Origin of the sequence: Paenirhodobacter sp., assembly GCF_050177655.1 — a bacterium.
GTDB lineage: Bacteria > Pseudomonadota > Alphaproteobacteria > Rhodobacterales > Rhodobacteraceae > Rhodobacter.
Genome location: NZ_JBFXGV010000009.1, coordinates 1 through 55,114, shown reverse-complemented (window position 1 = coordinate 55,114; position 55,114 = coordinate 1). Strand labels below are relative to the sequence as shown.

Annotated in this window: 52 protein-coding genes, 1 pseudogene and 2 riboswitches (1 of these 55 cut by a window edge); of the genes and pseudogenes, 15 read left to right on the top strand and 38 right to left on the bottom strand. The window is 68.3% G+C overall.

Annotated features, from left to right (window positions below; genetic code table 11):
* The 4 genes in view from AB7U46_RS05895 to AB7U46_RS05880 are tightly spaced (each overlapping or abutting the next) and all read right to left on the bottom strand, a layout consistent with a single transcriptional unit that may run on beyond the window.
* Window positions 1–472 carry the 5' portion of an ABC transporter permease gene (locus AB7U46_RS05895; protein WP_428336018.1) on the bottom strand. 449 nt of this gene lie to the left of the window's left edge, so 472 of the gene's 921 nt are visible here — the first part of the coding sequence; its start codon is at window positions 470–472; the stop codon falls past the left edge of the window.
* Window positions 472–1,356, bottom strand: coding sequence for an ABC transporter permease (locus tag AB7U46_RS05890; protein ID WP_428336017.1), 885 nt, complete (start codon window positions 1,354–1,356; stop codon window positions 472–474). Before AB7U46_RS05890 ends, AB7U46_RS05895 begins: the two co-directional genes overlap by 1 nt.
* Entirely contained in the window at window positions 1,349–1,954 is a 606-nt protein-coding gene (locus AB7U46_RS05885) for an ANTAR domain-containing response regulator (RefSeq protein WP_428336016.1), read from the bottom strand. Before AB7U46_RS05885 ends, AB7U46_RS05890 begins: the two co-directional genes overlap by 8 nt.
* Window positions 1,951–3,048 (bottom strand): transporter substrate-binding protein, encoded by a 1,098-nt coding sequence (locus AB7U46_RS05880; RefSeq protein WP_428336015.1) that lies wholly within the window; start codon window positions 3,046–3,048, stop codon window positions 1,951–1,953. Before AB7U46_RS05880 ends, AB7U46_RS05885 begins: the two co-directional genes overlap by 4 nt.
* 439 nt (window positions 3,049–3,487) lie before the next feature.
* Window positions 3,488–3,593: riboswitch (guanidine-I (ykkC/yxkD leader) on the top strand.
* Window positions 3,594–3,669: 76 nt separating this feature from the next.
* On the opposite strand from AB7U46_RS05880, the gene AB7U46_RS05875 reads away from it, so the two are divergent.
* Genes AB7U46_RS05875 through atzF form a run of 7 tightly spaced genes read left to right on the top strand, consistent with a single transcriptional unit; the run spans window position 3,670 to window position 13,086 of the window.
* Window positions 3,670–4,737 (top strand): putative urea ABC transporter substrate-binding protein, encoded by a 1,068-nt coding sequence (locus AB7U46_RS05875; protein WP_428336014.1) that lies wholly within the window; start codon window positions 3,670–3,672, stop codon window positions 4,735–4,737.
* Between the two features lie 10 nt (window positions 4,738–4,747).
* Window positions 4,748–5,566: an ABC transporter permease gene (locus AB7U46_RS05870; RefSeq protein WP_428336013.1), complete on the top strand. Its 819-nt coding sequence runs from the start codon at window positions 4,748–4,750 to the stop codon at window positions 5,564–5,566.
* Complete coding sequence (locus tag AB7U46_RS05865) at window positions 5,563–6,420, top strand: ABC transporter ATP-binding protein (protein WP_428336012.1); 858 nt, start codon at window positions 5,563–5,565, stop codon at window positions 6,418–6,420. Before AB7U46_RS05870 ends, AB7U46_RS05865 begins: the two co-directional genes overlap by 4 nt.
* On the top strand, window positions 6,392–7,192 hold the full coding sequence (locus AB7U46_RS05860; protein WP_428336011.1) for an urea amidolyase associated protein UAAP1: 801 nt from the start codon (window positions 6,392–6,394) through the stop codon (window positions 7,190–7,192). Before AB7U46_RS05865 ends, AB7U46_RS05860 begins: the two co-directional genes overlap by 29 nt.
* 7 nt (window positions 7,193–7,199) lie before the next feature.
* Window positions 7,200–7,796, top strand: a complete 597-nt coding sequence (locus tag AB7U46_RS05855; protein ID WP_428336010.1) for an urea amidolyase associated protein UAAP2 — start codon at window positions 7,200–7,202, stop codon at window positions 7,794–7,796.
* Window positions 7,797–7,801: 5 nt separating this feature from the next.
* Window positions 7,802–11,299: a 5-oxoprolinase/urea amidolyase family protein gene (locus tag AB7U46_RS05850; protein ID WP_428336009.1), complete on the top strand. Its 3,498-nt coding sequence runs from the start codon at window positions 7,802–7,804 to the stop codon at window positions 11,297–11,299.
* Window positions 11,299–13,086: an allophanate hydrolase gene (gene atzF, locus AB7U46_RS05845; protein WP_428336008.1), complete on the top strand. Its 1,788-nt coding sequence runs from the start codon at window positions 11,299–11,301 to the stop codon at window positions 13,084–13,086. Before AB7U46_RS05850 ends, atzF begins: the two co-directional genes overlap by 1 nt.
* Before the next feature lie 28 nt (window positions 13,087–13,114).
* Here atzF and ygiD read toward each other — a convergent pair whose 3' ends face one another.
* A complete protein-coding gene (gene ygiD / locus AB7U46_RS05840; RefSeq protein ID WP_428336007.1) occupies window positions 13,115–13,933 on the bottom strand; it encodes a 4,5-DOPA dioxygenase extradiol in 819 nt (272 codons plus the stop codon).
* 52 nt (window positions 13,934–13,985) lie between these two features.
* The gene (locus AB7U46_RS05835; protein WP_428336006.1) at window positions 13,986–14,390 is read right to left on the bottom strand and encodes a DoxX family protein; all 405 of its coding nucleotides are present in this window, start codon (window positions 14,388–14,390) and stop codon (window positions 13,986–13,988) included.
* A gap of 133 nt (window positions 14,391–14,523) precedes the next feature.
* Here AB7U46_RS05835 and AB7U46_RS05830 point away from each other — a divergent pair, with 133 nt between their 5' ends.
* Both AB7U46_RS05830 and AB7U46_RS05825 read left to right on the top strand, forming a co-directional pair.
* Window positions 14,524–15,420: a LysR family transcriptional regulator gene (locus AB7U46_RS05830; RefSeq protein WP_428336005.1), complete on the top strand. Its 897-nt coding sequence runs from the start codon at window positions 14,524–14,526 to the stop codon at window positions 15,418–15,420.
* Window positions 15,421–15,579: 159 nt separating this feature from the next.
* A complete protein-coding gene (locus AB7U46_RS05825; RefSeq protein ID WP_428336004.1) occupies window positions 15,580–17,589 on the top strand; it encodes a methyl-accepting chemotaxis protein in 2,010 nt (669 codons plus the stop codon).
* Between the two features lie 2 nt (window positions 17,590–17,591).
* On the opposite strand, the gene AB7U46_RS05820 is transcribed toward AB7U46_RS05825, so the two are convergent.
* Window positions 17,592–18,497, bottom strand: a complete 906-nt coding sequence (locus tag AB7U46_RS05820; RefSeq protein ID WP_428336003.1) for a LysR substrate-binding domain-containing protein — start codon at window positions 18,495–18,497, stop codon at window positions 17,592–17,594.
* Window positions 18,498–18,629: 132 nt separating this feature from the next.
* Here AB7U46_RS05820 and katG point away from each other — a divergent pair, with 132 nt between their 5' ends.
* Window positions 18,630–20,798, top strand: a complete 2,169-nt coding sequence (gene katG, locus AB7U46_RS05815) for a catalase/peroxidase HPI (protein ID WP_428336002.1) — start codon at window positions 18,630–18,632, stop codon at window positions 20,796–20,798.
* A gap of 54 nt (window positions 20,799–20,852) precedes the next feature.
* Here katG and hypE read toward each other — a convergent pair whose 3' ends face one another.
* The 26 genes from hypE to AB7U46_RS05685 form a co-directional block, all read right to left on the bottom strand.
* Window positions 20,853–21,875: a hydrogenase expression/formation protein HypE gene (gene hypE, locus AB7U46_RS05810; protein ID WP_428336001.1), complete on the bottom strand. Its 1,023-nt coding sequence runs from the start codon at window positions 21,873–21,875 to the stop codon at window positions 20,853–20,855.
* Window positions 21,876–21,942: 67 nt separating this feature from the next.
* A complete protein-coding gene (hypD, locus tag AB7U46_RS05805) occupies window positions 21,943–23,079 on the bottom strand; it encodes a hydrogenase formation protein HypD (protein WP_428336000.1) in 1,137 nt (378 codons plus the stop codon).
* Window positions 23,076–23,366 carry a HypC/HybG/HupF family hydrogenase formation chaperone gene (hypC, locus tag AB7U46_RS05800; protein WP_428335999.1) on the bottom strand — a complete coding sequence of 97 codons (291 nt, stop codon included), beginning with the start codon at window positions 23,364–23,366 and terminating at the stop codon, window positions 23,076–23,078. The genes hypD and hypC overlap by 4 nt, the downstream gene beginning before the upstream one ends.
* Window positions 23,366–24,841, bottom strand: coding sequence for a sigma-54-dependent transcriptional regulator (locus AB7U46_RS05795; protein ID WP_428335998.1), 1,476 nt, complete (start codon window positions 24,839–24,841; stop codon window positions 23,366–23,368). Before AB7U46_RS05795 ends, hypC begins: the two co-directional genes overlap by 1 nt.
* Window positions 24,841–25,695 (bottom strand): hydrogenase nickel incorporation protein HypB, encoded by an 855-nt coding sequence (gene hypB / locus AB7U46_RS05790; protein ID WP_428335997.1) that lies wholly within the window; start codon window positions 25,693–25,695, stop codon window positions 24,841–24,843. The genes AB7U46_RS05795 and hypB overlap by 1 nt, the downstream gene beginning before the upstream one ends.
* Window positions 25,695–26,036, bottom strand: a complete 342-nt coding sequence (hypA, locus tag AB7U46_RS05785) for a hydrogenase maturation nickel metallochaperone HypA (RefSeq protein ID WP_428335996.1) — start codon at window positions 26,034–26,036, stop codon at window positions 25,695–25,697. The genes hypB and hypA overlap by 1 nt, the downstream gene beginning before the upstream one ends.
* The gene (locus AB7U46_RS05780) at window positions 26,029–26,913 is read right to left on the bottom strand and encodes a HupK protein (RefSeq protein ID WP_428335995.1); all 885 of its coding nucleotides are present in this window, start codon (window positions 26,911–26,913) and stop codon (window positions 26,029–26,031) included. Before AB7U46_RS05780 ends, hypA begins: the two co-directional genes overlap by 8 nt.
* Window positions 26,910–27,713: a [NiFe]-hydrogenase assembly chaperone HybE gene (locus tag AB7U46_RS05775; protein ID WP_428335994.1), complete on the bottom strand. Its 804-nt coding sequence runs from the start codon at window positions 27,711–27,713 to the stop codon at window positions 26,910–26,912. Before AB7U46_RS05775 ends, AB7U46_RS05780 begins: the two co-directional genes overlap by 4 nt.
* The gene (locus tag AB7U46_RS05770; protein ID WP_428335993.1) at window positions 27,710–28,540 is read right to left on the bottom strand and encodes a hydrogenase expression/formation protein; all 831 of its coding nucleotides are present in this window, start codon (window positions 28,538–28,540) and stop codon (window positions 27,710–27,712) included. The genes AB7U46_RS05775 and AB7U46_RS05770 overlap by 4 nt, the downstream gene beginning before the upstream one ends.
* Before the next feature lie 3 nt (window positions 28,541–28,543).
* Complete coding sequence (locus AB7U46_RS05765; protein WP_428335992.1) at window positions 28,544–28,960, bottom strand: hydrogenase accessory protein; 417 nt, start codon at window positions 28,958–28,960, stop codon at window positions 28,544–28,546.
* Window positions 28,961–28,969: 9 nt separating this feature from the next.
* Complete coding sequence (locus AB7U46_RS05760; RefSeq protein ID WP_428335991.1) at window positions 28,970–29,290, bottom strand: HypC/HybG/HupF family hydrogenase formation chaperone; 321 nt, start codon at window positions 29,288–29,290, stop codon at window positions 28,970–28,972.
* On the bottom strand, window positions 29,290–29,916 hold the full coding sequence (locus tag AB7U46_RS05755; RefSeq protein ID WP_428335990.1) for a HyaD/HybD family hydrogenase maturation endopeptidase: 627 nt from the start codon (window positions 29,914–29,916) through the stop codon (window positions 29,290–29,292). Before AB7U46_RS05755 ends, AB7U46_RS05760 begins: the two co-directional genes overlap by 1 nt.
* A 286-nt stretch (window positions 29,917–30,202) precedes the next feature.
* Entirely contained in the window at window positions 30,203–30,979 is a 777-nt protein-coding gene (gene cybH, locus AB7U46_RS05750; protein WP_428335989.1) for a Ni/Fe-hydrogenase, b-type cytochrome subunit, read from the bottom strand.
* A 44-nt stretch (window positions 30,980–31,023) separates the two neighbouring features.
* Window positions 31,024–32,817 (bottom strand): nickel-dependent hydrogenase large subunit, encoded by a 1,794-nt coding sequence (locus AB7U46_RS05745; RefSeq protein ID WP_428335988.1) that lies wholly within the window; start codon window positions 32,815–32,817, stop codon window positions 31,024–31,026.
* Between the two features lie 3 nt (window positions 32,818–32,820).
* Window positions 32,821–33,897, bottom strand: a complete 1,077-nt coding sequence (locus AB7U46_RS05740) for a hydrogenase small subunit (protein WP_428335987.1) — start codon at window positions 33,895–33,897, stop codon at window positions 32,821–32,823.
* A 193-nt stretch (window positions 33,898–34,090) separates the two neighbouring features.
* Entirely contained in the window at window positions 34,091–36,343 is a 2,253-nt protein-coding gene (hypF, locus tag AB7U46_RS05735; RefSeq protein ID WP_428335986.1) for a carbamoyltransferase HypF, read from the bottom strand.
* Window positions 36,344–36,408: 65 nt separating this feature from the next.
* Window positions 36,409–37,836, bottom strand: coding sequence for a nickel-dependent hydrogenase large subunit (locus AB7U46_RS05730; protein ID WP_428335985.1), 1,428 nt, complete (start codon window positions 37,834–37,836; stop codon window positions 36,409–36,411).
* Window positions 37,833–38,831: a HupU protein gene (locus AB7U46_RS05725; RefSeq protein ID WP_428335984.1), complete on the bottom strand. Its 999-nt coding sequence runs from the start codon at window positions 38,829–38,831 to the stop codon at window positions 37,833–37,835. Before AB7U46_RS05725 ends, AB7U46_RS05730 begins: the two co-directional genes overlap by 4 nt.
* Window positions 38,828–40,219, bottom strand: a complete 1,392-nt coding sequence (locus AB7U46_RS05720) for a sensor histidine kinase (protein WP_428335983.1) — start codon at window positions 40,217–40,219, stop codon at window positions 38,828–38,830. The genes AB7U46_RS05725 and AB7U46_RS05720 overlap by 4 nt, the downstream gene beginning before the upstream one ends.
* 64 nt (window positions 40,220–40,283) lie before the next feature.
* Window positions 40,284–41,432, bottom strand: a complete 1,149-nt coding sequence (locus tag AB7U46_RS05715) for a sodium ion-translocating decarboxylase subunit beta (protein ID WP_428335982.1) — start codon at window positions 41,430–41,432, stop codon at window positions 40,284–40,286.
* 34 nt (window positions 41,433–41,466) lie between these two features.
* Entirely contained in the window at window positions 41,467–41,859 is a 393-nt protein-coding gene (locus AB7U46_RS05710; RefSeq protein ID WP_428335981.1) for a biotin/lipoyl-containing protein, read from the bottom strand.
* Window positions 41,856–42,260: an OadG family transporter subunit gene (locus AB7U46_RS05705; RefSeq protein ID WP_428335980.1), complete on the bottom strand. Its 405-nt coding sequence runs from the start codon at window positions 42,258–42,260 to the stop codon at window positions 41,856–41,858. Before AB7U46_RS05705 ends, AB7U46_RS05710 begins: the two co-directional genes overlap by 4 nt.
* 12 nt (window positions 42,261–42,272) lie before the next feature.
* Entirely contained in the window at window positions 42,273–43,826 is a 1,554-nt protein-coding gene (locus AB7U46_RS05700) for an acyl-CoA carboxylase subunit beta (RefSeq protein ID WP_428335979.1), read from the bottom strand.
* 266 nt (window positions 43,827–44,092) lie between these two features.
* Window positions 44,093–45,184, bottom strand: a complete 1,092-nt coding sequence (locus tag AB7U46_RS05695; protein ID WP_428335978.1) for a 2Fe-2S iron-sulfur cluster-binding protein — start codon at window positions 45,182–45,184, stop codon at window positions 44,093–44,095.
* A gap of 4 nt (window positions 45,185–45,188) precedes the next feature.
* Entirely contained in the window at window positions 45,189–46,427 is a 1,239-nt protein-coding gene (locus AB7U46_RS05690; RefSeq protein WP_428335977.1) for an aromatic ring-hydroxylating oxygenase subunit alpha, read from the bottom strand.
* Window positions 46,428–46,480: 53 nt separating this feature from the next.
* A riboswitch (cobalamin riboswitch) is annotated at window positions 46,481–46,677 on the bottom strand.
* Window positions 46,678–46,846: 169 nt separating this feature from the next.
* Complete coding sequence (locus tag AB7U46_RS05685; RefSeq protein WP_428335976.1) at window positions 46,847–47,497, bottom strand: peroxiredoxin; 651 nt, start codon at window positions 47,495–47,497, stop codon at window positions 46,847–46,849.
* 116 nt (window positions 47,498–47,613) lie between these two features.
* On the opposite strand from AB7U46_RS05685, the gene AB7U46_RS05680 reads away from it, so the two are divergent.
* A complete protein-coding gene (locus tag AB7U46_RS05680) occupies window positions 47,614–48,516 on the top strand; it encodes a LysR substrate-binding domain-containing protein (protein WP_428335975.1) in 903 nt (300 codons plus the stop codon).
* A 15-nt stretch (window positions 48,517–48,531) separates the two neighbouring features.
* On the opposite strand, the gene AB7U46_RS05675 is transcribed toward AB7U46_RS05680, so the two are convergent.
* Window positions 48,532–49,902 carry an aspartate aminotransferase family protein gene (locus tag AB7U46_RS05675; protein WP_428335974.1) on the bottom strand — a complete coding sequence of 457 codons (1,371 nt, stop codon included), beginning with the start codon at window positions 49,900–49,902 and terminating at the stop codon, window positions 48,532–48,534.
* A 148-nt stretch (window positions 49,903–50,050) separates the two neighbouring features.
* On the opposite strand from AB7U46_RS05675, the gene AB7U46_RS05670 reads away from it, so the two are divergent.
* Window positions 50,051–50,599 carry a cupin domain-containing protein gene (locus AB7U46_RS05670; RefSeq protein ID WP_428335973.1) on the top strand — a complete coding sequence of 183 codons (549 nt, stop codon included), beginning with the start codon at window positions 50,051–50,053 and terminating at the stop codon, window positions 50,597–50,599.
* A 48-nt stretch (window positions 50,600–50,647) separates the two neighbouring features.
* On the opposite strand, the gene AB7U46_RS05665 is transcribed toward AB7U46_RS05670, so the two are convergent.
* Entirely contained in the window at window positions 50,648–51,778 is a 1,131-nt protein-coding gene (locus AB7U46_RS05665; protein ID WP_428335972.1) for an S-(hydroxymethyl)glutathione dehydrogenase/class III alcohol dehydrogenase, read from the bottom strand.
* A gap of 71 nt (window positions 51,779–51,849) precedes the next feature.
* On the opposite strand from AB7U46_RS05665, the gene AB7U46_RS05660 reads away from it, so the two are divergent.
* Both AB7U46_RS05660 and AB7U46_RS05655 read left to right on the top strand, forming a co-directional pair.
* Complete coding sequence (locus AB7U46_RS05660; RefSeq protein ID WP_428335971.1) at window positions 51,850–52,188, top strand: hypothetical protein; 339 nt, start codon at window positions 51,850–51,852, stop codon at window positions 52,186–52,188.
* A 4-nt stretch (window positions 52,189–52,192) separates the two neighbouring features.
* Window positions 52,193–52,498: an I78 family peptidase inhibitor gene (locus tag AB7U46_RS05655; protein WP_428335970.1), complete on the top strand. Its 306-nt coding sequence runs from the start codon at window positions 52,193–52,195 to the stop codon at window positions 52,496–52,498.
* 31 nt (window positions 52,499–52,529) lie between these two features.
* On the opposite strand, the gene AB7U46_RS05650 is transcribed toward AB7U46_RS05655, so the two are convergent.
* Window positions 52,530–52,970 (bottom strand): c-type cytochrome, encoded by a 441-nt coding sequence (locus tag AB7U46_RS05650; protein ID WP_428335969.1) that lies wholly within the window; start codon window positions 52,968–52,970, stop codon window positions 52,530–52,532.
* A 412-nt stretch (window positions 52,971–53,382) separates the two neighbouring features.
* On the opposite strand from AB7U46_RS05650, the gene AB7U46_RS05645 reads away from it, so the two are divergent.
* Window positions 53,383–53,730, top strand: a complete 348-nt coding sequence (locus tag AB7U46_RS05645; RefSeq protein WP_428335968.1) for a DUF2794 domain-containing protein — start codon at window positions 53,383–53,385, stop codon at window positions 53,728–53,730.
* 70 nt (window positions 53,731–53,800) lie between these two features.
* Here the strand turns inward: AB7U46_RS05645 and AB7U46_RS05640 are convergent, their stop codons facing one another.
* The gene (locus tag AB7U46_RS05640) at window positions 53,801–54,631 is read right to left on the bottom strand and encodes a C40 family peptidase (protein ID WP_428335967.1); all 831 of its coding nucleotides are present in this window, start codon (window positions 54,629–54,631) and stop codon (window positions 53,801–53,803) included.
* Window positions 54,628–55,114, bottom strand: a pseudogene (locus AB7U46_RS05635) (leucyl aminopeptidase family protein); the annotation flags it as partial. The pseudogene AB7U46_RS05635 and the gene AB7U46_RS05640, both read right to left, overlap by 4 nt.

Sequence of the window (55,114 nt, the reverse complement as noted above, 5' to 3'; positions counted from 1 at the left end):
TCACCGCGAAGACGTAGAGGAGCAGCAGCCCGACCACGAATTGCGGGGCGGAGACGGCGACGAAACTGCCGACCATCAGGCTTTGATCCAGCGCCGATCCCCGGCGCAGCGCGGCGATCACGCCGAGGCTGAGGCCGATCACCAGCTCGCAGAGGATCCCCCCCGCCATGAGCAGAAGCGAGGCCGGCAGCCGCGCACCGATCAGCGTCGCGACATCGGTCTTTTGCAGGTAGGAATGGCCGAGATCGCCATGCGTCAGCCCGATCAGGTAATGGCCAAACTGCACGAGGAAGGGCCGGTCGAGGCCCAGCTGATGGCGGATATTCTCCACCACCTGCGGCGTCGCCGAGCGCCCGGCGATCTGGCGCACCGGATCGGCCGGCAGGACGTAAAGCAGGAAGAAGGTGATCGCCGCGACGCCCAAGAGGATCAGGAAGGCCGCGACGAGGCGCCGGATCAGATAGGCTGCCATCACTCCGCCCCCCTCTGCGTCGGATCGAGCACGTCGCGCAGCGCGTCGCCCACGAGGTTGAAGGCGAGTGCGAGGGCAAGGATCGCGGCCCCCGGGATGAAAACGAGCCAGGGCGCCGCCTGAAAATAGGTCTGGTTCTCGAAGATGATATTGCCCCAGCTGGGCGTCGGCGGCTGCACCCCCACGCCGAGATAGCTCAGCGTCGCCTCCAAGAGCACCGTGGTCGAGATGCCGAGCGTGCCCCAGACGATGATCATCGGCACCAGATGCGGCAGGATATGGCGGAAGAGGATGCGCGGCGTCGAGGCGCCGAGGCTGCGCTCGGCCGCGATGAACTCGCGTTCCGACAGCGCCGTCGTCTCGGTATAGATCACCCGCGCCGTCTGCACCCAGTTCACGAAGGCGATCACCATGGCGACGATCCAGAGCGAGGGGGTGAAGATCGCGGCGAGGCAAATGGCGAGCAGCAGCGCCGGGAAAGCCATCATCAGATCGGTGAAGCGCATCAGCACGGCGCCGATCCAGCCGCGGAAGAAGCCCGCGGTGACACCGATCAGCGTGCCGATGAGGAGCGCCGCGCCATTCGCGACGACGCCGATGATGAGCGAGGTGCGCGCGCCGTAAAGCATCCGCGAAAAGAGATCGCGGCCCAGCAGATCGGTGCCGAAGAGGAAGGTGGCATTGGGCGCGAGCGGCGCGCCCTCGAGCGTGAGCCCGTCGAAAAGCTGCTCCTCCGGCGGATGCGGCGCGAGCCAGGGCGCGCAGAGGGCGCCGGCGACGACGAGCGCGATCAGCGCGAGGCCGAACAGCGCGAGCTTGCGCCGCATCAGCCGCGCGAATGCGCCCGCCGGGCGCGCGGCGGGGGAGGTGGTCGCGTCAGTCATGGTCCTGCCCTTTCGCCGGCGGCAGCGGGCGCGCGCCCGCGACAAGCCGCTCGGCGGCTTCCTCGAAGCTGATGCGCCAGGCCATCGCCATCCGGCGCAGCTGCGCATAGGCCTCGTCCTCGGTCTTGCCGAGCCCCATCAGCGCGGCGATCGCGCGCACCACGGTCTGGCGCTGGTCGAGCCGCTGGCGCAGCGCCGCGATCTCGGCGCCAAGCGCCTGGCGCGCGTCGAAGGCCGAGCGCGCGATCAGCAGCGCGGCATAGGCGCCCGAGCCGCCGACGGGTTTGAGCATCTGCGCATCGGCCCCGGCATTGAGCGCCCATTCGACACGGCCCGGCGCCTCGGAGCCGATCAGCGCGATGATCGGCATCGGCGGCTCGCCCGCGGGCCAGGGGAACTGCCCGTCATGGCCAAGATCGGCATCGAAGAAGATGAAATCGGCGCCGAGCGCCGAGGGCGGCAGATCGGGCCAGCATTGCTCGACCACAAGGCCGATCGCGGTGAGCTGGCGTTCGAGCGCCTGCACCGTCGGATGGGGCCGGTGCAGCACGATCGCGCGCGCCCCGCCCAGATGCTGGGTCCGCACCCGCCGCTTCATGGCACCACCCGCAGCATCGGCGTCGGCAGCGTCACCTCGCGCCCGCGGGCGAGGTAGGGATCGGCGGCGACGGGGCCGAAATCCTTCACCACCTCGAAGGCGCCGCCGCGCACCTGCGCGATCAGCGCGGGCAGCGTGGTGTGATGGGTCTTCGGGTCGATGCCGGTCGCCGCGCCGGCCTCGGAGGCCAGCAGTTCGGTGATCGGCAGATCCTCGGCCCCCGGGCGACCATTGAGCATCGAGGCCAGCATCCAGACCGCGGCATGGGCCGAGGCCTCGTGCGAGGAGCCGAAATTGCCCTTGCGCACGCCGGTCCTGGCGCCGCGGAAATAGGGGCCCGCCGCGATCAGCCCCTCCGCCGCCGCGCCGCCGATCGCCGGCAGCTCGCATTCGGTGAGGTTGCACGAAAGCACCGGGCAGGTCTCGGGGCGGAAATGCGCGTCCTCCTGCCCGAGCCGCGCGATCGCCGCGAGGAAGGCGTATTGCGAGGGGCCGATCAGCGAATTGAGGATGAAATCGGGGCGGGTGACGCGGATTTCCTCGATCAGCCGGGCGATCTCGGTCGCGCCGAGCGGGATGTAGCGCTCGCCCAGCACCTCGCCGCCCGCGCCGGAGATCACCTCGCGCGCGAGGCGATTCATCTCCCAGCCCCAGATGTAGTTCGAACCGGTGAGATAGCCGCGCCGGCCAAAGCTCGCGAAGGTCCAGGCGAGGAGCGGCAACAGGTGCTGGTTCGGGCAGGCATGGGTGTAAACGACGTGATCGCAGGCCTCGAACCCCTCGTAGGGCACCGGATACCAGAGCGTACCGCCGCGATGTTCGAGCGTCGGGATCACCTCCTTGCGGCTCCACGAGGTCACGCAGCCGACGACATGGCGCGCGCCGCTCTGCGTCAGGATCTCGTCGCACATCGGGCCGTAGAGGTCGATATTGCCGCCCGGGTCGCGCTCCACCGGCACGAAGGCGAGATCGAGCGCGGGATCGGCATTGACCTCGGCCACCGCGCCGAGCACGCCGGTCCGGCAGGCCTCGGAGATCAGCGAATAGCTCCCCGAACGGGAGTAGAGCAGGCCGAGGTCGATGCGTCGTTTCATGGGGCCCCAAAACGAAAAAGCCCCGCCTCGATCCGGGAATGGGATCGAGAATCGGGGCTCGGTTGCCGATATGATGGGGGCAGGATCGCGGCGCATCCGGGGGGCTGTCAATGCAAGCCCCCGAGACCTGTCCGAAAGACGGGGTAATGCGGGATGACGTCGCCCATGATTTGGGCGGCACGAGGGAATTCGCACAATATCGCGCCACACTTTGCCCGGAGCGGGCCAAAAAGCGCGGCGCGGCCGCGCGATCGTGGCGCCCCAAGGTGATTCCTCGCGCCCAGAGCCCCTTCCCGGCCTCATGGCGCCCAAGGGAAAGGCATTTCCTGGGCGAACCCGCGTAAATTTCCCGCATTCGCCCGGAGGCGCCCGGTCTCGCCGGGCCTTGCGGCATTGCGGCATTGACCCGTGCGCCGGACCCTGCCCAGACTGGGGCATTAGAGTTGGCGGCTAGGGTTCCGGCGGAAACGTGTCTGGTCCGAGAGCTGCCACCGGCGGAGGAGAAATCTCCGTTCGGCGCACGGCGGGATAAAAGCCCGGGAGACCTCGTCCAGCCAAGGGATTGGCGGAACGATGGTCCGTTTCCGTCATCCCCTCACGATTTGTGAAAGGAATGACACGATGCCGACTCGTCGCTCTACCCTCATCGCCACGCTCGCCGCCCTTGGCGCGCTCGCCTTCTCCCCGGCCCAGGCCGAGGCGAAGAAGGATTTCAAGGTCGCCTGGTCGATCTATGCCGGCTGGATGCCCTGGGGCTATGCCGCCGACCATGGCATCGTGCAGAAATGGGCCGACAAGTATGGCCTCAAGATCGAGGTGACGCAGTTCAACGACTACGTCGAGTCGATCAACCAATACACCGCCGGCGCCTATGACGCGGTGACGCTGACCAATATGGACGGGCTCTCGATCCCGGCCGCGGGCGGCGTCGACACCACCGCGGTGATCGTCGGCGACTTCTCGAACGGCAACGACGCGGTGATCCTGAAGGACAAGAGCGATCTCGCCGACATCAAGGGGATGAACGTCAACCTCGTCGAATTCTCGGTCTCGCATTACCTGCTCGCCCGCGCGCTCGAAAGCGTCGGCATGAGCGAGCGCGACGTGAAGGTGGTGAACACCGCCGATCCCGACATGGTCGGCGCCTTCCAGACGCCGGACGTCACCGCGATGGTCACCTGGAACCCGATGGTCGAGGAAATCTCCGCGCTGCCCGACGCGCACAAGGTCTTCGACTCGAGCCAGATCCCGGGCGAGATCATCGACCTGATGGTCGGCAATACCGAGGTGCTGAAGGACAACCCCGATTTCGGCAAGGCGCTCGCCGGGATCTGGTATGACACCGTGACCACGATGGCCTCCGACACGCCCGAGGGCGCCGAGGCGCGTGCCGCGATGGGCGCGGCTTCGGGCACCGATCAGGCGGGCTTCGAGCGTCAGCTCGCCGCGACGAAGCTTTTCGTCGCGCCCGCCGATGCGCTGGCCTTCACCACCTCGCCCGATCTCGAGAAGACGATGGAGCATGTGCGGACCTTCCTCTTCGACAAGGGGCTTCTGGGTGCCGGCGCCGCCTCGGCCGATGCGATCGGCATCGCGCTGCCGGGCGGCAAGGTCATGGGCGATGCGGCCAATGTGAAGTTCCGCTTCGACGAGACCTGGATGAAGGCCGCGGCCGACGGCGCGCTCTAAGGCCCGCCCGATGCGCCTGATCAACCGCAGACCGGACCGCACGAGCCGGCTTCTGCTCGGGCTTCTGCCCTTCGCACTGCTGGCCTTCGCCTATGTCCTGGGCTCGGCGGTGCGGCTCGCGGAAAACCCGAGCGACAAGCTGCTCCCCGCGCTGCCGACGATCGTCGACACGGTGAAGGCCATGGCCTTCACCGAGGACAAGCGCACGGGGCTCGTGCTCTTGTGGTCCGACACCGGGGCGAGCCTGACCCGGCTCTGGTTCGGGCTCGGCATCGCCACCGTGACGGCGCTGGTGCTGGGGCTGCTCAACGGCATCTTGCCCTTGGTGCGCGCGCTGGTCGCCCCTTTCGTCGCCTTCGTCTCGATGGTGCCGCCGCTCGCGCTTTTGCCGATCCTCTTCATCGTGCTGGGGCTCGGCGAGGTGTCGAAGGTCGCGCTGATCGTGATCGGCGTCACGCCGATCCTGGTGCGCGACCTCGCGCTTGCCGCGCAATCGCTGCCGCGCGAGCAGATCATCAAGGCGGAAACGCTTTCCGCCTCGACCTGGCTCATCGCGATCCGCGTCGTGCTGCCGCAGATCCTGCCGCGGCTGATCGACAGCCTGCGGTTGCAGCTGGGCCCGGCGTTCCTGTTCCTGATCGCGGCGGAGGCGATCTCGGCCGACTCCGGCCTCGGCTATCGCATCTTTCTGGTGCGGCGCTACCTCGCGATGGACGTGATCTTCCCCTACGTCGCCTGGATCACGCTGCTCTCCGTCGCGATGGATTTCGCGCTGACCACGCTGCGCCGCAAGGTCTTTCCCTGGTCGGAACTGGAGCGCAGCCGATGAGCGGGATCACCATCAAGAACCTCTGGAAGGAATACGGCGAGCAGATCGTGTTGCAGAACGTCGATCTGGAGATCGCGCCGCGTGCCTTTATCGCGCTTGTCGGCCCCTCGGGCTGCGGCAAGACGACCTTCCTACGGATGATCCTCGGGCAGGAGACGCCGACCCGCGGCACGATCGAGATCGACGGCGCGCCGCTGCCGCCCGAGCCCGGCCCCGACCGCGGCGTCGTCTATCAGCGCTACTCGGTCTTTCCGCATATGACGGTGCTTGGCAATGTGATGGCGGGGCCCGAGATGAAGGCAAGCCGCCTGATCGGCCGCACCTTTGGCGCCCGCCACCGCGCGATCGCCGAGGAAGCGCGCGCGATGCTCGCCGAGGTCGGGCTTGCGGGGTCGGAAGACAAATACCCCGCGCAGCTGTCGGGCGGCATGCAGCAACGGCTTGCGCTCGCGCAGGCGCTGATGATGAAGCCGAAGGTGCTGCTCCTCGACGAGCCCTTCGGCGCGCTCGATCCGGGGATCCGGGGCGACATCCACAAGCTGATGAAACGGCTCTGGCACGAGGTGCCGATGACGGTGGTGATGGTCACCCATGACCTGCGCGAGGCCTTCACGCTGGCCACGCGGATCATCGCCTTCGAGCGCACCCGCGACCGCCCCGAGGAACGGCTGCGCTACGGCGCGACGATCACCAAGGACATCCTGATCTGGCCGCCGCGCACCGCGGGCGAGGCCACGATCTGGGACAGAGATTTTCAGCCCGGTCGGGACGACCCGACCATTCCGGGGCCTATTGCCGGGACGACCTGGCGAGAGGATGAAAGCGATGCTGAAACATACGCCACGCTCCGCTGAGGCGATCGCCGCCGATCGCGCCCGCTACGACGAACACCAGCGCAAGGGGCTGAATTTCGCACCCAAAGCGATCCCGGAGCCGAGCGCCCGCCCGGCCCCCGCGCCCGAGGGCGTGCTCTGGCAGGAGGTCGTGCCGGGCGGCTGGTATTACACCTGCAAGCTTGAAAAGGGCCAGATCCTGCGCCTGCAGTCGGGTGGCCTCGGCGCCTCGGCGACGCTTGCGGCCTGGAGCGCGGCGGACACCTCGGAGCGGCAGAACCTGCCCGACACCTGCAAGCTGCAATGGACGACCGACCTGAAGAAGGGCCGCGTCGTGTTCTCCGACATGGGCCGCGTGCTCTTTTCGATCGTCGAGGACAGCGCGGGGGCAACCGATGCGCTTTCGGGCGGCATGCCCGCGACCGCGCCCTTCACCCCAGCCTTCCGCTCGGTGCGGGAGAACATGCTGATCGCGGTGGCGAAGCTTGGCCTCGACAAGCGCGACCTGCCCGCGCTCATCAGCTTCTTCGCGCCGGTGCGCGTCGATGCCGAGGGCGGCTTCTTCTGGAACCCAGCGCTGCTCAACGGCGACGACTGGGTCGAGATCCGCGCCGAGATGGACATGCTCGTCGCGATCTCCAACACCCGTCACCCCCTCGACCCGACGACGGGATCCGAGGTTCCCGCGCTCACCGCGACCCGGATCGCGGCGCGCCCGATCGCCGAGGACGACCTCTGCCGCACCGCCAGTGCCGAAGCCATCCGTGGCTTCGAGAACAACATCCGCGCCTGAGGTCATGATGGAACAGATCCACGACATCCCCGCCAATCGCCCTTGGTCCGGCCTTGTGAAAAAGGGCCAGACGATCCGCATCATCGACAGCTACGGCCAGCAGGCGATCGACACGATCTTTTACGCCGCCGATGACCATGGCGAGCGCTACTCGTCCCAGGACACGATGCGGGTGCAGAACGGCGCCTACATCACCGTTGGCACCCGGCTGATTTCGTCGGAAGGCAATGTGATGATGACCGTCACCGGCGACACCTCGGGCCGGCACGACACCAACGCCGGCTGCTGCTCGTGTGAAAGCAACACCGTGCGCTTCGGTCACGAGACGCGCTATCTCCATGCCTGCCGCGACAATTTCATCATGGAACTGGCGAAACACGGCATGTCGAAACGCGACATCGTGCCGAACATCAACTTCTTCATGAACGTGCCGATCAGCCAGAACGGCGCGATGACGATCGACGACGGGATCTCGCATCCCGGCGACTACGTCGAGATGAAGGCCGAGATGGATGTGCTTTGCGTGATCTCGAACTGTCCGCAGATCAACAACCCCTGCAACGGTTTCGACCCGACGCCGATCCGCGTCGTGATCACGGGGTGAGGCGGATGTTCACGAAAGTTCTGGTGGCGAACCGCGGCGAGATCGCGGTGCGCATCATCCGCACGCTGAAGAAGATGGGCATCGCCTCGGTCGCGGTCTATTCCGATGCCGACCGCTTTGCCCCGCATGTGGCGCTTGCCGATGAGGCGGTGCGGCTCGGCCCGGCGCCCGCCGCCGAAAGCTATCTGCGGATCGAGGCCGTGGTGCAGGCTTGCCGCGACACGGGCGCCGAGGCGGTGCATCCGGGCTATGGGTTTCTGAGCGAAAACAGGGCCTTCGGCGCGGCGCTTGCCGCGGCGGGGGTTGCCTTCATCGGCCCGCGACCCGAGCAGATCGAGGCCTTTGGTCTGAAACACACCGCGCGCGCGCTGGCCGAGCAGGCCGGCGTGCCGCTCCTGCCCGGCTCGGGGCTGCTCACTGACGCCGATCAGGCGGCGGCGGAGGCCGCGCGCGTGGGCTATCCGGTGATGTTGAAATCGACCGCGGGCGGCGGCGGCATCGGCATGTCGCTCTGCCCCGACGAGGACAGCCTGCGCGCGGCCTTCGCCTCTGTGCAGCGCACCGCGACCGCCTCCTTCGGTGATGCCCGCGTCTATCTCGAACGGTTCGTCTCGGAGGCCCGCCATGTCGAGGTGCAGGTCTTCGGCGATGGCGCGGGCCGCGTCGTGGCGCTTGGCGAGCGCGACTGCTCGCTCCAGCGCCGCAATCAGAAGGTGATCGAGGAAACCCCCGCCCCCGGCCTGCGCGCCGAGGTCCGCGCCCGTCTGCACAGGGCGGCGGCGGATCTTTGCGCGTCGGTCTCCTATGCCTCGGCCGGCACGGTCGAATTCATCTACGACCCCGCGCGCGAGGAGTTTTATTTCCTCGAGGTGAACACCCGGCTGCAGGTCGAACATCCGGTGACCGAGGCGGTCTTCGGCATCGACCTCGTCGAATGGATGGTGCGGCAGGCGGCGGGCGAAAACCCGATCCCGGCCACGCTCCCCGCCCCGAAGGGCGCGGCGATCGAGGCGCGGCTTTACGCCGAGATGCCGCATGCGGGCTTCCGCCCCGCCGCCGGACGGCTCACCGAGGTGATCTTCCCGCAAAACGCGCGCATCGACGGCTGGGTCGAGACCGGCACCGAGGTGACCCCCTTCTACGACCCGATGCTGTCAAAAATCATCGTCGCCGGCACCGACCGCGACGACGCGATCGCGAAACTGCGTGCGGCGCTCGAGGGCACCCATGTCGCGGGGATCGAGACCAACCTCGAATACCTCCGCGCGATCGCCGCCTCGGAACTTTTCGCCTCTGGCAAGGTGGCGACCACGGCGCTTGGCCGCTTCGCCTTCGCCCCCGAGGGGATCGAGGTGCTCGCACCCGGCGCGCAAAGCTCGGTGCAGGAGCTGCCCGGGCGGCTGGGGCTCTGGCATGTCGGCGTGCCGCCCTCGGGGCCGATGGATGCACTCTCGCATCGCAATGCGAACCGGCTGCTCGGCCAGCACCCGGACACGACGACGATCGAGATGACGATGACCGGGCCGACGCTGCGGTTCCTCACCGCGGCGCGGGTGGCGATTGCCGGCGCGGCGATGCGGCTCAGCCTTGACGGCGCGCCGGTCCCCGGCCCGGTGGTCGAGGTGCCCGCGGGCGCGACGCTCGCGATCGGCGCGATCGAGGGGCCGGGCCAGCGCGCCTATCTCGCGGTCGCGGGCGGCTTCAAGGTGCCCGAGATCCTCGGCTCGCGCGCGACCTTTGCGCTCGGCCATTTCGGCGGGCACGCGACCGGCACGCTGACCACGGGCGACGTGCTCCACATCGGGCGCGTGGCGCATGGCGCGGCGCTGCCGCTCGAAGCGGCGCCGCTCACCCATGACTGGGAGCTCGAGGTGGTCTACGGCCCCCATGGCGCACCGGATTACTTCCGCGAAAGCGATATCGCGACGCTGTTCGAGACCGCCTATGAGGTGCATTTCAACTCCGCCCGCACCGGTGTGCGGCTGATCGGGCCGGCGCCGGACTGGGCGCGGACCGACGGCGACGAGGCGGGGCTGCACCCCTCGAACATCCACGACAACGCCTATGCGGTGGGCGCGATCGACTTTACCGGCGACATGCCGATCCTGCTCGGCCCCGACGGGCCGAGCCTGGGCGGCTTCGTCTGCCCGGCGGTGGTTTCGGCGCCCGATCAGTGGAAGCTCGGCCAGCTGAAACCGGGCGACAGCGTGCGCTTCGTGCCGGCGCATCGCCCGGCCGATCCGCTCGGCACCCCGGCGCTGGGCCGGCTTGGCGCCGCGATCCTTGGCCAGAGCGCGGGCGAGGTGCCCGTCACCTATCGCCGGCAGGGCGACGAGAACCTGCTCGTCGAATATGGGCCGATGGTGCTCGACATCGGGCTGCGGCTGCGGGTGCAGGCGCTGATGGGGGCGGTGGCGCAGACGGGCCTGCCGGTGATCGACCTCACCCCCGGCATCCGCTCGCTGCAGATCCATTACGACGCGGCAAAGATCGCGCGCCCGGATCTGATGCGCGAACTGGCGGCGATCGAGGCGGCACTGCCGCCTGCCGACCAGATGAAGGTCAAAAGCCGAACCGTCTGGCTGCCGCTTTCCTGGAACGACCCGCAGGCCGAGCTTGCGATGCGCAAGTATCAGGAGCTGGTGCGCCCGAACGCGCCCTGGTGCCCCTCGAACATCGAGTTCATCCGCCGCATCAACGGGCTTGCGGACGAGGCCGCGGTGCAGCGCACGATCTTCGATGCGCGCTATCTGGTGATGGGGCTCGGCGACGTCTATCTCGGTGCGCCGGTGGCGACGCCGGTCGACCCGCGCCATCGGCTGGTGACCACCAAATACAACCCGGCCCGCACCTGGACGCCGGAGAACGCGGTGGGCATCGGCGGCGCCTATATGTGCGTCTATGGCATGGAGGGGCCCGGGGGCTATCAGCTTTTCGGCCGCACCGTGCAGATGTGGAACACCTGGCGGCGCACGAAGGCGTTTTCCGACAATCCCTGGCTGCTCGACTTCTTCGACCAGATCCGGTTCTTCCCGGTCTCGCATGACGAGCTGACCGAGGCGCGCGAAGCCTTTCCGCATGGCCGCTACGATCTGCGCATCGAGGAGGGCAGCTTCGACTGGGCGGCGGAGAAGGCACAGCTCGACACGCCCGAAGTCGCCGCCTTCCAGGCGCATCGCCAGGCCGCTTTCGAGGCCGAACGCGCGCGCTGGAAAGCCGAGGGGCTCGACCATTTCATCGCCGACGAGGGGATGGCGATGGCATCGGGCGATCTGCCCGAGGGCTGCATGGGCGTCGAAAGCCCGGTGCCCGGGAGCCTCTGGAAATACCTCGTCGCACCGGGCGCCAGGGTCGCCGCGGGCGATGTCGTCGCGATCGTCGAATCGATGAAGATGGAAATCGCCGTCCGCAGCCCCGCTGCGGGCACCTTGCGCGAATTGCGCGCGACCCCGGGCTGCACGCTGCGCGCCGGGGATGTTCTGGCCGTGATGGAGTCTGCCTGATGCTGCCCCCGATGCTGACCCTTGGCGCGATCCGCGCCGCCTATGCCGCGGGCGCGACGCCGCTCGAGCTGATCGAGGAGGTGATCGCACGCCGCGCCGAGCTGGTCGCGCGCGATCCCGCGGTGTTCATCACGCTCACCGAGGTCGAGGTGCTGCGCGACGAGGCCCGCGCGCTGACCGAGCGCGGGCCGGAGGGCCTGCCGCTTTACGGCATCCCCTTCGCGGTGAAGGACAATATCGACGTGGCCGGCCTGCCGACAACCGCCGCCTGCCCCGCCTATGCCTATGCGCCCGAGCGCAATGCGACGGTGATCGCGCGGCTGCGCGCGGCGGGCGCGATCGTGATCGGCAAGACCAACCTCGACCAGTTCGCGACCGGTCTCAACGGCACGCGCTCGCCCTATGGCGCGCCGCGCTGCGTGTTCGACGCCGATTATGTCTCGGGCGGGTCGTCCTCGGGTTCGGCCGTGGCCACCGCCTCGGGCGTCTGCGCCTTCGCGCTTGGCACCGATACCGCGGGTTCGGGCCGGGTTCCGGCGATGTTCAACAACCTCGTGGGCATCAAGCCGACCCCGGGCCTCGTGCCGAATACCGGCGTGGTGCCGGCCTGCCGCTCGGTCGATGTCGTCACCGTCTTTGCCGCGAGTGTGCCCGAGGGGGTCGAGCTGCGCCGCGTGATGGAGGGCTACGACGCCGCCGATCCGTTCTCGCGCCCCGCCGCGCCGGTCGCGTTGCCGCAACAGCCGCGGATCGGCGTGCTCGCCGGGGCGGAGCGGAATTTCTACGGCAATACCGAGGTCGAGGCGCTTTACGATGCGGCGATGATGCGGGCCGAAGGCTTGGGCGCGACGCTCGTGCCCTTCGACTACGCCCCCTTCCGCGAGGCGGCGGCGCTGCTTTACGATGGCCCCTGGGTGGCGGAGCGCCTTGCCGCGGTGAAGGAGTTCATCGCCGGCCATGCCGAGGCGTTCGATCCGACCGTGCGGGCGATCATCGAAGGGGCTCAGGGGCGCTCTGCGGTCGAGGCCTTCGAGGGGCTTTATAAATTGCGCGCGCTGATGCAGCAGGTGGCGCCGGTCTGGGAGGCGGTCGACATGCTGATGCTGCCGACCTCGCCCACGAATTGCACCGTGGCGGACATGCTGGCCGATCCGATCGCGCGCAACAGCCAGTTCGGGCTTTACACCAATTTCGCGAACCTGATGGGGCTTGCGGGGATCGCGGTGCCGGGCGGTTTCACCCCCTCGGGCCTGCCCGCGGGGGTCACGCTGATCGGGCCGGGTTTTTCGGACGATGCGCTTGCGCCCTTTGCCACCGCGATGCACAGGGAGGCCGGCTGCGGTTATGGCATCGAGACCGGGGCGGCGCTGCCCGCGCCCGAACCCTATGTGCCCGAAGACTGGATCACGCTCGCCGTCGTCGGCGCGCATCTGACCGGCATGCCGCTCAACCGCGAGCTGACCGGGCCGGGCGGGATCTTCCTCGAGGAGACCCGTACCGCGCCCGACTACCGGCTTTATGCGCTCGTGGGCACCGTGCCGCCAAAGCCGGGGATGGTGGCCGCGCCGGGCTTTGCCGGGCCGGGGCTCATCGTCGAGCTCTGGGCGCTGCCGCCCGCGGCTTTCGGTGCCTTCGTCGCGGCGATCCCGGCGCCGCTCGGCATCGGCAAGGTGACGCTTGCCGACGGGCGCGCGGTGAGCGGCTTCCTCTGCGAGGGCCATGCGCTGACCGGCGCCGAGGAGATCACCGATTTCGGCGGCTGGCGCGCCTTTCGCGCCGCGCAGTGAAAAGGGGGCCTTTCGGCCCCCTTCCCTTTCAATACCAGATGAAGCTGCGCATCGAGACCGAGGCGATGTCGATCGCGCTGTTCATGAAGAGCAGCTTGTCCTTTTCGTCCGAGGCCCCGGCGACGGTCAGCGCCGGCAGGTAGTGGTCGATCGAGGGATGCGCCATCGTCAAAAGCTTGCCGAGGCTCTCGCGATCGGTGAGCGCGGCGAAGTCGCGCTCCTCGAGCTTTTGCGCCACCAGCGCGTCGAATTCCTCGGCCCAGTCATAGGGCCGCGCGCCATAGCGCATCGCACGCAGGTTGTGCACGATATTCCCCGAGCCCAGGATCAGCACGCCGCGATGGCGCAGATCCTTCAGCGCGGCGCCGATCTCGATATGCTCGGAAAGCGGCGCGGTCATGTCGACCGAAAGCTGAAACACCGGCACATCGGCCCCGGGGTAAAGCGCGCGCAGCACCGACCAGGCGCCGTGATCGAGCCCCCAGGTATCGTCGCCCTGCGCATGGTGCGAGGCGAGCAGCGAGACGACTTCCTTCGCCATCTCCGGCGCGCCGGGCGCGGGGTATTGCACCGCGAAAAGCTCGCGCGGGAAGCCGTAGAAATCGTGGATCGTCTCGGGCTTCGCGTTCACCGCGACGAGGGTCGAGCCCCGCGTCATCCAATGCGCGGAAACCACCAGGATCGCCTGCGGATGCGGCAGCGCATGGCCCAGCGCCTCCCAGCTGCGGGCATAGGCGTTGTCCTCGATCGCGTTCATCGGGCTGCCATGGCCAAGGAACACGACGGGCAGACGGTCGGAGGCCTTCAGGCTCTCCTTCAGCCGTTGCAGATCGGTTGCGATACTCATCTCTGACCTCCTTTGTCAGGCGCGCCCCCTATCGGGGCGCACGGTTGGCGGCTCAGGCCGCGGTCTTCGAACCCAGCGCGAAGGCACCCGCGCCAAGCAGGGCGAGTGCGGCCTGCACCGCCGCCCACATCACCGGATATTCCCAGCCGCCGCCCGCATTGGCAAAGCTGAAACCGTTCTGGATATGTGCGGTGAAGGCGGCACCCAGCAGCACCAGCGCACCGATCGCGGAAACGGCACGCACCGCGACGCCCAGGATCAGCGCGAGGCCGCCGAGGATTTCGAAGGCCATGGTGGCAAGCCCAAGCCAGCCCGGCAGGCCCAGCGACTGGAAGTAGCCCATGGTCCCGGCGGGGGTGAAGACGAAGAGCTTGGTCAGCCCGTGGGTGAGGAAGAGCCCGCCGGTGGTCAGGCGAAGGACCAGCGCGGCATAGGGGGCGGTTTTGGTGTCGATCATTTTCTCATGTCCTGCATGTCTCGGGCGCGGCCCGGTGTCTGTGGTGATGCGGTGAAGATGGGGCTTGCCGGGATGGAATGAAATGACGAAGGTATGGAATGACTTTCACCGTTTCATTCCAAATGGGGCGATCATGGACCTGATCGACGGGCTGCGCGCCTTCACCGCCACGGCGGAGACCGGCTCCTTCACCGCGGCGGCGGAGCGTCTGGGCATCTCGAACCGGCTCAGCTCGAAATACGTCGCCGAGCTCGAGGCGCGTCTCGGCGTGCGGCTGCTCGCGCGCACCACGCGGCGGATCGGCATCACCGCGGCGGGCGAGGCGCTGCTCGCGCGCGCGCCCGCGCTGCTCGAAGAATTCGACACGATGCTCGCCGAGGTGCGCGAGGACGGGCGCGGCTTTTCCGGCACGCTGCGGATCTCCGCCCCGGTCACCTTCGGCGAGAAATACCTCACCGAGATGCTCGCGCGCTTTGCCGCGCCGCATCCCGATCTGACGATCGACCTGCGGCTCGACGACGCGTTCACCGACCTCGCCGCCGGGGGGATCGACCTCGCCTTCCGCATCGGCGAGGAGGCGGGCGCCTCGCTCAAGCGCCGCCGCCTCGGCCGGATCCGCGGCGCGATCGTCGCCGCGCCCGGCTATCTCGCCGCCCATGGCACGCCCGAGCAGCCCGAGGATCTTGCCGCCCATGCCTGCATCGTCGACACCAACCGCGCCGATCCGACGCGCTGGCACCTCGTGCATGACGGCGCGCCGGTGATCGTGCGGGTGCCGACGCGCTTCATGGTGAACTCGGCGCAGGGGGCGCGCGACCTCGCGCTCGCCGGGCGCGGCGTGGCCTATTGCCCGCGCTTCGTGCTGGGCGACGATCTCGAGAGCGGTCGGCTCGTCGCGCTGCTGCCCGGCTACGAGAGCCCCGGCCACCCGATCTCGGCGCTCTGGCTCGGCGCGCGCACGGTGCCGCGCAAGCTGCGCGCGCTGATCGATTTCGCCGCCGAGGACATCCGCCGCGCCGGCATGGGCTGAACCGGTTGGCAAGCTTTCATCAACCAGATCGCTAGAATTTTTCTCAAATCCGGAGAGGAAAACCTTGCATTAAGGGCTTTCTGCAAGACTGGGGCAAAGTGAAAAAGGTGTCCCGTGTTCTTCAGATCCAAGCCCAAAACCGAACCCCAGCGCGACCGCATGACCCTGGAGGCGAGCCAGAACGCCTTCGCGATGATCTGGTTCGACCCCGAGGGGGTCATCCTCGACGCCAATGCGCGGTTCTGCGCGCTGATGGGCTACGAGATCGGCGAGATCACCGGGCGCAAGCACGAGATCTTCCTCGCGCCCGGGGCGGCGGCGAAACCGGAGTATCGCGCCTTCTGGGCCGCGCTGCGCCGGGGGGAGGCGCAACAGGCGACCTTCCCGCGCCGCACGAAATCCGGCGCGACGGTGCATCTCGAGGCAAGCTACCTGCCGATGCGCGACGAAGCCGGGGCGGTGACCGGCGTCGTCAAGATCGCCACCGACGTGACGGAGAAGACGCGCCACGCGCTGCGCGCGGAGGGCTGGGTCGCGGCGATCTCGCGCTCGAGCGCGGTGATCGAATTCACCCCCGACGGCAAAATCCTCGATGCGAACGAGATTTTCCTGGCCGCGTCAGGCTACAGCGCCGCCGAACTCATCGGCCAGCAGCACCGCCTGCTGATGCCCCGCGACGAGGCCGAGGGGCCGGCCTACGACGCCTTCTGGGCCGATCTGCGGGCGGGCCAGTTCAAGAGCGGGGAATACCGGCGCCTCGGCAAGGGCGGGCGCGAGATCTGGATTCAGGCGAGCTACAACCCGATCTTCGCGCCCGACGGCTCCGTCTCCTCGGTGGTGAAATTCGCGACCGACATCACCGAGCAGAAGCGCACCGCGCTCGACCACCGTGGCCAGCTTGCCGCGCTGAACCGCTCGCAGGCGGTGATCGAGTTCGACATGAGCGGCAAGATCCTGACCGCGAACGACAATTTCCTGACCGTTCTGGGCTATCGCCTCGAGGAGATCGTCGGGCGGCACCACCGGATCTTCGTGCGCGCGGAGGAACGCGAGAGCCCGGCCTATGCCGAGTTCTGGGCGGCGCTGGGCGCGGGGCAGTTCCAGGAGGCCGAATATTGCCGGCTCGCGAAATCGGGGGCGGAAGTCTGGATCCAGGCGACCTACAACCCGATCCTCGACGCCCGCGGCAAACCCTACAAGGTGGTGAAATTCGCCACCGACGTCACCCCGCGCAAACGCGCGGTGCAGCAGTTCCAGCATGCGGTCACCGCGCTCAGCAACGGCGATCTCTCGATGCGGCTGCACGAGCGGATGCCGGGCGAGCTGGAGACGCTGCGCCTCGAGTTCAACGCGGCCCTCGACAAGATGGCCGGGCTGCTCGGCGCGATCCTCTCGGGGGCGGCCACGATCTCGGCCGAGGTCGACATGATCCAGGCGAATTCGGTCGAGCTCGGCCGCCGGACCGAGGTGCAGGCCGCCTCGCTCGAGGAAAGCGCGGCGGCGCTGAACCAGCTGACCTCCTCGGTCGCGAGCGCCTCGACCAGCGCGCGCGAGGCGGCCCGGGCGGTGACCGATGCGCGCGAACGTTCGGGCGCGGGGCGGACCGTCGTCGAACAGGCGATCACCGCGATGAACACGATCGCGCAAAGCTCCGACCAGATCTCGCGCATCACCTCGGTGATCGACGACATCGCCTTCCAGACCAATCTGCTCGCGCTGAACGCCGGGGTCGAGGCCGCCCGCGCGGGCGAGGCGGGGCGCGGCTTTGCCGTCGTCGCCTCGGAGGTGCGCGCGCTCGCGCAGCGGTCATCCGAGGCCGCGCGCGAGATCGCCGGGCTGATCCAGACCTCGGAGCGGCAGGTGAAGGAGGGGGTGACCCTCGTCGACCGCTCGGGCAAGGAGCTGGGCGAGATCGACAGCCTCGTGCGCCGGGTCGAGGATCTGGTGCGCGACATCGCCAATTCCGCCACCGAACAGGCCACCGGGCTGAACGAGATCAACGATGCGGTGAACAGCCTCGACCAGGTGACGCAGCACAATGCCGCGATGTTCGAGGAGACCTCGGCCGCGGTCTCGACGCTGCGCAACCAGACCGTCGCCCTCGCGACGGAGACGCAGGTCTTCACCCTCGACGCCCCCGGGGAGGAGCCGATGCGCCTCGCCTCCTGAACTCAGGCCTGCGGGCGGGCGCGCGGGCCCACCCTGCGCAGGATCTCGGCGATCGCCTCGAATTGCGCCGCGAACGGGTTCGAGCGGCGCCAGACGAGACCGATCGTCCGCACCGGGCGCGGCGCGGCGAGCCGCGCGACCGAGACCTCGCCCGAGCGGGTCTCGACCGGGACCGCCATCTCCGGGATCAGCGTCACCCCGATCCCGGCGCCGACCATCTGCACCAGCGTCGCGAGCGAGCTGCCCTCCATCAGCGCGCGCGGCGCCGAGGGCGGGATCTTGCAGAACGAAAGCGCCTGGTCGCGGAAGCAATGCCCCTCCTCGAGCAGCAGGAGCCGCATCTCGCGCAGCCGCTCCGGCCCCGGCACCGGGTTTCCCGCCTCCCCGCGCGGCCGCACCAGCACGAATTCCTCGGTGAAAAGCGCCACCTCGGTCAGCGCCGGCTCCGAAACCGGCAGCGCCACGATCGCGAGATCGAGCCGCGCGGCGAGCAGATCCTCGATCAGCTTGCCGGTCACCGCCTCGCGCGGGCGCAGGTCGAGCCCCGGGTAGCGCGCGCCGAGTTCCTGAATCACCGCCGGCAGCAGATAGGGCGCGACGGTGGGAATCACCCCGATCCGCAGCCGCCCGGCGAGCGGCCCGCGCGCGGCGCGCACCAGATCCTCGAGCTCGTCCACCGCACGCAGGATCTCGCGCGCGCGGGTCGCGAAATCCTCGCCCAGCGCGGTGAGCCGGATCTGCCGCGCGCCGCGCTCGACCAGAGGCGCCCCGATCAGCGCCTCCAACTCCTTGATCTGCATCGAAAGCGCGGGCTGGGTGATGGCGCAGACCTCCGCCGCCCGACCGAAATGGCCAAGCCGCGCCAGCGCCTCGAAATAGCGCAGATGTTTCATCGACAGGCCGATCATCAGATTTCCTTATCAGATACGTAAGAAAATGCAATTATCCTTTATCATAAAACTCCCCTACCTTCGACACATCAGGGAAACGGACATCAGATCCGGCCCTTTTGCACCCAGACCCAGCCTTCGGAGGAGATCATGGACGGCAATGACGTGAAGACCACCGGCAAATGCCCGGTGATGCATGGCGCCAACAGCGCGATGGGCAGCAATGTGATGGATTGGTGGCCGAACGCGCTCAACCTCGACATCCTGCACCAGCACGACACCAAGACGAACCCGCTCAAGGGGTTCGATTACCGCGAGGCGGTGAAGACGCTCGATTTCGACGCGCTCAAGCGCGACATGCATGCGCTGATGACCGACAGCCAGGAGTGGTGGCCGGCCGACTGGGGCCATTACGGCGGGCTGATGATCCGCATGGCCTGGCACGCGGCGGGCAGCTATCGCACCGCGGACGGGCGCGGCGGCGGCGGCACCGGCAACCAGCGTTTCGCGCCGCTGAATTCCTGGCCCGACAACGTCAGCCTCGACAAGGCGCGCCGGCTGCTCTGGCCGCTCAAGAAGAAATACGGCAACAAGGTCAGCTGGGCCGATCTGATCATCCTCGCCGGCACGGTCGCCTATGAGAACATGGGGCTGAAGACCTTCGGCTTCGGCTTTGGCCGCGTCGACATCTGGCACCCGGAGATCGACACCTATTGGGGCGCGGAGAAGGAATGGCTTGCCCCCTCGGATGAGCGCTACACCGACGTGAGCAAGCCCGAGACGATGGAAAACCCGCTTGCCGCGGTGCAGATGGGGCTCATCTACGTCAACCCCGAGGGGGTGAACGGCAAGCCCGACCCGATGAAGACCGCCGCGCAGGTGCGCGAGACCTTTGCGCGCATGGCGATGAACGACGAGGAAACCGTGGCGCTCACCGCGGGCGGCCATACCGTGGGCAAGACCCATGGCAACGGTTCGGCCGCGGCGCTCGGCCCGGAGCCGGAGGCGGCCGACGTCACCGCGCAGGGGCTCGGCTGGGCCAATCCGAACATGGGCGGCAAGGCGGCGAACGCCGTGACCTCGGGGCTCGAGGGCGCCTGGACGACCCATCCGACGGTGTTCGACATGGGCTTTTTCGACCTGCTCTTCGGTTATGACTGGGAACTCCGGAAGTCCCCCGCCGGTGCGCAGCAGTGGGAGCCGGTGAATATCCGCGAGGAAGACAAGCCGGTCGACGCGACCGACCCGTCGATCCGCCACAATCCGATGATGACGGATGCCGACATGGCGATGAAGGTCGATCCGGTCTATAACGCGATCTGCCAGAAATTCATCGCCGATCCGGCCTATTTCCAGGAAACTTTCGCGCGCGCCTGGTTCAAGCTGACGCATCGCGACATGGGGCCGAAGGCGCGCTACCTCGGGCCGGACGTGCCCGCCGAAGACCTGATCTGGCAAGATCCGGTGCCGGTGGGGCCGAGCGGCTATGACGTCGGTGCGGTGAAGGCGAAGATCGCCGCCTCGGGGCTGAGCGCGGCCGAAATGGTCGCCACCGCCTGGGACAGCGCGCGGACCTATCGCGGCTCGGACATGCGCGGCGGCGCGAATGGCGCGCGCATCCGTCTCGCCCCGCAAAAGGATTGGGAGGGGAACGAACCCGAGCGTCTGGCGAAAGTGCTCTCCGTGCTCGAACCGATCGCGGCGGACAGCGGGATCTCGGTCGCCGATGTGATCGTGCTCGCCGGCAACGTCGGTGTCGAGATGGCGGCGCAGGCGGCGGGCTTCCCCGTCGAGGTGCCCTTCGCCCCGGGTCGTGGCGACGCGACCGAGGCCGAGACCGATGCGGCGAGTTTCGACGTGCTCGAACCGATCCACGACGGCTATCGCAACTGGCTGAAGAAGGATTACGTCGTCTCGCCCGAGGAGCTGATGCTTGACCGCACGCAGCTGATGGGCCTCACCGCGCCGGAAATGGTGGTGCTGGTCGGCGGCATGCGCGCGATCGGCGCGAACCACGGCGGCACCCGGCACGGCGTCTTTGGCGAGCGGGTCGGCGCGCTGACGCAGGACTTCTTCACCACGCTCACCGACATGCGCTTCACCTGGGTCAAGGCCGGCGATCACTACGAGATCCGCGACCGCAAGACCGGCAAGATCGCGGGCACGGCGACGCGGCTCGACCTCGTCTTCGGCTCGAACTCGATCCTGCGCGCCTATGCCGAGCTTTACGCCCAGGACGACAATGCCGAAAAGTTCGTGACCGATTTCGTCGCGGCCTGGGTCAAGGTGATGAACGCCGATCGCTTCGATCTGGCGTAAGCGGCTGATCCGAAATGCAGAAACGAAAGCCCCCCGGAACCGGGGGGCTTTTTCTCAGCAGATCCGCGGCAATTGCTCGCCGACCAGCATGTCGACGATCCGCGTGCCGCCAAAGGCCGTGCGCATCCGCACCTGGCCCGCGTGATCGGCGCTGACCCGGCCAAGGACACAGGCCCCCTCCCCTTCCGGACGGCTGCGCAGCGCGGCAAGCGCCGCCTCCGCCTGATCCTCGGGCACGAAGGCGACGAGCCGCCCCTCGTTGGCGAGGTAAAGCGGATCGAGGCCGAGGATCTCGCACATGCCGACCACCTCGGCGCGCAGCGGCAATGCCTCTTCCGCGATCTCGATGCCGACGCTCGCCGACTCGGCGATCTCGTTGAGCGCGGAGGCGAGCCCCCCGCGGGTCAGATCGCGCGCGGCCCGGGTGCCCGGCGCGGCAGTGAGCAGCGCCTCCATCAAATGGCCAAGGGCGGCGCAATCGCTCTCGATCGCCGAGCTCAGCGCGAGATCCCCGCGCGCCGCCAGAATCGTCGCGCCGTGATCGCCAAGCACGCCGTTCACGATCACCACATCGCCCGGCTGCACCCGCCCCGCGCCCATCGCGCGCCCGGGCGGCACCACGCCGACCCCCGCGGTGGTGACGAAGACGGTGTCGCAGGCGCCGCGCCCGACGACCTTGGTGTCGCCGGTCACGATCCGCACCCCGGCCGCCGCCGCCTCGCGCGCCATCGTCGCGACGATCCGGCGCAAAAGCGCGATCTCGGTGCCCTCCTCGATGATGAACCCCGCCGAAAGCCAGAGCGGCCGCGCGCCACAAACGGCGAGATCATTCACCGTGCCGCAGATCGCGAGCTTGCCGATGTCGCCGCCCGGGAACTCGACCGGCGTCACCACGAACCCGTCGGTGGTGAAGGCGAGCCGCGCCCCGGGCTCGGCGAGCGCGGCGGCCTCGAGGCTTGCCGCATCCTCCATCCCCGGCGGCTGGAACACGCCGGTGAAGACCTCCTCGATCAGATCCCGCATCGCCTTGCCACCGCCACCATGCGCCAGCGTCACCCGTTCATCCCGAAGTGCCATCTCTGCCTTCCAAAGTGTTCAAATATCCCGGGGGTCCGGGGGCAGCGCCCCCGGCGCGCGGCCCGGCTCACTCCGCCGCCGCCCGCGCCCCGCCATATTGCCAATAGGCCGCACAGGCGCCCTCGGAGGAGACCATCAGCGCGCCAAGCGGCGTTTCCGGCGTGCAGCCCTTGCCGAATTGCGGGCATTGCACGGGCTTCACCCGCCCGGTCATCACCGCGCCACAGGCACAGCCCGGCACCTCCTCGACCTCGGCGCGCACGCCCGCGTAGCCGATGCCGAACTTCTCCTCCGCGTCGAAGGCGCGGTATTTCGGCCGGATCCGCAGGCCCGAGGCGTCGATCTCACCGAGCCCCCGCCACTCGAACGACGGCCGCTTTTCATAGACATCGGCGATCGCGGCCAGGCTCACCGCATTGCCATGCTCGGGCACGACGCGGGCATATTGGTTCTCGACCTCGGCCCGCCCCTCGGCGATCTGGCGCAGCACCATCAGCACCGACTGCAACAGATCGGTCGGCTCGAAGCCCGCGACGACGATCGGCTTGTGATAGTCGCGCGCAATGAAATCATAGGGATGCACCCCGATCACCATGCTCACATGGCCGGGCCCGATGAACCCGTCGAGCATCATGAACGGATCGTCGAGCAGCGCCTTGATCGGCTCGGGCACGGTGATGTGGTTGCAGAAGACGGAGAAATTGCCCAGGCCTTCGCGCGCCGCCTGCTGGATCGCAAGCGCGGTCGAGGGCGTCGTCGTCTCGAAGCCGAGACCGAAGAAGACGACCTCGCGATCCGGGTTGCGCCGCGCGAGTTCGAGCGCGTCGAGCGGGCTATAGACCATGCGCACATCGGCGCCCGCGGCCTTCGCCTGCAACAGCGATTTCTTCGATCCGGGCACCCGCATCGCATCGCCGAAAGTGGTGAAGATCACCCCGGGCTTTTCGGCGAGTTCGATCGCCTCCTCGACACGCGCGCGCGGCAGCACGCAGACCGGGCAGCCCGGCCCGTGGATGAAGTCGATCCCCTCATGCACCAGCTTGTCGAGCCCGTAGCGAAAGATCGAATGCGTGTGCCCGCCGCAGATCTCCATGATATTGATCGGTTTTTCGCGGCTCGCCCCGATCTGGTCGGCGACGCGCGCGATCTCGGCCAAAAGCGCCTTCGCGGCCTTCGGATCGCGGAATTCGGAAGCGAATTTCATGCCCGTCCCTCCAGCGCCGCGGCGCCCTCGGCCATCTGCGCGAGCGTCTCCTGCGCCTCACCCAGATCATGAAGCGCCTCGAGCGTCTTCGCCGCTTCCTCCTCGTCGATCAGCGCCATCGCGAAACCGACATGGACAAGCACCCATTTGCCGACCAGATCCTCGAGCGCCCCCTCGGCGACGCAGGCGACATTCACCTCGCGCCGCACGCCGGAGACGTCGGCCATCGCCATCATCCGCGCGGCGTCCGTCACCGCCACGATCTGACCCGGAATGCCCAGACACATCAGCTGTCCTCCTCTTGCGCGGCGCTCGCCGGCGCGTTGATCCCGTATCGTTCGAGCTTGGCGCGCAGCCCGACCCGGCTCAGCCCCAGCTCCGCCGCCGCGCGGCTCTTGTTCCAGCGGTTGCGCGTCAGCGTCTCGCGCAGGATCCGCATCTCGATCAGCTCGACGCGATCCTTGAGCGTGCCCTGCGCGGTCATCACCCCCTCGGCGGCGCGATCGGCGCCCTCCTCGGAGGGCGGCGCCTGCAGGATGTGGCGCGAAATGAGATCGGCGCCGAGCACCTTCTCATGCGCAAAGATCATCATCCGCGTGACCTCGTTCATCAGCTCGCGCAGATTGCCGGGCCAGTCGTAATTCTCCAGAAATTCCAGCGCGGCGGTGTCGAACCCCATCACCGGCTTGCCATGCGCCGCCGCCGCCTCGGCGAGCATCTGCTGCGCGATCAGCGCGACATCGCCGCGCCGCGCGCGCAGCGGCATCAGCTCCACCTCGCCCACCGACAGCGCGTAGTAAAGATCGGCGCGGAACCGCCCCGCCGCCATTTCCGCGCGCAGATCGGCATTCGCGCCGCAGATCAGCCGCGGCTGGGTGGTGATCGTCTCCTGCCCGCCCATCGGCGTGATCCCGCCCTCGGCGACAAGGCGCAAAAGCTGCAATTGCAGCCCCGGCCCCGCCGTCTCGATCCCGCCGAGGTAGAGCGTGCCGCGATCGGCCTTCTGCGCGAGGCCGATCTTCGCGACACCCCCCGGCAGCACGCCGCGCTTCGCCCCGAAAAGCTCGATCAGCGCAAGCTCCTCGGTCAAACCGGCGAGGTTAAGCTCGTAATAGGGCTTGTCCGAGCGCAGCGAGCCATAATGCATCGCCCGCGCCATCTGCGCCTTGCCGGTGCCCGGCTCGCCGGTGAGCAGCACCGGCACGTCGAAACTGGCGTAGTGGCGGGCGAGCGCGACGGTATTGCTCATCACCGATTGCGGCGCGCGCAGGATCGTCTCGAAGCCCATCCCCTCGCGCAGCGCGCGGCGCCGCTTTTCCACCCGGCTTTCGGAGGTGGTGTTGAGGAACCGCATCTCGAGCGCGAGCCGTTCGTTCTCGCGCGAGAGGGCGAACATCTGCGCCGCGTTGCGCGCCGCGGCGAGCAGCTGTTCGGGGTGCCAGGGCTTGGTCAGGAACTGATGCACCCCCGCCTCGTTGATCGCGGCGATCATCGCGGCATTGTCGGAATAGCCGGTGATGACGATGCGCACCGTCTCCGGCCAGCGTTCGCGCACCTCGGTCAGGAACTCGACGCCCGAGCGCCCCGGCATGCGCTGATCGCTGATCACCACCTGCACCCATTCCTCCTCGAGAAACGCGATCGCCGCATCGACGGTGCTCGCCTCGAGAACCTCGAACTCGTCCTCGAGCGCGAGCCGCATCGCGACGAGCGAATGCGGCTCGTCGTCGACCAGGAGAATGGCGGGGGTGGAGCTGGCCATCAGATCGCCTTTCGCGCCGCGCCCGCGCGCAGCCAGTCGAGCCAGGCTTCCATCCCCTCGCCGGTGCGGGCGGAAAGGCGGATCACCTCGATCAGCGGGTTCACGCGACGGATATTCGCCTCGTAGAGGTCGAGATCGACGTCGCAATAGGGCGCCAGATCGACCTTGTTCAGCACGGCGAGCTTCGCCGCGGTGAACATGTCGGGGTATTTCAGGGGCTTGTCCTCGCCCTCCGTGACCGAGAGGATCACCACCTTGGCATCTTCGCCCAGATCGAACCCCGCCGGGCAGACGAGGTTGCCGACGTTCTCGATGAAGAGCGTCGCGCCGGGGGCGAGCGTCAGATGGGTCAGCGCGCGTTCGATCATCGCGCCGTCGAGGTGGCAGCCCTTGCCGGTGTTCACCTGAACCGCGGCGGCGCCGGTCGCGCGGATGCGGTCGGCGTCATTCGTCGTCTGCTGATCGCCCTCGATCACGGCAAGCGGCGTCTCGCCCAGCATCTCGATCGTGCGCACCAGCAGCGTGGTCTTGCCCGACCCGGGCGAGGAGACGAGGTTGATCGCAAAACTGCTATTCTTCGCGAGGCTGTCGCGGTTGCGAGCGGCGTAATTGTTGTTTTTCTGCATGACATCGGCCTCGATCTCGATCAGCCGCGCCTGCGTCATGCCGGGCACTTCGGTCCCCGCCGGCCCCTGGCCGAGGTGGATATCACCGCCGAGCGTCGTGTGGTGATGGCCCTGCGCCGAGCTCTCGGTCAGCACCGCGAGCGGCGCCGCCTTGGCCTGACCGGTCTTTTCCAGATGCGCGCGGAATTGATCCTCGACGCTATGGCCGCAGCCGCAGAACGAACACATCAGAGCACCTCCATATCCTTGATCCGCAACTCGTCCCCGCCCTGCGGCAGCAGCCGGACGCCGCCACAGTTCGGGCAGGGGTCGAGGCGATGTTCGATTTCTACCAGTTTCTCGCAATCGAAGCACATCGCCCGCCCCGGAATGTCGATTATCTGTAACTCCGCCGCCTCGGCGACCGAGCCGCGCATCACCGCGTCAAAGCAGAATTCGAGCGCCTCGCGTTCCACCCCGGAAAACCGGCCGACCTCGAGCCGCACCTTCGTCACGCGCGCGAAGCCGTTCTGGCGCGCCGAGGTCTCGATCACCTCGCGAATGCCCTCGGCAATCGACATCTCATGCATCGGCAGCCTCCGTCATCAGAACCGGCACGCAGGGGTCGAGTATGTCGACCACCAGATCGGCAAGCGCAAGCTTTTCCGCGGGCAGCGCGGCGAGCGTCATCTCCAGCACGCCCCCCGGCGCGACGAGGTGATCGGTCGGCGTGACGCGCTCGAGCGCAGTGACGCGGCCGCCCTCGGCGCGCGCGCGCAGCGCATAGGTGCCGCGCGCGGCGGTGACGCAGACCGAACCATCGGCACGGCGCACCGGCTCCGGTCGCGCCTCGCAGAGCGTGGTCAGATCGACGAGCCGCCCGAGCGCACGCCAGAGCGGGCCGCGGCCGAAGACCGCCTCCGCCTGACGCATCAGCGGATCCTCCGCGACCCGGCCGGCGGGCGAGTTTTCCTGCGCGGTGAGGGCCATCGGATCGGTGAGCGGGGGCAGATCGGCGCAGGCCTCGCCCGGCGCGAAGCGCGTGGCGATCGCCTCGAGCACCGGCGCCATCCCCGCGCCCGAGGCGAGCCAGCGGGCGAGATGCGCGGGCCGCGACCCGCCCCAAAGCCTTTCGGTGAGCGCCGCGCCGCCCTCCGCCCAGCCCTGCGGCAGCGCCTGCGGCGCAAGCCCGGTGAGGCGCGGCCAGTGCAGGCAAAGCTTCGCCAGATGGTCGCGCAGGATCTCCTGGCGCAGGTCGGCGGTGCCCGGCGGCAGGCCAAGTGCCGCGCGCGCCGCCTGCCCCTGCGCCACGCCGCAAAGGTTGAAGAGCCGCGGCATCAGCTCGGCCACCACCTCCGGCGCGCGGCCGAGCATCATCGCGGTGACGGGCGGCGCGGGCGGCGGCATGATCGCCACCCCGAGCCGCGCCCCCTCGCGCCAAAGCGTGATGCCAAGCGCCGGCGTCATTCGGGCGCCTCCTCCCGGGTCTCGGCGAGGCCCGCGGAAATCAGCTGCCGGCGCGTCGGCGCGGCGCCCCCCTCTTCGGCCGCGGCATCTGCCTGAGCCGCCGCGGCGGCCTCGGCCTCGCGCCCGGCGCGGATCTCGCCGGCGCGGTCGGTCTCGGCGCGGTTCTCCTCCTTGAAGAGTTCGGCCATCACCGCACGGGCGACATCGACCGCCTGCATCTGGGTCTGGAACTCGCCCATCGGCGAGAAGAGCGAGCAGGCCTTGTAGCCGCCAACCATCTCCCGGGTATTGTGGATGAACTCGTAAGTGCCGGACGGGAAAGTGATATTCTCCTTCGCACCCGGGGTGAGCGCGGACCAGTCCTCACCCTCTGCGGGCAGTTCGATCAGGTTCATGAACCAGGGGCTGACGAGTACGCCGAGCACGCGCCCCTGATGCGCGCGAAAGCCCACCGCCTCGACCGAGAGCGCCTTGTTCACCAGGGGCACGTCGCGCATCTTCGCGTGCCAGACCTCGCGGAAATCGGCGACGAGCCGATCGGCCAGCGCGTCGATCCGGCGCTGTTCGATCAGCGCGGGCGCGCCGGGATCTTCGCGCACCATGAACTGCGCCTTCGGAGCGTCGCAATTCGGGCAGTGCCAGTCCTCGGGCAGCGCCGAGAACGGCGTGCCGGGCAGCACCTGGCGGAAATCGTCGCCCTGCGCCGGGTCATAGGGCGTCCAGCAGATCTTGCACTCCATGATCGCCGCATCGGAAATACGGTCGTTCGCGCCGAGATAGCTGCCCTCGAAACCGCTCATCGGATCGCCTCCAGCACCTCGCGGATGCGCTCCGCGCTGTCGGAAAGATCCTCGCGCGCGGCAAGGGCGACCTCGGGCATCGTCGTCACCTCGAAGGTGTCGAGGATCAGCGTGTCCATCGAGTTGAAGAACTGCACGCGCCAGACATGGGCGAGCGCGGTGGCGGTGATCCGGCAATTGCCGTAGCCGCGCGAGAGGATGGTGACGGCCCCCTCGCCCAGCGCCGCGTCGAGCCAGAGCAGGTCTTCCTCGGTATGCGGCAGCAGGGTGAGATTGATGACATGCGGCAGGCCGCCCGCGAAACTTGCAGACTTTTCCGTGAGTTCCGCGATCAGCGCCGGGGCGTTCACCACCCCCGCCGGGCGCGGATGGGAGGTGCCGCGACCGGCACGGAAGGGCTCAAACGCACGCGAAAGGGCCGCGGCGGGCACCGCGCCCACCTCGATCGCGTCGATGCCGGCGCCGGCGATCGACCAGACCCCGGCGAAGACGCTTTCCTGCACCATCAGCGCGGGAATGCCGCGGATCTTCATCGAAACCTCGCCCTGCCCCATCGTCTCGGCGATCAGGGCGCGGTTTTCGGCGTCGAGCGGCGCAAGGTCAAACCGCGCCATGCCCCCCGCCGCACAGGCCTCCGCCGCCTCGGCGACATCGGCCAGCAGCCGCAGCGCCGGGGCGAGCGGCGTCAGATCGTCGACATGGGGCAGATGCGCGGAATAGGTGCGCATGCCGGAGGGGAGCTGCATGTAATTCAGCTCCTCGCCGCCCTCGTCGGGCTGCGATCCGGGGCCGAAACCGACGGGCGGCAGGTGGAAATTCGAAACCATCGGTCAGCCTTTCGCGCCAAGGATATGGGTGATGCGGGTGAGGTAATCGTCCCAGTCGCGGATCTTCTCGATCGCGCCGAGGAAGCGGCCCTCGCGGTAGAAGAGGAAGGCCGGCGTCTTCAGCGCGCGGGTTTCCTCGCGCAGCGCGGCCTCGATCGTGTCGCCGACGACGGCGCAGTCGAAGGCGTGCTGGAAGGCCATGCGCAGCTCGGGCAGCACCACGGCGGCGTCGGGGGTTTCCAGATTGCGCCGCGCGTCGCCGGGCACGAAGAGGCAATGCGCCCCCTCCCGCGTGGTGAATTCGGCGATGTCGGAGCGGTTGGCGAGCAGCGGATAGCCAAGCTCACCGGTCAGCCGCGCGACGAGCGGATGCGCGGCGCCCGGGGGCAGGTCGACGGCGGCGGTGGGGATGTCGTGCATGGGGCCTCCTCAGGCGCTGGTCTTGCCGGCGTCGCGCGCGGCCTGCAGATGGGGGGGCAGCTGCGGCTCCCGCCCCTCGAGATCGGCGAAAGCGTCGCCAAGGTCGCCGCCCGCCATCAGCGCGGCGAGCCCGCCAAGCGCGGCGGAGATCTTCTGCGCCTCCTCGGCCGGGATCACCGCCCGGGCGGCGCCAAGAAAGGAGAGCAGCCAGTCGCCCGGCACCGCCTCGGGCGTCAGCGAGAGGTCGATGAGCCCGGGGGCACCGTTTTCCAGCACCTCGCCGCGGATGCCCTCGACCGCGATCAGCTGCACGGGAATGCCAAGGCACATCAGCGCGTCTCCCCGGGCGGGAAGAAGCGGTCGTCGCCGGTGCGGCAGGCCTCCTCGGCCGAGGGGCGGCCGGTTTCATAGGCCTCACGCGCGAGCGAGGGGTCGGCGGCGCCCTCGCAGGGCGTGGTGCCGGGGGCGGCAGTGATGCCCCAGCCGGCAAGCTCGGCCTGCGCCAGATCAAGCGCCGGGTCGATCTGCGCGGCGACCGCGGGGCGCAGCCCGCCGCCGAAATCCTCGAGCTCGACCGGCTGGCAGCCGATCAGCGTGATGCGCCGCGGGCAGCGGTCGAGCAGTTCGGCGGTGGCGAGCACGTCCTGAAAGCCGGTCTGATGCAGCGACATCTTTTTCGCGCCCATGAAGGCGGGGACGTCGCCGTCGCGCAGCACCTTCAGCGTGCCGGGGGCAAGGCCGAAGTCGATCGCGTCGAAGACCAGCATCGCATCGGCCTCCTCGAGGAAGGGCAGCAGGTAGAGACCCTGCGTGCCGCCGTCGAGCAGCCGGACGTGGTCGGGCAGCGCGACGCGGGTCGCGAGCGTCTCGACGCAGCGCACACCAAAGCCCTCGTCCGCCCAGAGCACGTTGCCGATCCCAAGAATGAGCACCCTTTCGGGCGTGAAAGCTGGCATGGACCCCTCCCTAGGCCTTCCGCTGGCAAGGGGCTTTGCGGCCCCGGTGAGAATCGAAAATAGACTTTGCAGGCGATGAAGAATTCGTCAAAACGCATGGTTGCGCAAACTTCCCGCATCGCCTTGAAAGCACGGTCAATTTTGCCATTTTTCCGGGCAAATTCCAGCTGCGATCTGGAAGGATGATTTCCAATTCATGAAAGAACTGAAAGAATCGAAACCACCCCGAAAGGAAACGGGCGCGACCAAGCCGCGCCCGTCCGGGGACAGAGAGGGAGGTTGTCCCCTACTCGATGCGATCGTCCTTGAAGGTCCGATGCCCCGAAATCATCGTCGAAACCATCGACTGGCGCGACATGATGTCCTCGCGGATCGCGGCGTAGATGTGGATGATCATGAAGACCACGATCGCCCACATGCCGAGATGGTGCAGCGTGTGCAGCCGCTGGCTGTTCTGCACGAGGCCGAGCACCCAGCCCATCACCGTGTCGGGCAGGCTGCCCTGCCCCGCGCCCTCGGCGTAAAGCGCCCAGCCGGTCACCAGCATGAAGCTCAGCCCCAGCGTGATGAAGAAGAACATCGCCAGATGCGCCATCGGGTTGTGACCGACATATTTCTTGGGGAACTTCTCGAGGAAGGCATACCAGCGCAGCTCGAACCAGAACTCCTTCCAGAACCGGGGGTTCCAGAACGGAATGTAGAACATCTGCCGCGCGTGGCTGTTGCCGACGAAGGCCCAGTAGATCCGGCCGAAGAAGCCCACCGTCAGGATCATCGCCGCCGCGAAATGCGCGAACCGGATGTAGCCCATGACGAACTGGTCATAGGCCTCCGAGATCTGCATCGTCGGCAGCGGATGGCCGATCAGGAACCCGGTGACGCAAAGCACGGTGATCGCCAGCGCGTTGACCCAGTGCCAGAGCCGCACCGGCGCCTCGTAGACATAGACCGAGGTGCGCTTGCGGATCGACTCCAGATCCTCGAGCGTCGCATCGCCGGTGAGCCGCGACGCCTCGAAGATCTCGTGGCTTTCCTTGGCGGGATGAAAGATCTTGTCAGTCATGGCACGGCCCTCCCCTGCCTTTTGCCTCGCTCAGCATGGCGCCCTCAGCGCACCTTGACCCGGGTCAGTTCCTGACCGTCGGGCGACATCACATGGGTCGAGCAGGCAAGGCAGGGGTCGAAGCTGTGCAGCGTGCGCAGGATCTCGACCGGCTCCTCGGGCCGCTCCATCTTGGTGTTCATCAGCGAGGCCTCGAAGGCGCCGATATTGCCCTGGGTGTCGCGGGGCGAGCCGTTCCAGGTGGTCGGCACGACGCATTGGTAGTTCTCGATCCGGCCATCCTTGATCTTGATCCAGTGGCCAAGCGCGCCGCGCGGCGCCTCGGTCATGCCGACGCCCTTGGCCTCCTTCGGCCAGGTCGAGGGATCCCACTTTTCGACATTGGCGGTCGAACTGTCGCCGTTCTTGATATTGGCGATCATCTTGTCGAAGAAATGCCGTTGCAGACGGCCGCAATACTCGGCCTCGAGCGCGCGCGCCGCGGTGCGGCCGAGCGTCGAGAAGAGCGCGTTCATCGGCAGGCCCATCGTGCCCAGCAGCCCATCGACCTGGGCCTTGATGTCCTCGTGGCCCTTGGCATAGCCGACGATGTAGCGGGCAAGCGGCCCCACCTCCATCGCGTGCCCCTTCCAGCGCGGCGCCTTGATCCACGAATATTTCGCGGCCTCGTCGAGTTCCTGGATATTGGTCTTGGTGCCCTTGGCGTTCGGCCCCAGCTCGAACTGCGGCTTCGTCTCGCCGTCCCAGGGGTGCAGCCCCTTGCCCGGCTCGCCATAGGTGTACCAGCTGTGATCGACGAATTCCTGCACCTGCTCGGGGTCGCGCGGATCGACGTCGTGGACCTCGTTCAGATTGCCGTTGATGATCGCGCCGCGCGGCAGATGCAGCTGCTCGGGGCTGAAATCATTCGGGTTTTCCGGAATGTCGCCATAGGCGAGGCAGGCCTGCGACGACAGACCGCCACCGTAAAGCCAGTTCTTGTAGAAGCCGCCGATCGCGATCACGTCGGGGATATAGACGTTGCGGGTGAACTCCAGCGACTGGTCGATGATCGAGGAGACGTAGTTCAGCCGTTCCATGTTGATCGCGCCGACCGCGCCCACGCCGTCGAGGTTGATCGGGCAGGGCACGCCGCCGACCAGCCAGTTCGGATGCGGGTTCTTGCCGCCGAAGATCGTGTGGACCTTGACGATTTCCTTTTGCAGATCAAGCGCTTCGAGGTAGTGCGTCGTCGCCATCAGATCGGCTTCGGGCGGCAGCAGATAGGCCGGATTGTCCCAGTAGCCGTTCTTGAAGAGGCCGAGCTGCCCGGATTCGACGAATTTCTTCAGCCGGTTCTGCACGTCGCGGAAATAGCCGGGCGAGGACAGCGGATGGCTCGGCGAGACCATCTGTTGCAGCTCGCTCGTGGCCTTCGGATCGGCGCGCAGCGCGTTCACCGGGTTCACCCAGTCGAGCGCATGCAGGTGGTAGAAATGCACGACATGGTCGTGGATCTGCAGCGCGAGCTGCATCATGTTGCGGATCGAGTTCGCATTGTCCGGGATCTTGATCCCCAGCGCGTCCTCGACCGAGCGCACCGAGGTCAGCGCATGGGTGCCGGTGCAGACGCCGCAGATCCGCTCGGTGAAGGCCCAGGCGTCGCGCGGATCGCGGCCCTTCAGGATCACTTCGAGGCCGCGCCACATCGTGCCGGTCGAGACGGCATTGGTGATCACGCCCTCCTCGTTCACGTTCACTTCGCAGCGCATGTGGCCTTCGATCCGGGTCACCGGGTCGACGACGATGCGCTTGCCCGAATTGTCGAGGGTGAAGCCGTTCGGCGTTTGACTGGTCATGGCTTACACCTCCTCGTTCTTCTTCTGCGCGCGCTTGAGCGCGGAGACGGCGGCATGCACCGCCACGGCGCCGCCGACGACGCCCGCCGCGGTCATGCCGATCTTGTCGGCGTTCGCCTCGATGCCGAATTGCTTGATGTTGGTGAGCCGGTCGTAGAACGAGCCCTGATCCCAGAACCCGTCCTCGGAACAGCCGATGCAGCCGTGACCCGACTGGATCGGGAAGCTGACGCCGTCGTTCCAGCGCACGGTCGAGCAGGCGTTGTAGGTCGTCGGCCCCTTGCAGCCCATCTTGTAGAGGCAATAGCCCTTGCGCGCATATTCGTCGTCCCATTGCTCGACGAATTGCCCGGCATCGAAATGCGGCCGGCGATAGCACTTGTCATGAATACGCTGGGAATAAAACATCGCCGGCCGCCCCTGCCGATCCAGCTCGGGGAGCCGGTCGAAGGTGAGCATATAGGTGATGACGCCGGTCATCACCTCGGCGATGGGCGGGCAGCCCGGCACCTTGATGATCGGCTTGTCGGTGATGACCTTGTGAACGGGGGTGGCACGGGTCGGGTTCGGCGCCGCGGCCTGCACGCAGCCATAGGAGGCGCAGGCGCCCCAGCTGATGATCGCCTTGGCGTGTTCGGCGGCGTGTTTGAGCTGCTCGACGAAGGGCTTGCCGCCGACGATGCAGAACATGCCATCCTCGTTGAGCGGCGGGTTGCCCTCGACCGCGAGGATGTAGTTGCCCTTGTATTTCTCGATCGTGTCCTCGAGCGCGGCTTCGGCCGCAGTGCCCGCCGCCGCCATCAGCGTGTCGTCGTAATCGAGCGAGATCATGCTCAGCACGACGTCCTTCGCCAGCGGGTGCGCCGAGCGGATGAAGCTTTCGGAGCAGCAGGTGCATTCCAGCCCATGCACCCAGATCACCGGTGTGCGCGGCTTCGTCTCCATCGCCTCGGCGATCTTCGGCACATAGGCCGGGCCAAGGCCCAGCGCCGCGGCGGTGAGCGAGCAGTATTTCATGAAGCTGCGCCGGGTGATCCCCTGACGCCGCATCACGTCATAGAAGGTTTCGATTTTCGACACTGGTCCCTCCCTGGCCGATCGGCGCGCAACCAAGGCCGCGCACGGTATCCCTTGGTATGCGGGGGGAACGGCCGGGCGGCCAAAGGGATTCGACAGAATGTCGCAGGTATTTTTTCTATTAAATAACAGTGCATTAACGGGATTTACCCAAGAGAGGGCGGCAAGGGCGTGACCGCTTGCCGCCGCCCTCTGGTCAGTCGCTTTCCGACTGCACCGCAGCGATGAGCGCCTGACCAAGCGCCAGCCCACCGTCATTCGCGGGCGTTGTGCGATGGGTCAGAACCGGCAGGCCGGCCAGTTCGGCGCAGATCAGATCGTGCAAAAGCGCGTTCTGGAACACCCCGCCCGAAAGCGCGACCGCCTTCGCCGCACCGCTTTCGACCAGCGCCCGCGCCGGCGCGGCAAAGCTTTCCGCAACCCAGCGGTGGAAGGCAAATGCCAGCGCTCCCGGCTCAACCCCACCCAATTGCGCCGCCCTCAGCTCCCGCAGCATTGCTGCGGGCGCGAGCGCGCCGCCCTGCGGGGCGGGGGCGGCGAAGCGGAGCTTCGCCGCCCCCGCCCGTTCCGCCCCGCGCGCGAGCGCCTCAAGCCTCATCGCCGCCTCGCCCTCATAGCTCTGCCGCATCGGGCAGATCCCGAGACACGCCGCGACCGCATCGAAAAGCCGCCCCGCGCTCGAGGACAGCGGCGCATTGATCCCTTTCGCCGCCGCCTGCCGCGCCAGATCGCGCGGTGCCGCGGGGAAGAGTGCGTCCGCCCAATCCGCCATTCCCGCCGCGTCGAGCCGCACGAGCGCATTGCGCCAGGGCTCCATCTGCGCGCGGTCCCCGCCAATGAGCGGCGCCGGCTCCAGCCAGACCCGCCGCTCATAACCCGCGTAATCGCCCAGCAGGATCTCGCCCCCCCAGACCGTGCCATCGGGGCCAAGCCCCAGCCCGTCGAGCACGATCCCCGCCACGGGGCCAGCGTCGCGCGGCCAGAGGTTCTCGCCGAGACAGGCGGCGAGATGGGCGTGATGGTGCTGCACCGCGACGAGCCGCAGCCCCTCGGCCTCGGCCCGCGCCTGCCCGTGGCGCGTTGCGCGGAAATCGGGGTGCAGATCGGTCGCCACCACCGCCGGATGATGATCGAAAAGCGCGGCGTAATCGGCATCGGCCTGCTGGAAGGCCTCCCAGGTCAGCGCCTCGTCCAGCTCGCCCAGATGATGGCCAAGCAGCGCCTGCCCGTTTTTCACCAGACAGATCGCCGCCTTCATCTGCCCGCCATAGGCGACGACCGGCGGCGCCTCCGCAAACCCCGGCGGCAGCGGCAGCGTGCCCGGCACCTGCCCGCGCGCGCGGCGCAGCACCATCGGCGGCGCGGCCCGCACGACCGAGTCGTCGAGCCGCCGCGCGATCTCGCGGTCATGCATCAGGAAGCCGTCGGCAAAACCGGCGAGTTTCTCGCGCGCCTCGGCATTGCCGATCACCTGCGGCTCACCCGACAGATTGCCCGAGGTCATCACCAGCACACCGCCAAAGGCGTCAAGCAGCAGGTGATGCAGCGGCGTATAGGGCAGCATCACGCCGAGGCTGTCGATGCCGGGCGCCACCGCCTCGGGCAGGGTGCCGCGCGACGGCATCAGCACGACGGGGGCGGAGGCGTCGCGCAAGACCTTCAAGGCCGCCTCGGAAACCTCGACGATCGCGCCCAGATCCACCTCCCGCGCCATCAGCGCGAAGGGTTTCGCCGGCCGGTGCTTGCGCGCGCGCAAGGCCGCCACCGCCCCCGCATTGGCCGCGTCACAGGCAAGGTGGAAGCCGCCCAAGCCCTTCACCGCAACGATCCCCCCGGCCTTCAGCCGCGTGACGGCCAGGGCGATCGCATCCCCCGCACCCTCGGCGCCGCCCTCCTCATACCAGAGCCGCGGGCCGCAGACCGGGCAGGCGATCGGCTGCGCGTGAAAGCGGCGATCGGCCGGGTCGCGATACTCCGCCCCGCATTCGGGACACATCGCGAAAGGCGCCATCGTCGTCTTCGCCCGGTCATAGGGCAGCCCCTTCAGGATGGTGAAACGCGGCCCGCAATGGGTGCAATTGGTGAAGGCATAGCCGCGCCGCCGCCCCGTCCCCCGGATCTCGTCGAGACAGGCCGGACAGGTCGCCGCATCGGGCGTCACCCGGGTCTCGGCCCCCGCCCCTTGCGAGGCGGTGATCTCGAACCCCTCGGGCGGCACGTCGAAGGTGAAGGCCGTGACCTCCACCGCATCGACCCGCGCAAGCGGCGGCGCCTCGGCCCGGATCGCCGCCGCGAGATCGCCGATCTCGCCCGCTACCCGCACCAGCACCCCCTCGGGGTCGTTCAGCACATGGCCGCGCAGCCCCCGCGCATGCGCCAGCTGCCAGACGAAGGGCCGAAACCCCACCCCCTGCACCTGACCGCGCACCCTGATCTCGACCCCGTCCATAACGTTTCGCTTCTTCTTGGGAAAAATACTCCGGGGGTCCGGGGGCAGCGCCCCCGGCTCGCCCGTCAATGCACCGTGCAGACCATGCAGGGATCGAAGGAGCGCACCACATGCTGCACCGCGACCGGCGTTTCTTCGCCCTCCGCCACCGGCACACCCACCAGTGCCGCCTCGAGCGGCCCGGGCATACCCGCCGCATCGCGGGGGGAAAAGTTCCAGGTCGTCGGCGCGATGATCTGATAGGAGGCGATCCGGCCCCCCTCGATCCGCAGCCAATGGCCCAGCGCGCCACGCGCCGCCTCGATCAGCCCGGCGCCCTGCCCCGCCTCGGGCACCGCGCCCTGCACCATGAAACGCGCCGTGGGGTCGATGCCCTCGGCCAGCCGCTCCATCAGGATCTGCGTGCGCGCAAGCTCCAGCAGCCGCCCGGCCACGCGCGCGAGCACCCCGCCGCCCGCAAGCGCAAGCGCCAGCGGATGGCCGTCGACCACCTGCCGCGCGAGCGCGCCAACCTCGACCGGCTGCCCGGAAAGCCGCGGCGCCTTGCACCAGCTGTAGGCGCCGTCGCGCATCGCCTCGTCCGGCCGCGTCTCGCCCGCGAAAGGATGCGCCGTCTGCCCGAGCATCCAGGCATGGCTCAGATCCTCGGCGATCGCGGCGGGGTCGAGCGGCTGCAAGCCCCCCTCCCAAAGCCCCGCGGCAAAGGCCGGGCCGTCCTCCAGCGGATAGGCGCCGAAACTCATGTAGCGCCCCGCGCCACGGCCGAGATCGTCGAGCCCGAGATCGGCGGCGATTTCAAGGAAAAGCCCGGCATCGCCGCGATCCCAGCGCATCAGCGCCGCAGGGGTTTCGAGCGCGATGAACTCCTCCAGCGCGGCCCCGAACACCACGGTCTCGAGGTAACGGCGGAACGCGCGCAGCGTCACCGCGATGCGCAGCTTGTCGCGCGCATCGGGCGCCCGCGTCACGCCGCCGGGCTGGATCGCGAGCGTATGCGGCCATTTCCCGGCCATCAGGCCCAGAATATGCATCAGCCCCGCCCGCGCCTCGATCGCGGCGCGCTGCGCCCCCCCCTCGCCCGCGGTGAACCGATCGACCGCGCGCGCATGCCAGGCGCGCCCGGCATAGGGCGGCCGGGTGAAATCGGGCATGAAGAAGAGGTTGAAATGGATCAGGTGGTCGGAGGCATTCTCGACCGCCTGGATCAGCGCGGCGATCCCCGCGCCCTGGGCCGTGGGCGCCAGCCCCATCGCGGCGCCCAGCGCGCGCGCCGCCGCCGTCGATTGCGAGATCGAGCAGATGCCGCAGATCCGCGGCGTGATCGTCAGCGCATCGCGCGGATCCTTGCCCTCGAGCATCCGCTCGAAACCGCGGTAAAGCGGCGCGTTGACCTGCGCCGCCGCAACCCGGCCATCGGCCATATCGAGATGCACTTCGAGATCGCCCTCGACCCGGTTGAAGGGCCCGACGACAAGGCGCGGCGTGTCGCTCATCGGCGCCCCTTCGGCTTGCGGATCGTGGGCCGCACCTCAACGCGTGGCGCGACGGCGTTCTTCGCGATGCGCTCGGGCGTCGCGGCCTTCGAAAGCGAGGCGAGCGCCATGAACCAGGCCTTGGGCATGTCGGTCGGCAGGCCAACGGGGATGCCCGCGATCTTCGGCGTCTCGGTGAACGGGTGGCGCGGCTCCTCGAACTCGGGCGCGGTGCAGTTGATGCAGGGGTAATTGCCGCGCGTGCAGCTGCCCTCCCCGTTCCAGGGCCGGATATTGCAATCGCCCACCGCCTGGGTGCCGACGCAGCCGAGGTTCTCCATCATGCAGCCCATCTCGCTCAGCTCGATCGCCGAGGCCTTGTATTCGTAGAACTCATTCTTCGTGCAGCCGTGATGCACCAGATGCTGCGCATAGAACAGCGGCCGGCCGAAAGTGTCGAGATCGGCGGCACCCAGCGCACCGGCGGCGAGCAGCATCAGCGTCTCGGTGACCCAGCCCGGATGCGTCGGGCAGCCCGCGACATTGATGACGGGCAGGCCCGAGGCGGAGCGGAACCCCGCGGACAGCGCGCCGCCCGGATGCGCGCCGTCATATTGCACGCCGACCGCATCCGAGGGGTTGCCCCCCGCCGAGGTCACCCCGCCATAGGTCGCGCAGGTGCCCACCGCCACCACGTGGCGCGCGCGCGGCGCGAGCGCCGTGACCCAGTCGAGCATCGAGCGCCCGGTGCCCGAAAGCATCTGGAACCGCCCGGTGCCGCGCGGCCCGCGCGCGATCGAACCCTCGACCGCAAGCACGTCGAGCGGCGTCTCGCCACGTTCGACGCTTTCGAGCAGCGCGCGCACCTCGGCCCCGGTCTCGAGGCTCAGCGTCGGATGCCAGAGGAAGGTGATCCCGGCATCGGCGAGCGTCTCGAAGAGGTTCGGATCCTCGGCGCACAGAAGCGACATCGTGCAGCCGCCGCAGCCCGCCGCCTGAAGCCAGAGCACGTTCATGCGGTCTCCTCCGCGAGCGGCAGGTCGAAACTGAAACAGGCCCCGGAGCCGATCCCGGAACAAAGCCGGAGCCGCCCGCCGTGCTCCTCGACGATCTTGTTCGAGATCGAGAGGCCAAGCCCGGTGCCGCGGCCGACCTCCTTCGTGGTGAAGAACGGATCGAAGATCGCCTGCGCCACCGTCTCGGGCACGCCCGGGCCGTTGTCGCGCACCGAAAGCTCGCCACGGGGGCCGCTTACCGCGGCGGTGATCTCGATGCGCCCGCCCGCACGCCCCTCGAGCGCGTCGACCGCGTTCTGCACGAGGTTCATCACCACCTGCTGCACATGGCCGGGCCGGCCGCGGACCATCAGCGAGGGCCGGCCGGTGAAGCTGATCTCGGTGCCGCTTTTGGAGCCGCGGCAGACCCAGGTCGCGGCGGTCTGCGCCGTCTCCACCAGGTCGAAAATGACCATCTCGCCCGAGCCATCCGCCGAAAGCCGGCGCAGATCCTCGACGATGTCGCGCACCCGCTCCGCCCCCTCGCGCGCGCCCCGCGTCGCCTCGCGCAGGTTCTTCACCTCGCGGTCGAGCTTCAGCTCCTCGCGCAGCGCGATCAGCCGGTCGCGGTCCACCCCCTGCTGCACCTCGCGGAAATAGGCCTCGAACTTGCCGGCATAGCGTTCGAGTGCATGGGCATTGGCATAGACGAAGGAGATCGGATTGTTCAGCTCATGCGCGACACCGGCGAGCAGCCGGCCGAGGGAGGCGAGTTTTTCGTTGCGCACGAGCTGCGCCTGCGCGGCGATCAGCGCCTCGTGGCTGCGCGCGAGATCGGAATAGGCCTTGCGCAGCTCGCCCAAGGGGCGGCCGGTGAGGACATAGCCGATCACCCGCTCACGCTCATCAAGCCGGGGGCTGACGGAAAGTTCGAGCGGCGCGGGGCCGTCCGGCCCGGCAAGCGCCGCCTCGAGCGTCACCGGCGCGCGGGCATTCGCGGCCTCGGCCAAGGCCCGGTCGAGCGCGCCATGGCTTGCCGCGTCGAACATCCGCGCGAGCGCCTGGCCATGCCAGATGCCGGGCACCGTGCCGGTGAGCGCGGCGACCGAGGCGGAGGTCTCCAGCACCTCGCCCGCGCGCGAGACCACGATCAGCGCATCCGAGACCGAGGCGAGGATCGAGCCGAGGAAGGAGCGCATGTCCTCGAGCTCGTGGTTCTGCCGCTCGAGCCGCTCCTGATAATCGACGAGATCGGCATAGGTGCGGTCGACCGCCTCGAGCACATCGACCCAGACCGCATCGCTGCCCTCGCCCGCCACCGGGGGCAAAAGCGCGCCAAGACCGGCGGGCGGCGCGGGCGGGCGCGCGCCGGGAACGGGGGTGCGGTCGGGGGCAGGCTCGCGGCTCATGTCATCCTCCGCCCCGAGCATATCGCGCAGCGGCGGCGGGGCAAGGGGGCGCAGGCCGCGCCCCTCAGCCGCCGAACCAGGCGATGAAATAGCCCGCGACGACCGCGGTGCCGATCACGCCCGCCACGTTCGGCCCCATCGCATGCATCAGAAGGTAATTGTTCGGATCGGCCTTCTGCCCCTCGTTGTGGCTCACGCGGGCGGCCATCGGCACCGCCGAAACGCCCGCCGAGCCGATCAGCGGGTTGATCTTGTTCTTCGAGAACAGGTTCATCAGCTTCGCCATCAGAACCCCCGCCGCGGTGGCGACGCCGAAGGCGATGACGCCCAGCCCGAGGATCTTCAGCGTGCTCGCGTCAAGAAAGCGCTCGCCCGTCATGGTGATGCCGACCGAGGTGCCGAGGAAGATCGTGGTGACGTTGATCACCTCGTTCTGCGCGGCCTTGGTCAGCCGTTCGGTCACGCCGCTCTCGCGCAGGAAATTGCCGAGCATCAGCATACCGATCAGCGCCGAGGCGGCGGGCACGAGCAGGATCACCACCACCGTCACCATCCCGGCGAAGACCAGCTTTTCGAGCCGGGAGACCGGACGCAGCGACTGCATGCGGATCTTGCGCTCGGCCTTGGTGGTCAGCGCGCGCATGATCGGCGGCTGGATCATCGGCACGAGCGCCATGTAACTGTAGGCCGCCACCGCGATCGGCGCGAGCAGGTCGGGGGCGAGCTTGTTGGCGAGGAAGATCGAGGTCGGGCCGTCGGCGCCGCCGATGATGCCGATCGCCGAGGCCTCCTGCGGGGAAAACCCGATCATCGTCGCCCCGAAGAAGGTGGCGAAAACCCCGAACTGCGCCGCCGCGCCCAAGAGAAGCGTGCGCGGATTGGCGATGAGCGGCCCGAAATCGGTGAGCGCGCCGACGCCGAGGAAGATCAGCGGCGGGAAGATCTCGAGCTTCACCCCCATCGAGATATAGTAGTAAAGCCCCCCCGCCTCACCGTTCACCGGCGCGTTTATCAGCCCCTCGGTCGGCAGGTTGGCGAGCAGCGCGCCGAAGGCGATCGGGATCAGCAGGAGCGGTTCGAACTTCTTGTAGACGGCGAGGTAGAAGAGAACCGCAACCACGATCCACATCACCCCCATCTGCCAGGTGACGTCGGGAATCGCGGTCAGGTTCCAGAGCTGCTCGAGTTTCGAGCCGGATGCGGTGCCGTCCATGGGAGCCCCCTTTGGCGGTCGGGTCGGTCAGCGTTCAGGCGAGGGTGACGAGGATCTGCCCCTCAGTCACGGTGGCGCCAGGGGTGACATGCACCGCGCTCACCGTGCCCGCCTGCGGCGCGCCGACATTGGTGTTCATCTTCATCGCCTCGAGCACGAGAAGCACGTCGCCCGCGGCCACGGCCTGGCCCACGGCGACATCGACGGAAACGACGGTGCCCGCGAGCGGGCTCGGGATCGCGCCGGGGCCGGCCGCGGCGGCGGGCGCCGGTGCGGGGGCCGCAACGGGCGCGGGCGCCACCGGGCGGGGGGCCGGAGCGGCCGCAGCCATCGGCGCGGCGGCGGGCTGGGCGGCGGCGGGGGCGTCGAGCTCCTCCACCGTCACATCATAGGCGACCCCTTCGACGGTGATGCGCAGACGTTTCATGGTTTCTGTCCTCTCAGGATGTCGGGGGTCTCGCCGCCGAGCGAGGGCCGCGTCGGCCCCCAGTCGGTGCGGATCCGGTGGGCGGTGAAGGTCTCGATCCGGCCTTCCATCGGCCAGCCCTCGACCTTGTGGGCCGGGGCCGCGACGCGGGTGACGCGATAGCCCGCGCCAAGCACCGCGCTGACCGCCGCCGCGATCGCGGCGAGGTGATGCGGCGGCACGCCCGCGGGCACGGCCGGGGCGGCGGCTTTCGCCACCGGGGCGGGGGCCGCGGCGGCCGGCGCCGGGCGCGCGGCGGCGCGGAAGCCCATCGCCACCAGCACGCAGGCGCCCCAGAGCGCGGCGAGCACCATCATCACCACGGTGAAGCCGGTGCCGATCAGTTCGAGGTTGTCGAGCATCTCGCGCCTCCGTCAGAGCGGGATATTGCCGTGTTTCTTCGGCGGGCGGGTCTCGCGCTTCGACATCAGCCCGCGCAGCGCGAGCGCGATCGTCGAACGGGTCTGGCGCGGCTGGATCACGTCGGTGAGGAACAGCATCCCCGCCGAGAGATAGGGCGAGGCGAATTCCGCGCGATATTCATCGGCGAGCTCCTTCGCCTTCGCGCGCTTGTCCTCGGCCTCCCCCAGCTCCTTGCGGTAGAGGATGTTCACCGCCCCTTCCGCCCCCATCACGGCGATCTCGGCCGAGGGCCAGGCGAAGACGTGATCGGCGCCCATGTCCTGGCTGCACATCGCCAGATAGGCGCCGCCATAGGCCTTGCGCATGATCACCGTGATCTTCGGCACCGTCGAGGAGGCATAGGCGAAGAGCATCTTCGCACCGTGGCGGATGATGCCGCGCCGTTCTTCCAGCACGCCGGGCAGGAAGCCGGGCACGTCGACCAGCGTCACCAGCGGGATGTTGAAGATGTTGCAGAAGCGCACGAAACGCGCCGCCTTGTCGGAGGCGTCGATGTCGAGCGTGCCCGCCTTCACCATCGGCTGGTTCGCGACGAAACCGACGACGATGCCGCCGATCCGGCCGAAACCGATCACGATGTTCTGCGCGAAGGTTTCCATCACCTCGAGGAAATCGCCCTCGTCGGCGAGCCGGCGGATCACCTCGCGGCAATCGAAGGGCGCCTTCGAATCCTCGGGCAGCAGATCGTCGAGGCCGGGATCGTCGGCGATCGAGAGATCCGCCTCGATCCGGTGCGGCGGGTCCATCATGTTGTTCGAGGGCAGGAAGGAGAGCAGCTTGTGCACGATCGCCACGGCATGGGCGTCGTTCTCGGCGATGAAATGCACGTTGCCGGACACGCCGGCCTGGGTCTCTGCGGAGCCGATCTCATCCATCGTGGTGACCTGGCCGGTGACCGAGCGGATCACCTCCGGCCCGCAGATGAACATCTGCGCATTCTCGCGCGTCATGACGACGAAATCGGTCAGCGCCGGGGAATAGGCCGCGCCGCCCGCGCAGGGGCCGGCGATCACCGAGATCTGCGGCACCACGCCCGAGGCCTGCACGTTGCGGTAGAACACCTGACCATAGGCCGAGAGCGCGCCGACGCCTTCCTGGATCCGCGCGCCACCGGAATCGTTGAAGCCGATCACCGGAACGCCCGCCTTCATAGCGTGATCGAGCGTGTGGCAGATCTTCTTGGCGTGGGTCTCGCCGAGCGAGCCGCCGGAGACGCCGAAATCCTGCGAAAAGGCCGCGACCGGTCTGCCGTCGACGAAGCCGGTGCCGGTGATCACCGCATCGGTCGGGATCGCCTTGCCCTCCATCCCGAAATGACGGGTCTTGTGCAGCGCATGCAGGCCGAATTCCTGGAAGGTGCCGGCGGAAAACAGCGCCTCGATCCGCTCGCGCGCGGTGAGCCGGCCCTTTTCGTGGCGTTCGGCGGTCTTCTTCGCGCCGCCGCCTTCGAGCGCGACATCGCGCCGCTTGTCCAACTCGTCCGCGAGTTTCCTGGAAATCGCCATGATCGCATCGCTTCCTTCTGGCCCGCCGGAACCCCGGCGGGGATGTTGCAGGGCATGACCCGAAGGCCCCCCGAGGCGCCCGCGGCCGGCCCTTTCGGACCAGGTCGCGACGCACCCTAATGGCGGTCCGATTAAGGCGCAGTTCACGGTGAAGATAAAGCGGGGGCGCGCGGAATATTTTGCAACTGCAGCAAAAATCGCGCTTTGCCGCCCGAATGGGCACAATCGGGGGGCGATTCCCGCCCCCCATCCGGCAATGCCCCGGATCAGACCTCGACCGAGACCTTGCCCATCGGATTCGCGCAGCAGGCGAGGATATAGCCCTCGGCGATCTCGTCGTCGGAGATGCCGCCGTTGTGCACCATATGCACCTCTCCCGAGAGCTTCTTCACCTTGCAGGTGCCGCACAGCCCGAAGGTGCAGCCCGAGGGGATGTTCAGCCCCGCCTGTTTCGCCACGGCCAGCACCGTGTCGGTCTCGGCGCAGGGCGCGGTGACGCCCGAGGCGGCGAAGGTGATCTCGGCGGCGACCTGCGCGTCGGGGGTGACGTCCTCGATCAGCGGCGCCTCCGCCTCGCTCGCCACCGGGGCGCCGAAGCTTTCCTGATGGTAATGCTCCATGTCGAAGCCGAGCGAGATCAGCATCTCGCGCACCGACTGCATGAAGGGCTCTGGCCCGCAGCAGAACACCTCGCGCTCGAGGTAGTCGGGCGCCATCAGGCCGAGCATGATCTGGTTCAGCCGGCCCTGATAGCCGTGCCAGGTGCGGAACGGATCGAGTTCCTCGACGGAGAAGCGCAGCTGCAGCCCCGGCACGCGGTTGGCGAATTGCTCCAGCCGCTCGCGGAAGATGATCTCGGAGGGGCGCCGCGCCGCGTGGACGAAGGTGATGTCGGGCATCTCGCCCGAATCCCAGGCCCAGGTCGTCATCGCCATCATCGGCGTGATCCCCGAACCCGCCGAGACGAAGAGGTATTTCTTCGCCTTGTGGCGGTGGAAGGAGAAGATGCCGCTCGGCCCGAAGGCGCGGATCTTCATCCCCGGCTTCAGATGTTCGAGCATCCAGCGGGTGCCGATGCTGTCCTTCTGCGCCTTCACCGTGACCGAGATCGACAAGGGCCGCGAGGGGCTCGAGGAGATCGTGTAGGTGCGCTGAACGTTGCCCGCCGCGCCCTTCGCCGGATCGACCGGCAGGTCGAGGGTGACGAACTGCCCCGGCTCGTAGTCGAACCACGCGCCCGAAGGCGCGCGGAAGGTGAAGGTCGCGGTGTCGGCCGTTTCCGGCACGACCATCGCGCATTCGAGCATCTCGTCATCCGACCAGGGCTCGGCGGACCAGTTCAGGCGCGGCTTGACCATCCGCTCACTCCGCCGCCTGGGCGGTCGGGCCGAGCCGCTCCGCCATCGTGCCGCAATACCAGTCGACGAACTGGATCACGCCCTCTTCCTGCACCGTCGAATAGGGGCCGGGTTCGTAGGCCGGGGAAAGGATGCCCTTCTGGTTCTCTTCCACGACCTGACGATCTTCGTCATTGGTGTTGAGCCAGACCTCGGTCAGCGTCTTGAGATCGTAATCCTTGCCCTCGACCGCATCCGCCGGCACCAGCCATTTCGTCGTGACCTCGGTCTCGGTGGGCGAGAGCGGCAGGATCCGGAAGACGATCGCATGATCGGCGAGGAAGTGGTTCCAGGTGTTCGGATAGTGGAAGAACAGCAGCGAGCCCGCGTCGCTGAAGGGCATCTGCCCCATGCGATGACCGGTCACCGCCGCCTTCGTGCTCATCGTGTAGCTTTCGGCGTTGTTCAGAAGCGGGATCCGCGCGAGGCGCCACTGCATCCGCGGATGCGCGGTGAAGCGCGAGGGCAGCCCCGCCTCCTCGCAGCGTTTCCAATGCGCGAGGATGTCCGGGCTCGCCGCGTCGGGGCCTTCCATCGCGGTCATCCGCGGGTTGTCGGAATAGGTCCGGCAGAGCGAGGGATGCGAGCCGCCGCAATGGTAGCATTCGCGGTTGTTCTCGATCACCAGCTTCCAGTTGCCCTTCTCGACGATGGTCGAGGAAAACGCGACCTTCGCCTCCTTCAGCCCGGCGGGGGCGAGGTAGCGGCCGAGCGTCTGGGCGAGATCGGCGATCGGCGGCGGCACTTCGGCGAGGCAGATGAAGACCATGCCGCCGATATCGACGCAATGGACCTTCTTCAGCCCGTGTTTCGAGGCGTCGAAATCCTCCTGCATGTCGCGCGCCCAGATCAGCCGGCCGTCGAGCTCGTAGGTCCACTGGTGGTAGGGGCAGACGAGCTTCGCGGTGGTGCCGCTCGGCGCCGAGCAGAGCCGCTGGCCGCGGTGGCGGCAGACGTTGTGGAAGGCGCGGATCATGCCATCGGCGCCGCGCACCACGATCACCGGATAGGCGCCGACCTGAAGCGTCGCGTAATTGCCGGGCTTGGGCAGTTCGCAGGCGGGCACCGCGAACAGCCATTCGCGGTAGAAGATCTGGTCCAGATCGGCCTGGAGCACGCCCTCGTCGCAATAAAGCTCGTGGCTCAGGGAATAGTTCTCGCGGCGCGCGGCCAGTTCCGCGCGGATCTCGGATGCGCTCAGCATCTTGCACCTCTTTGGGCCACGCCTCCCCGCGCGGACAGGTTGAAAGAAGGGCCGAAGCCCGGGGCCGCAAGGCTGGTGTCCGGGCTCGGGAGGCGCCTGCACGCCGCGGACGCGCCCTCCGGGCCTCCGCCCGGCGGATCCGACCGCCTCTCCCATACCGTTGCGGGGGCAGCGCCGGTCTCCCACCGGCTTTCCCAATTCTCCTGCGTCCCGGGGCCGGGGCGCAGGCACCCTGCCCCGCCAGATTGACAGAATGCCGCGCCCGGCGCGCCGCAAATGCGACCTCCGGCGCGGCATTCGAGACATTGCCCGGGCGCGGCCCCGCCCCCCGGACAGGGGCAGGCGCCGCGCGGGGGCGATCGCGGCTCAGCACGCGATTCGCGCCCTGCGCGGCGCCCAGGAACCGGGGCCCCGTCGGCTCAGAGCATCCGCGTCGAGAAATACCAGTCGACGGTGTCATAGCCCTCGCCGGCACGCGCCTCGGCCTCTTCCGGGGTCTTCGGCGTGTGCACGATCACCGGCTTGCCCGGCGCCCAGTTCTCCGGCATCGCGCAATTCTCCTCGGCCGCGGTCTGCAGCGCCACGAGCAACCGGTAGATCTCGTCGACCGAGCGGCCGGCGACCATCGGATAATAGAGCATCGCGCGCAGCTTGCCCTCCGGGTCGATCAGGAAGGTGGCGCGCACCGCCGAGGTGTCGGAGGCGCCGGGCTGGATCATGCCATAGGCCGAGGCCACCTCCATGCTCAGATCGGCGATGATCGGGAAGGTGATCTTGGTGCCGAACTTCTCCTCGATGTTGCGCATCCAGGCGATGTGCGAATAGTGGCTGTCGATCGAGAGGCCGAGCAGCTCGGTGTTGCGCGCGGCGAAATCGGCCTGGCGCTTGGCGAAGGCGATGAATTCGGTGGTGCAGACCGGGGTGAAATCGGCCGGGTGCGAGAACAGCACCAGCCATTTGCCGCGGTAATCGGCGAGGGTGCGGCGGCCGTGGGTCGTCGGCGCGTCGAAGTCGGGGGCGGCGACGTTCAGGCCGGGCATCCGGGGCTGGGTCTGGGTCAGGTCGGTCATCGGTTTTCCTTTCGGGTCTCTGTCGTTTCGATGCAGACTTCCTACCCCCCGGAATTACATTGGTGAAATTGATTGATACGCTTTCACTTATTGCCTTTTTCTATTACGATTCCCGCATGATCACCCTGCGCCAGCTCCGCTTCCTCACCGCCGTCGCCGAGGAACTCAATTTCTCCCGCGCGGCCGAACGCTGCCACGTCACCCAACCCACGCTGAGCGCGGGGCTGCGCGAGCTCGAGGAACGCCTCGGCGTGACCCTGGTCGAGCGCACGAAACGCTCGGTGATGATGACGGAGATCGGCGCCGAGATCGCGGCGCGGGGCCGCGCGCTGCTGCTTGGCGCGCGCGAGATCGAGGAGCTCGCCGCCGCGCAGCTACGCCCCGACGAGGGCGATCTGCGGCTGGGCGCGATCCCGACGATCGGCCCCTTCCTGATCCCGCGCGCCCTGCCCGGGCTGCGCGCGCGCTTTCCCGCCCTGCGGCTCTACCTGCGCGAGGAGCTGACCGAGAGCCTGCTCGAGGGCGTCGCCGCCGGGCGGCTCGACCTTGCGGTGATCGCCCAGCCCTATGACATCGGCAGCCTGCGCAGCATGGCGCTCTTCGACGACGGCTATCACCTCGCCGCCCCGCCCGAGGCGCCGCCGCAGGAAGCGGGCACTTGCGAGACCGGCCTCGCGCTGCTCGACGGGGCGCATCTGCTGCTTCTGGAAAAGGGGCATTGCCTGCAGCGCCATGCGCTGCGCGCCTATCCCGCCGGGCGGCTCGCGCAGGACGAGCATTTCGCCGCGACGAGCCTGACGACGCTGATCTCGATGGTGAGCGAGGGGCTGGGGATCACGCTGCTCCCCGATCTCGCGGTGGCGGCCGGGGTGGCGGCGCATCAGCGCGTCGCACTGACGCCGCTGCCCGACGCCTGCCCGCGCCATGTCGTGCTGGTCTGGCGCGCGACCTCGCCGCGCGCCGCCGTGTTCGAGGAGATCGGCCGGATCCTGCAGGAGACGCGCCGCGCCCTGCGCTGATCCGGCCGCCGGAGCTCAGCCGAAGACCGCGGTGAGCGCGCCGTCGACGGCCTCGGTGATCTCGTCGATGTCGTCGGGCGTCGCGATCAGCGCCGGGCTGAAGCAGAGCGTGTTGTTGAACCCGGTGAGCGAGCGGTTCGTCATGCCGAACATCACGCCGCGCTTGGCGCCCTCGGCCACCACGCGGGCGACCTCGCCCTCATGCATCGGCTCCTTCGTGGCGCGGTCGGCCACGAGCTCGGCGCCGGCAAAGAGGCCCGCACCGCGGACGTCGCCGATCACCTTGTGCTTTTCCATCAGCGTCTGCAGGTTCGCCATGATCCGCTCGCCCATCGCGACGGTGTTGGCCAGCAGCCCCTCGTCCTCGATGATGCGCATGTTCTCGATCGCCGCCGCGGGGCCGGCGGTGCAGCCGCCAAAGGTCGAGATATCACGGAAATAGCTGAGCTTGTCGGTCGCGTCCTTGAACTGCTCGAACACCGCCTCGGTGGTCACGCAGCACGAAATCGCCGCATAGCCCGAGGCCACACCCTTCGCCATCGTCACGAAATCGGGCTGGATGCCGTAGTTCTGATAGCCGAACCAGGTGCCGGTGCGGCCCATGCCGCAGACGACCTCGTCGATGTGCAGGAGCACGTCGTATTTCTTGCAGATCTCCTGCACCCGCTCCCAATAGCCCTTCGGCGGCACGATCACGCCACCGCCCGCGGTGACGGGTTCGAGGCAAAGCAGGCCGACGGTATCCGGCCCCTCGCGCAGGATCACCTCCTCGATCGCATCCGCCGCGCGCTCGCCGTAATTCTCGACATCCCACTGCGCGCGGTATTCGAGGCAATGCGGCACCGGCACGAAGCCGCCCGGGAACGGCCCGTATTGCAGCGCGCGCTCTTCCTGACCGCAGGCCGCGAGCGTGCCGAGCGAGGCGCCGTGATAGTCGCGCTCACGATAGAGGATCTTCGATTTCTTGCCGCCATGCAGCCGCGCCGAGATCTGGCGCACCATCTTGAAGACCTTCTCGTTCGCTTCCGACCCCGAGTTGGCGAAATAGACGCGGCTCATGCCCGGCATCTTGGTCAGCAGCTTTTCCGAGAAAAGCGCGCCCGGGATGGTGCCGCCGCTGCCCGCCCAATAGGGCAGCTCGATCAGCTGGTCGCGGATCGCGTTGGCGATGCTCTCGCGGCCGTAGCCGACGTTCACCGTCCAGACCCCGCCCGAGACGGCGTCGAGGAACTCGGCGCCGTGCTGATCCCAGATCCGGATCCCCTTGCCCTTGACGATGACGCGCGGGTCACTCGTCTCGAGCGATTTGTGTTGCAGCAGGTGGTGCCAGACATGGGCGCGATCGGCCTCGGTCACATGGCGCATATCGTTGGAAAGCAGGGTCATCCGCGGGACTCCGTCAAAGGGGGATGCGCCATCACAATCCTTTTCCGCGCGCCCAACAATCCTTTTTATCACTACGGCAAGTCATTGATTTTTATTGCGCGCATCGTAAAGTGATGCGGATTTCACAACAACCGGAACGGAAATGGCGATGGAAGGCGAAATCGGCGCGCGGCTGCGGGCGCTGCGTCAGGCGCGCAACCTCTCGCAACGCGAGCTCGCGCGGCGCGTCGGCCTGCCGAATTCGGCGATCTCGCTGATCGAATCGGGGCGCACCAACCCGACGATCGGCGCGCTCAAACGCATCCTCGACGGGCTGCCGATCGGGCTGGCGGAGTTCTTCGCCTTCGAGCCGGAGGCACCGCGGCGCTTCTTCTTCGCCGCCGAGGAGCTGCACGAGATCGGCAAGGGCCGGATCTCCTATCGCCAGATCGGCGAAAGCGGCGCGGGGCGCGCGTTGCAGATGATCGCCGAGACCTACCAGCCCGGCGCCGACACCGGCAAGGTGCCGCTCAGCCATCAGGGGGAGGAGGTCGGGCTGATCCTCTCGGGCCATCTCGAGGTGACGGTGGACGGCGCGCGCAAGCTGCTTGGCCCGGGCGACGCCTATGCTTTCGCAAGCCATCTGCCGCACCGCTTCCGCAACCCGGGGGCCGAGCCCTGCACCGTGGTCAGCGCCTGCACGCCGCCCAGTTTCTGACGCGGCGCGGGCGGGATCGGGGCGCCGGTGTCGGCGCCCCTTCCGGCATCAGTAGATCACGACCGAGCGGATCGACTCGCCCTTGTGCATCAGATCGAAGGCCTCGTTGATGCGCTCGAGCGGCATCGTGTGGGTGATCATCGGGTCGATCTCGATCTTGCCGTTCATGTACCAGTCGACGATGCCCGGCACGTCGGTGCGCCCGCGCGCGCCGCCGAAGGCGGTGCCCTTCCAGACCCGCCCGGTCACAAGCTGGAACGGCCGCGTCTGGATCTCGGCCCCGGCCGCCGCCACGCCGATCACCACGCTCACACCCCAGCCGCGATGGGTGCATTCGAGCGCGTCGCGCATCACCTTCACGTTGCCGGTGCAGTCGAAGGAGTAATCCGCGCCGCCGATCTGGTCGAAGGGGGTCTTCGTCAGGTTCACGATCTCCTGCACGACCGTGCCTTCGATCTTCGTCGGGTTCACGAAATGGGTCATGCCGAAATACTCGGCCATCTCGCGCTTGCCGTCGTTCAGATCGACGCCGATGATCATGTTGGCGCCCGCCATCCGCAGGCCCTGGATCACATTGAGCCCGATCCCGCCGAGGCCGAAGACCACCGCCTTCGCGCCGATCTCCACCTTGGCGGTGTTGATCACGGCGCCGATGCCGGTGGTGACGCCGCAGCCGATGTAGCAGATCTTCTCGAAGGGGGCGTCGTCGCGCACCTTGGCGAGCGCGATCTCGGGCATCACCGTGTGGTTCGCGAAGGTCGAGCAGCCCATGTAGTGATAGATCGGCGTTCCGTCGAGCATCGAGAAGCGCGTCGTGCCGTCGGGCATCAGCCCCTGCCCCTGGGTCGAGCGGATCGCGGTGCAGAGGTTGGTCTTCTGGCTCAGGCAGCTCGGGCATTGCCGGCATTCGGGGGTGTAGAGGGGAATCACGTGATCCCCGGGCTTGAGCGAGGTCACGCCCTCGCCCACTTCGAGCACGATCCCCGCGCCCTCATGGCCGAGAATCGCCGGGAAGATCCCCTCGGGGTCGGCTCCCGACAAAGTGAATTCGTCGGTGTGGCAGATGCCCGTGGCCTTGATTTCGACCAGAACCTCGCCCGCTTTCGGGCCTTCGAGGTTCACTTCCATGATTTCGAGCGGTTTTCCCGGGGCAACAGCGACCGCGGCACGGGTTCTCATTGGGCATTCCTCCCTGTATATCTGGCGGCAAACTGCGGCATCCCCGCCGCCAACGCAAGAATGGGTGCGACATGTTAGCCAAGTTCTCCGTCATCGCCGTCCTCGCGCTGACGCTTTCCGCCTGCCAGAGCACGACCGAAGACACCACCCCGGCCGAGCCGCTGCCGACGCCTCACATGACCCCGACGGTCACCGAGGGCGCGCTCGAACAGCGCGAGCCCGACACCTGCCACGCGATCGACTATACCTCGGCGCTGGGTCAGCCCGCCTCGGTGATCCCGACGCTCGGCATCTCCCGGCCGATCAACGTCGTCGAATGGCGGGGCATCGAGCCGCAGATCTACAATCCGCAGCGCATCGTGTTCCGCCTCGACGCCGCGGGCAACATCTTCAACATCGACTGCGGTTGAGCCGATGCGCGCCTTTTCCGCAGCCCCCGCGCTGATCGGCGCCCTGCTGCTGGCCTCCTGCACGCTCGACGCCGCGGGGCCGGATCTCGCGGGGTCCGAGCTGCCGGTGCCGGGGGCGGCCGATCAATGCGGCGCCACTGAGCTTGGCGCGCTGGTCGGCCAGCCCGAAAGCGTGCTCGCCACGATGCGCTTCGCGCAGCGGGTGCGGGTGATCCACCCGGGCGATGCGGTGACGATGGATTATTCGGCCAGCCGGCTGAACATCGGGATCGACGCGGCGGGCAAGATCGCCACGCTGCACTGCGGCTGATCGCCCGGGCCGGGCGCTGCGGCGCCCGCCCTCACATCTTGAAGCGGCCGTGGCAATCCTTGCAGGCCGCGCCCAGCGCCGGCAGCGTGTTGGCCAGATCCCCCGCATCAAGATCATTCGCCGCCTTCAGAAGCCGGTTCGTCTTCTGCCGGAACTCACCCGGGCTGTTCCAGATGTCGGGCAGCGCGTTCGAAACCGGGTCGTCGGCATGGGCGCGAAAGGCGGTCTCGACCTTGTCGGCACCGTCGCGCAGCGCCGCGATCGCCGCCTCGGCCTGCGCCGCATCGAAGGGCGCCTTGCCCTCGGCCATGTCGCTCAGAGTGCCCATGTCGCCCTTGAGCGACTGCATAAGCGCGATGCGCGCATGCACCACCGGATCCTTCGCCTCCTCCTTGGCGAGCGCGATGCCGCCGGCAAAGGCGAGCGCGAGCGCGAGCGTGAGGCGCAGCGAGAGCAGCGGACGAGCGGACATCGGGGACTCCTGTGATCCATCCGGGCGGGCCGGACGCGGGCAAGATGGCGGCAAAGCCCCCCCGGCGCAATCGGCCCCCGATCACGAAGCCGTTCACGAAGCCATTCCCTGCGCCGGCACCGGCCAAACCCCGCCGCCGCCCCCGGGCAAAGCGAAACCCCGCCCTTTCGGGCGGGGTCGAATTCCGCGGAAGGCACCCCGACGGCACGAACTGGGTGGGGGCTGTTGACCGCACCGCCGGGGCTTTAGCGTTTTCCGCTACAGGATTTATCGCCCGCGACATGGGCGCAAAGGGGATCGGATTGCGGCGCGCAAGAGGTCATTTTGCGGCGAGATCGCGACATGGTGAAGCCGCGACCGCCTGCTGCAGCCGGGGCTTGATTTGCGGCGGGGCCGGTGTCACCATTTGGTCATGACGATCCAGGCGCCGACGCCCTTCCCCCGCCCCCCCGCCGAGCCGACCCAGGTCGCCTTCGATCGCGGCGAGCTGGGCGCGATCCTCACGCTTTACGGGCGGATGGTGGCCGCGGGCGAATGGCGCGACTACGCGATGAGCTTCCTGCGCGATCACGCGGTGTTCGCGGTGTTCCGCCGCTCCGCCGAAAACCCGCTTTACCGGATCGAGAAGCGCCCGGCGCTGCGCAACAAGCAGGGGCTTTACGCGGTGATCGGCGCCGAGGGGCAGGTGCTCAAGCGCGGCCATGACCTCGCCTCCGTGCTGCGCGTGCTCGAGCGCAAGCTGATCCGCCCGATCGATTAGGCCCCGGCCGGTCGCGCCCGGCGCGGGCGGAGCCTCCGGCGGGGATATTTCCTCTCTGTAGAATGCCAGATCAGGGGCGTTTGATGCCGTAGAGCGGCCCCTCGCCCGCGGCGTCGATGCGCGCGATACAGGCGTCGATATCCTCATGCGCGACGCTCATCGTCTGGCCGTTGGCGTGGATCAGCCGCGTGCCGTCGACGGCCATCGCGACATGGCCGGGCCAGAAGAAGAGATCGCCGCGTTCGGGGCGCGTGCCCTCGGGCAGGAAGGCGCCGAAAGCCGCGCGCTGCTGATCGCTGTCGGCCGGGCAGCCGATGCCGCAAAGCGTCAGCGCGAGCTGCACGAGGCCCGAGCAGTCGATGCCGTCGCGCGAATTGCCGCCCCAGAGATAGGGCGTGCCGAGGAGCCGCTCGGCCACCGCGACCGGGTCGGCCTCGGGCTGCTCGATCGGGCGGATATGGGTGCGCGGCACCCAGCCCTCGGCGATGCGTGCGAAACGGCCGGTGATCTCCTCGACCGCGAGCCGCGCCCCGATGCCGAGCGCCATCACCTCGCCGCGCTTGATCGAGGGCTCGCGGTAGACATGCGAGCCGAGCGCATTGACGACATGGGTCGCCACCAGCGCCGGGCCGAGCGCGGCCTCCGGCAGCCAGCCGCAATAGCCGTCCGCCGCCGCCTGCACGAAGGCGAGCCCCGCGCGCCGCTCGATCACGGTGAGCGCCGCGCCGAAGATCACCTGGCGCTCGCGCAGCGCGCCGGGGGAGGCCACGAGATCGACGATCGGCGCGATCAGCCGCGCCGGCTCGCCGCGGATGAAGGCCTGGGCCGCGACCTTGCCGCGCAGGCTTTCGAGCGCGAAATGGCCGGAAAACGGGGTGAGGCGGCGGTCGGGATCGCTCACAGCCCGAGCACCTCGGGCAGCGCGGCGAAGATCGCGCGCGCGCCCTGTTGCAGCGCGCCTTTCGGGCGGCCGGGCGCAGCGGCGGGCTGCCAGCCGTAGATGTCGAAATGGGCGAAACGCTCGGTCTCGGTCACGAAGCGGCGCAGGAAAAGCGCGGCGGTGATCGAGCCCGCCATCCCGCCCGAGGGCGCGTTGTCGAGATCGGCGATGCCCGGTTCGATCAAGGCCTCGTAAGGCGCCCAGAACGGCATCCGCCAGAGCGGATCGGCGAGTTTGTCACCGCCGGCAAGCGCCGCGGCGAGATCGTCGTCATCGGTGTAGAAGGGCGGCAGATCAGGGCCGAGCGCGACCCGCGCCGCGCCCGTCAGCGTCGCCATGCAGCAGATCAGATCGGGGCATTCCTCGTCGGCGGCCGCAAGCGCATCGGCGAGCACCAGCCGCCCCTCGGCATCGGTGTTGTTGACCTCGACCGAAAGCCCCTTG

Bases quoted from the DNA above. Each gene is read 5' to 3' on its own strand.
- AB7U46_RS05890 (WP_428336017.1), bottom strand. From the start codon at position 1,356: ATGACTGACGCGACCACCTCCCCCGCCGCGCGCCCGGCGGGCGCATTC.
- AB7U46_RS05885 (WP_428336016.1), bottom strand. From the start codon at position 1,954: ATGAAGCGGCGGGTGCGGACCCAGCATCTGGGCGGGGCGCGCGCGATC.
- AB7U46_RS05880 (WP_428336015.1), bottom strand. From the start codon at position 3,048: ATGAAACGACGCATCGACCTCGGCCTGCTCTACTCCCGTTCGGGGAGC.
- AB7U46_RS05875 (WP_428336014.1), top strand. From the start codon at position 3,670: ATGCCGACTCGTCGCTCTACCCTCATCGCCACGCTCGCCGCCCTTGGC.
- AB7U46_RS05870 (WP_428336013.1), top strand. From the start codon at position 4,748: ATGCGCCTGATCAACCGCAGACCGGACCGCACGAGCCGGCTTCTGCTC.
- AB7U46_RS05865 (WP_428336012.1), top strand. From the start codon at position 5,563: ATGAGCGGGATCACCATCAAGAACCTCTGGAAGGAATACGGCGAGCAG.
- AB7U46_RS05860 (WP_428336011.1), top strand. From the start codon at position 6,392: ATGCTGAAACATACGCCACGCTCCGCTGAGGCGATCGCCGCCGATCGC.
- AB7U46_RS05855 (WP_428336010.1), top strand. From the start codon at position 7,200: ATGGAACAGATCCACGACATCCCCGCCAATCGCCCTTGGTCCGGCCTT.
- AB7U46_RS05850 (WP_428336009.1), top strand. From the start codon at position 7,802: ATGTTCACGAAAGTTCTGGTGGCGAACCGCGGCGAGATCGCGGTGCGC.
- atzF (WP_428336008.1), top strand. From the start codon at position 11,299: ATGCTGCCCCCGATGCTGACCCTTGGCGCGATCCGCGCCGCCTATGCC.
- ygiD (WP_428336007.1), bottom strand. From the start codon at position 13,933: ATGAGTATCGCAACCGATCTGCAACGGCTGAAGGAGAGCCTGAAGGCC.
- AB7U46_RS05835 (WP_428336006.1), bottom strand. From the start codon at position 14,390: ATGATCGACACCAAAACCGCCCCCTATGCCGCGCTGGTCCTTCGCCTG.
- AB7U46_RS05830 (WP_428336005.1), top strand. From the start codon at position 14,524: ATGGACCTGATCGACGGGCTGCGCGCCTTCACCGCCACGGCGGAGACC.
- AB7U46_RS05825 (WP_428336004.1), top strand. From the start codon at position 15,580: ATGACCCTGGAGGCGAGCCAGAACGCCTTCGCGATGATCTGGTTCGAC.
- AB7U46_RS05820 (WP_428336003.1), bottom strand. From the start codon at position 18,497: ATGATCGGCCTGTCGATGAAACATCTGCGCTATTTCGAGGCGCTGGCG.
- katG (WP_428336002.1), top strand. From the start codon at position 18,630: ATGGACGGCAATGACGTGAAGACCACCGGCAAATGCCCGGTGATGCAT.
- hypE (WP_428336001.1), bottom strand. From the start codon at position 21,875: ATGGCACTTCGGGATGAACGGGTGACGCTGGCGCATGGTGGCGGTGGC.
- hypD (WP_428336000.1), bottom strand. From the start codon at position 23,079: ATGAAATTCGCTTCCGAATTCCGCGATCCGAAGGCCGCGAAGGCGCTT.
- hypC (WP_428335999.1), bottom strand. From the start codon at position 23,366: ATGTGTCTGGGCATTCCGGGTCAGATCGTGGCGGTGACGGACGCCGCG.
- AB7U46_RS05795 (WP_428335998.1), bottom strand. From the start codon at position 24,841: ATGGCCAGCTCCACCCCCGCCATTCTCCTGGTCGACGACGAGCCGCAT.
- hypB (WP_428335997.1), bottom strand. From the start codon at position 25,695: ATGTGTTCGTTCTGCGGCTGCGGCCATAGCGTCGAGGATCAATTCCGC.
- hypA (WP_428335996.1), bottom strand. From the start codon at position 26,036: ATGCATGAGATGTCGATTGCCGAGGGCATTCGCGAGGTGATCGAGACC.
- AB7U46_RS05780 (WP_428335995.1), bottom strand. From the start codon at position 26,913: ATGACGCCGGCGCTTGGCATCACGCTTTGGCGCGAGGGGGCGCGGCTC.
- AB7U46_RS05775 (WP_428335994.1), bottom strand. From the start codon at position 27,713: ATGAGCGGTTTCGAGGGCAGCTATCTCGGCGCGAACGACCGTATTTCC.
- AB7U46_RS05770 (WP_428335993.1), bottom strand. From the start codon at position 28,540: ATGGTTTCGAATTTCCACCTGCCGCCCGTCGGTTTCGGCCCCGGATCG.
- AB7U46_RS05765 (WP_428335992.1), bottom strand. From the start codon at position 28,960: ATGCACGACATCCCCACCGCCGCCGTCGACCTGCCCCCGGGCGCCGCG.
- AB7U46_RS05760 (WP_428335991.1), bottom strand. From the start codon at position 29,290: ATGTGCCTTGGCATTCCCGTGCAGCTGATCGCGGTCGAGGGCATCCGC.
- AB7U46_RS05755 (WP_428335990.1), bottom strand. From the start codon at position 29,916: ATGCCAGCTTTCACGCCCGAAAGGGTGCTCATTCTTGGGATCGGCAAC.
- cybH (WP_428335989.1), bottom strand. From the start codon at position 30,979: ATGACTGACAAGATCTTTCATCCCGCCAAGGAAAGCCACGAGATCTTC.
- AB7U46_RS05745 (WP_428335988.1), bottom strand. From the start codon at position 32,817: ATGACCAGTCAAACGCCGAACGGCTTCACCCTCGACAATTCGGGCAAG.
- hypF (WP_428335986.1), bottom strand. From the start codon at position 36,343: ATGGACGGGGTCGAGATCAGGGTGCGCGGTCAGGTGCAGGGGGTGGGG.
- AB7U46_RS05730 (WP_428335985.1), bottom strand. From the start codon at position 37,836: ATGAGCGACACGCCGCGCCTTGTCGTCGGGCCCTTCAACCGGGTCGAG.
- AB7U46_RS05725 (WP_428335984.1), bottom strand. From the start codon at position 38,831: ATGAACGTGCTCTGGCTTCAGGCGGCGGGCTGCGGCGGCTGCACGATG.
- AB7U46_RS05720 (WP_428335983.1), bottom strand. From the start codon at position 40,219: ATGAGCCGCGAGCCTGCCCCCGACCGCACCCCCGTTCCCGGCGCGCGC.
- AB7U46_RS05715 (WP_428335982.1), bottom strand. From the start codon at position 41,432: ATGGACGGCACCGCATCCGGCTCGAAACTCGAGCAGCTCTGGAACCTG.
- AB7U46_RS05710 (WP_428335981.1), bottom strand. From the start codon at position 41,859: ATGAAACGTCTGCGCATCACCGTCGAAGGGGTCGCCTATGATGTGACG.
- AB7U46_RS05705 (WP_428335980.1), bottom strand. From the start codon at position 42,260: ATGCTCGACAACCTCGAACTGATCGGCACCGGCTTCACCGTGGTGATG.
- AB7U46_RS05700 (WP_428335979.1), bottom strand. From the start codon at position 43,826: ATGGCGATTTCCAGGAAACTCGCGGACGAGTTGGACAAGCGGCGCGAT.
- AB7U46_RS05695 (WP_428335978.1), bottom strand. From the start codon at position 45,184: ATGGTCAAGCCGCGCCTGAACTGGTCCGCCGAGCCCTGGTCGGATGAC.
- AB7U46_RS05690 (WP_428335977.1), bottom strand. From the start codon at position 46,427: ATGCTGAGCGCATCCGAGATCCGCGCGGAACTGGCCGCGCGCCGCGAG.
- AB7U46_RS05685 (WP_428335976.1), bottom strand. From the start codon at position 47,497: ATGACCGACCTGACCCAGACCCAGCCCCGGATGCCCGGCCTGAACGTC.
- AB7U46_RS05680 (WP_428335975.1), top strand. From the start codon at position 47,614: ATGATCACCCTGCGCCAGCTCCGCTTCCTCACCGCCGTCGCCGAGGAA.
- AB7U46_RS05675 (WP_428335974.1), bottom strand. From the start codon at position 49,902: ATGACCCTGCTTTCCAACGATATGCGCCATGTGACCGAGGCCGATCGC.
- AB7U46_RS05670 (WP_428335973.1), top strand. From the start codon at position 50,051: ATGGAAGGCGAAATCGGCGCGCGGCTGCGGGCGCTGCGTCAGGCGCGC.
- AB7U46_RS05665 (WP_428335972.1), bottom strand. From the start codon at position 51,778: ATGAGAACCCGTGCCGCGGTCGCTGTTGCCCCGGGAAAACCGCTCGAA.
- AB7U46_RS05660 (WP_428335971.1), top strand. From the start codon at position 51,850: ATGTTAGCCAAGTTCTCCGTCATCGCCGTCCTCGCGCTGACGCTTTCC.
- AB7U46_RS05655 (WP_428335970.1), top strand. From the start codon at position 52,193: ATGCGCGCCTTTTCCGCAGCCCCCGCGCTGATCGGCGCCCTGCTGCTG.
- AB7U46_RS05650 (WP_428335969.1), bottom strand. From the start codon at position 52,970: ATGTCCGCTCGTCCGCTGCTCTCGCTGCGCCTCACGCTCGCGCTCGCG.
- AB7U46_RS05645 (WP_428335968.1), top strand. From the start codon at position 53,383: ATGACGATCCAGGCGCCGACGCCCTTCCCCCGCCCCCCCGCCGAGCCG.